This is a genomic window from Streptomyces sp. NPDC088197 (assembly GCF_044741185.1).
Classification (GTDB): Bacteria; Actinomycetota; Actinomycetes; order Streptomycetales; family Streptomycetaceae; genus Actinacidiphila.
Map to the genome: position 1 here is coordinate 1 of NZ_JBIUSD010000013.1, position 54,617 is coordinate 54,617.

Genomic DNA, 54,617 nt, shown 5'->3' on the forward strand with positions numbered 1-54,617 from the left:
CATATCTGGCGTTGACTTTTGGCACGCTGTTGAGTTCTCAAGGAACGGAAGCTTCCTTCAGACCGTTTCACCGGCCCTCCGGGCTTTCCCTTCGTGTTTCCAACCCTACCAGATCCGCTGGGCGTTTCCGGCCCCTGATTGGATCGGGGTTTGTTTCCCGCCTTTCGGCGTGTCCACTACGTTAGCCCATTTCCCGGGCGACTCATAATCGAGTCCATCGAATTGGATTTTGGCGCACCAAAATACAGCCCGATGATCGGGAAGACGTAGGTAGTGGGTGGCCGCCCAGTGCGGTAGGGGCTGATGTGAACCATCCCCACCGTTTTGGCGGCTTGGACTACGTTACGCACGAGCGGCGACCGAGTCAAGCTCGGCCGCCGCTCAAACGTAGATTTCCAGCCGTGTCAAGCGAGTTCGACCGCTCCGAGGTTCTTCTTGCCCCGGCGCAGCACCAGCCAACGCCCGTGGATCAGATCGGAGTCGGCGGGAACCGCGTCCTCGCTGGTCACCTTGGTGTTGTTGAGGTACGCGCCGCCCTCCTTGATGGTGCGGCGGGCGGCGGACTTGCTCGGGACCAGCTCGATCAGGGCCAACAGGTCGGCCACCGGGGCCAGTTCACTGACCTGCGCCTTCGGGAGTTCGCTGAGCGCGGCGGCCAGGGTGGCCTCGTCCAGGTCGGCGAGTTCGCCCTGGCCGAAAAGTGCCTTGGAAGCGGCGATCACGGCGGCGCACTGGTCGGCGCCGTGCACCAGCGTCGTCAGCTCCTCGGCGAGGGCGCGCTGGGCCGCGCGGGCCTGCGGGCGTTCCTCGGTCGAGCGCTCCAGCTCCTCGATCTCCGCCCGCGAGGCGAAGCTGAAGATGCGCAGGAAGGTGGCGATGTCACGGTCGTCGGCGTTCAGCCAGAACTGGTAGAAGGCGTACGGCGTGGTCATCTCCGCGTCGAGCCAGATGGCGCCGCCCTCGGTCTTGCCGAACTTGGTGCCGTCCGCCTTGGTGATCAGCGGGGTGGCCAGCGCGTGCACCGAGGCGCCCTCGACGCGGTGGATGAGGTCGATGCCCGCCGTGAGGTTGCCCCACTGGTCGCTGCCGCCGGTCTGGAGCGTGCAGCCGTACCGCCGGTACAGCTCCAGGAAGTCCATGCCCTGGAGGATCTGGTAGCTGAACTCCGTGTAGCTGATGCCCTGGTCGGAGTTGAGGCGGCGGGCCACGGCCTCCTTGCTGATCATCTTGTTCACCCGGAAGTGCTTGCCGATGTCGCGCAGGAACTCGATGGCCGACAGGCCCGACGTCCAGTCCAGGTTGTTCACCATGGTCGCGGCGTTGGGCCCCTCGAAGGAGAGGTAGGGCTCGATCTGGGCGCGTACCCGCTCGACCCACTCCGCGACGACCTCGGGCGCGTTCAGCGTGCGCTCGGCCGACGGCTTGGGGTCGCCGATCAGACCGGTGGCGCCGCCGACCAGTCCGAGCGGGCGGTGGCCGGCGAGCTGAAGGCGGCGGATGGTCAGGATCTGGACCAGGTTGCCGAGGTGCAGGCTGGGCGCGGTCGGGTCGAAGCCGCAATAGACCGTGACAGGGCCGTCCGCGAACGCCTTGCGCAGTGCGTCCTCGTCAGTGGAAACGGCGATCAGCCCTCGCCACCGCAGCTCGTCGACGATGTCCGTCACGGGTCTCGTGTCTCCCTCTTGTGGGTGCTGGGGGTCGGATACGGCTTCGCGTACCCGGTGCGTGAAGCGTGTCCGAGGGTACGCGGTTCCGGCCAGTCGTTTATCGACGCTTGCGCGGGGCGTGGGCGCGGTAGGGGCTGACGGTGGGGTCGCCGTCGATCCAGTAGCGCCAGGGGTGGTCGGCGCCCGCGCCGCCGACGCCGGTGCGCGGGCCGGTGCGGACCAGGGCGGGCGGGGGCGGGGTCCCGGTGAGGACGCGCAGCGGTCCGCCGGGGCCGCAGGCGTCGGCTCCGTTGAGCGAGCGGTCGACGGACAGTGCGGTGGCGAGCCGGGCGGGGCCCTGGGCGAGGTCGCTGTCCTTGCGGGAGGTGGGGCGGTGGGCGCGGGCGAGGTCGGCGCCGGTGGTGATCTCGCCGCCGCGCAGCAGGACTCCGCTGGGGGTGCCTTCGGGGCCGCAGACCAGGTTGAGGCAGAACCACATGCCGTAGGTGAAGTAGACGTAGGTGTGTCCGGGCGGGCCGAACATCACGGCGTTGCGGTCGGTGCGGCCCCGGTAGGCGTGGGAGCCGGGGTCGTTGGGGCCGTCGTACGCCTCGACCTCGGTGAGGCGCAGGGTGACCGGTCCTTGGTCGGTGGTGCGGACCAGGGTGCGGCCGAGCAGGTCGGGGGCGATGTCCAGGACCGGCCGGTCGAAGAACGCCCGGTCGAGCGGGACCTGTTCGGATGGCGTGATCACGGTTCAGGAGCGTAGTGGAACCGGACGGGGCGTCCCGGCGTTCGTAGAGTTCGCACAGCGTGAGCCAGTGGATGCGGTCAGGGAGAGTGCGTATGGGGTTCAGGAAGATGATGGCGAGTCTCGGGGCCGGCGGGGCGTCGGTGGAGACGGAGCTGCACCAGGCCGATGTGGTGCCCGGCGGGGTGGTCGAGGGTTCGGTGCGGGTGCAGGGCGGTTCGGTCGAGCAGCGGATACAGGGGCTGACGGTCGGGTTGCAGGCGCGCGTCGAGGTGGAGCGCAGGGACGCGCAGGGCAATGAGACGGAGTCCTTGCAGAACATCGAGTTCCATACGCAGCAGATCGCCGGCGAGTTCATGGTGCGGGCGGGGGCGGTGCACGATGTGCCGTTCTCGTTGGAGGTGCCATGGGAGACGCCGGTGACGATGTTCATGGGGCGGCAGCTCACGGGGATGAACGTGGGGGTGACGACGGAGTTGCAGATCGCCCGCGCGGTGGACAAGGGGGATCTGGACCCGGTGAACGTCCACCCGCTGCCCGCGCAGGAGGCGCTGCTCGACGCGTTCGGACGGCTGGGGTTCGCCTTCAAGAGTGCGGATCTGGAGAAGGGGACGATGCGGAACACCCGCCAGCGGCTGCCGTTCTACCAGGAGATCGAGTTCCGTACGCCGGAGCAGTACCGGGGGCTCAAGGAGGTGGAGCTGACGTTCGTCGCGGACGGCGAGGAGATGGATGTCGTCCTGGAGATGGACAAGAAGCCGGGGCTGTTCGGCGGCGGCAGTGACACGTACCGCTCCTTCACGATGAGCATGCACTCCTTCGAGGAGACGGACTGGGCGGCCTATCTGCACCAGTGGCTCGCCGAGGTGGGCGGCAAGCGGAACTGGTTCTGACCGGGGCCCTAGGGCGTGTCCGCAAGGTTTCGTCTGGCTGGCGGCGCCTGGCACGCACGCTCGCCGCGTTGTCGGGCTCATCCGAATAGGCCCACTATGAGGACGCCCCTCCGCCTTGCGATCGCACGCACCAGACACCGCCAGCCCCGCCCTCCGGGCGGACGACGCGACCTTGCGGACACGCCCTAGGCTCGGGGCGGAATCAATCGTGTGCGATCAGGAGGTGTCGAGGTGACCGAGCAAGCGCGACGGCCGCTCCCCCATGACTTCCACCCGCAGGTGCCGGAGTTCACCGTGGTGAGCGACGACGTGGTACCGGGCGGGGTACTCAAGGACGATCAGGTGTACGCGGCGGGCAATGTCTCGCCGCAGCTTCGGTGGGAGGGGTTCCCGGCCGGGACGAAGAGCTTCGCCGTCACGTGCTACGACCCGGACGCGCCGACCGGCAGCGGTTTCTGGCACTGGGTGCTGTTCGACATCCCCGCGTCGGTGACGGAGCTGCCGCGCGGTGCGGGTTCCAGTGCTTTCCCGGGGCTGCCCGCGGGCGCGACGCACGCGCGGAACGACTACGGGACGCGGGATTTCGGTGGCGCGGCGCCGCCGCCCGGTGACGGGTCGCACCGGTATGTGTTCACGGTCTACGCGGTGGACACCGAGAAGCTGGGCCCGGACGCGGACGCCTCGCCCGCGTTCGTCGGGTTCAATCTGCGCTTCCACACGCTGGGCAGGGCGCAGTTGATCGGTGAGTACGAGGTGCGGGCCGGAGGCTGAGCCCGCCGGTCTGTCGCGCTGAGCGCTCGGGATATTACGTTGCGCTCCGCCGTTCCCCGTCGCACAGTGGTGCGTGCCTGACGACGTGACCACCGTCCTCAGGCTGTCGGCACCGCGGTGGCGGGGGCGGCCGGGCGTCTGCGTCCGCCGTCTGCCGGAGTTCGGTCTGCGGGCCGGGCGTCCACGCCGACGGACGCGCTCCGGGTGCCTGTTCTACACGGGGGACGGCACCCGGAGCGCAGACCTTTCCCCGGGACGAGCCCCCGGCCGAGCCCGGAGGGACGCGGGGACGTGCCCCGGCGCGGAATCCGGGATGAACAGGACCTTTCCGCCTGCCGATCTTCCGGTTGCGGCCGTGAAATTGCGTTGTCGGCGGCCGTGTCCCGGGGTCACAGTGGATCCACTTCGCCATGGGGGCGGGGCAGGGCCCGGGAGGTGGGCGGGATGCGTGAGACGCTGGTGCTGAATGCGAGCTTCGAGCCGCTGTCGACGGTGTCGCTGCGGCGTGCTGTCGTGCTGGTGATGCAGGACAAGGCCGTCGTGGAGCAGGCGCATCCCGGGCTGCGCATCCGTGCCGCCGCGGTGGAGGTTCCGGTGCCGCAGGTGATCAGGCTCTGCCGGTACGTGCGGGTGCCGTTCCGACAACGGGCCCCGTGGTCGCGGCGCGGTGTGCTGGTACGTGACCGGCACCGGTGCGCGTACTGCGGGCGCAGGGCCACCACGGTCGACCACGTGCAGCCGAAGTCGCGCGGGGGCGGTGACACCTGGCTGAACACGGTGGCCGCGTGCGGCGAGGACAATCAGCGCAAGGCGGACCGTACTCCCGAGCAGGCGGGGATGCGGCTGCTGGTCCGGCCGTTCGAGCCGACGCCGGCGGACACGCTGCTGTTGGCGCTGGGGGTGCGGGACGGGTTCGGGCTGCCGGAGTGGCTGCCCGTTCCGGCGTCGGCCTGAGCGCCCCTTCGCGTGCGGGGAATCGAGGTCGTGGGGCCGTGAGGTCCCGACGGGGCGGGGCCCTTCCCTTCGGGGAGGGGCCCTATTTCAGCAGGAGTTGGACGATCGCGGCGGTGCCGACGACGACGATGAGTCCGCGCAGGGCGGCGGGCGGGAGGCGGCGGCCGACGCGGGCGCCGATCAGGCCGCCGATGACGGCGCCGCCCGCGATGAGGCCGACGGCGGTCCAGTTCATGTGGGCGACGATGATGAAGAACAGGGCCGCCACGCCGTTGACGACGGCGGCGAGGACGTTCTTCATGCCGTTGACGCGTTGCAGGGACTCGTTGAGCACCAGGCCCATCAGGGAGAGGTACAGCACGCCCTGGGCGGCGCCGAAGTAGCCGCCGTACATGCTGGCGAGCAGCATGCCGACGACGAGGGCGGTGCCGCCGTGGGCGGGGGCCTGGGTGCCGGTACGGTCGCGGCGGGCCTGGACGGCGCGGGCCAGGCGGGGTTGCAGCACGACCAGGACGAGCGCGATGGCGATGAGGACGGGGACGATCGCCTTGAACGCCGTGGACGGCAGGGTGACGAGCAGGACGGCGCCGATGAGTCCGCCGACGAGGGCGACGGCGCCGAGCCGCAGCAGGCGCGGTCGCTGGCCCTGGAGTTCACCGCGGTAGCCGATGGCGCCGGTGATCGAACCGGGCACCAGGCCCAGTGAGTTGGACACGTTGGCCGTGACGGGCGGCAGTCCGACGGCGAGCAGGACGGGGAAGGTGATCAGCGTCCCCGAGCCGACGATGGTGTTGATGGTGCCCGCGCCGATTCCGGCCGCGAACACGGCGAGGGCTTCCGGCAGAGTCATGCGTCGTCTCCATGATCTTCGCGCGTCCTCCCCGCCGTCGAGGTCGAGGGGTGCGCGGCGATCATGTCATAGGGGGCTGCGGCGGGCTTCCGGGCCGGGGCGGTCCTCGTCAGTGCTGGTCAGTGCTGGTCAGTGCTGGTCAGTGCTGGTCAGCGCTGGTCAGTCCTTGTCGAAGGGCGGGGACTCGCGACGGGGGGCGGGCGCGGTGGCGGGCTCGCGTGAGCCGTTGCCGGGAGCGCCGGGGGCGCCCGGGAGGTTGACGATGCCGCCGAGGCCCTTGAGCGCGTCGTTCAGTTCGCTGGGGATGATCCACAGCTTGTTGGCGTCGCCCTCGGCTATCTTCGGCAGCATCTGGAGGTACTGGTAGGCGAGGAGCTTCTGGTCGGGGTCGCCCGCGTGGATCGACTCGAAGACCGTGCGGATCGCCTGGGCCTCACCTTCGGCGCGCAGCGCGGCGGCCTTGGCGTCACCTTCCGCGCGCAGGATCGAGGACTGCTTCTCGCCCTCCGCGGTGAGGATCTGGGACTGCCGGATGCCCTCCGCGGTGAGGATCGCGGCGCGCTTGTCACGGTCGGCGCGCATCTGCTTCTCCATCGAGTCCTGGATGGAGGTGGGCGGTTCGATCGCCTTCAGCTCGACGCGGTTGACGCGGATGCCCCACTTGCCGGTGGCCTCGTCCAGGACGCCGCGCAGTGCCGCGTTGATCTCCTCGCGGGAGGTCAGGGTCCGCTCCAGGTCCATGCCGCCGATGATGTTGCGGAGCGTGGTGACGGTGAGCTGCTCGATGGCCTGGATGTAGCTGGCGACCTCGTACGTCGCGGCGCGGGCGTCGGTCACCTGGTAGTAGATGACGGTGTCGATGTTGACCACCAGGTTGTCCTGGGTGATCACCGGCTGCGGCGGGAACGGCACGACCTGCTCGCGCAGGTCGATGCGGTTGCGGATGGTGTCGATGAACGGCACCACGATGTTGAGGCCGGCGCTGAGGGTCCGGGTATAGCGGCCGAAGCGCTCGACGATGGCGGCGCTGGCCTGCGGAATCACCTGGACCGTCTTGATCAGCGCGATGAAGACGAGCACCACCAGGATGATCAGGACGATGATGATGGGCTGCATGTCCACTCCCCGCGCGGGTCGGCTGCGGGAGTACGACGTACTCCGGCATGATCAATTCTGGCAGAACAGCCGCTTGTCGCGGGCGGGTTCGGTGATTTCCCGGCCCTCGTCGGCGACGTTCGGATGTCGGGTGTTCGGATGTCGGGTGTTCAGGTGTCCGGAGGCCGGGTGTTCAGATGACGACGGCGGTCGCTCCGTCGATCTCCACCACGTCCACCTGCTGCCCCGGGTCGTAGACCCGGCCGTGCTCCAGGGCGCGGGCCGACCAGACCTCTCCGCCGAGTTTGATCCGTCCGTTGGCACCGCCGTCGACACGTTCCAGGACGACGGCCTGCTTGCCCTTGAGGGCGTCGACACCGCTGCGCTGTTCCGGGCGTTGCCGGTTGCGGTACGCGATGGGCCGTACGAAGACCAGCAGCGCGACCGAGACGACGACGAAGACGATCACCTGGGCGACGATCCCGCCGCCCATTGCGGCCGTGACCGACCCGGCCACCGCTCCGACGGCGAACATCCCGAATTCGGGCATCGCCGTGATCACCAGCGGTATCCCGAGACCCACTGCCGCTATCAGCCACCACACCCATGCGTCCACGTCGCCAATCGTAGGCGTGCGGAGGGCAGTTGCGGCAGTACGCAATGGAAACCCGGACGAAAACCCTTCAGGACAGCGGCAGTCCGGCGGCCGTCCAGCGGTCGCCGCGGCGCTCGACGACCAGCGGGAGGCCGAAGCAGCGGGACAGGTTGCGGGAGGTGAGTTCGAGGTCGATCGGTCCCGCGGCGACGACCTTGCCCTGCTGGATCATCAGGACGTGGGTGAAGCCGGGGGCGATCTCCTCGACGTGGTGGGTGACCATGATCATCGAGGGGGCGATGGGGTCGCGGGCCAGCCGGCCGAGGCGGCGGACCAGGTCCTCGCGTCCGCCGAGGTCGAGACCGGCGGCGGGCTCGTCGAGCAGCAGCAGTTCGGGGTCGGTCATCATCGCGCGGGCGATCAGGGTGCGCTTGCGCTCGCCCTCGGACAGGGTGCCGAACTTGCGGCCGAGGTACTCGCTCATCCCGAGCCGGTCGAGGAACGCGCGGGCGCGGTCCTCGTCGACCTGCTCGTACCCCTCGTTCCAGGTGGCGGTCATGCCGTACGCGGCGGTGAGGACGGTCTCCAGGACCGTCTGCCTGCGCGGCATCTTCTCGGCCATGGCGGCGCCCGCCATGCCGATCCGTGGCCGGAGTTCGAACACGTCCACGTTGCCGAGCTTGTCGCCGAGGATCTGGACGGTGCCGGTGGTGGGGAAGAGATAGCTGGACGCGACATTGAGCAGGGTGGTCTTGCCCGCCCCGTTGGGTCCGAGGATGACCCAGCGTTCCCCCTCGGCGACCGACCACGACACGTGGTCCACCAGAGCCCGTCCGTCGCGGACCACGGATACGTCCACCAGCTCCAGCACATCGCTCATGAGCGCGTTGTCTCCCATTGCAGTCTCGGCTGTCTGCCGTGTGCGCGGGTAGGCACCGGCAGAAGGATCCCCCGGGGAAAACTTACGCCACCGCGCGACGGGTCCGTTCCATAGGCTGGGGGCATGCTTGATGAACCTCGCTCAGGGCGGCTGACCGCGTGGGGAAATGCCCTGCTTGCCGGACTTGCCGCCCCCGATGACGTCGCACAGGAGATCACGGCGGACGACGCCGTGCACCGGATCTCGGGGCTGCCGGGTGAGCACGTCCCAGTGGGGCTGACGCTGGGGCTCGGCAGGCTGCGCGCGCTGGGCGTGACGGGGCTGCGGCTCGCGCTGCCGGTGGCCGGGCATCCGCTGGGGCTGAGCGGGCCGCCGGAGTTCAACGCGCGGGCGCTGGCCGCGGGCGAGGCGGTGGTCACCGTCGGCGGCGCGGCGCTCGGTCTGGTGCCCGAGGTCCGCGAGGCGGGCCCGGCCGGCGATGTGCACGTCGAGGTCGAGTGGCGGTGCCTGCCGGTACGGGACGCGCCGCCCGCCGACGTACCGTCGCTGAGCGAGGCCGAGCGGGAGCTGGCCGAGGCGCTGCGGGACGCCACGAACGCGCTGGCGCGGCTGGACGTGGCGGGCGCGGGTCCGTCCGCGCACGCGGCGCTCGAGGCGTACCGGGCGCGCGCCGAGCGCGGCGGCGAGGTGCTCGCGCCGGGGTATCCGCCGCGCGCGGTACGGGTGCTGGCGCTGGCGCAGCGGGTCGCGGCGCTGGTGGAGATCGCCTCCGACGGGCACGGCGCGGCGGTGAGCGCCTCGCAGATCGCGGCGCGGGCGGAGCTGCTGCGGCCGGTGGAGCGTACGGCGCGCAGGGCGCAGGTGGCGGCGTACAACGCGTATGTCGAGGAGGCGGAGCGGCGCAGGACCTGACATCCCACGCGGGGCGCGGCACGGGACCTGACGTCCCCGCGCGGGGCGCGGCACGGGACCTGACATCCCACGCGAGGCGCGGCACGGGACCTGACGTCCCCGCGCGGGGCGCGGCACGGGACCTGACATCCCACGGCGCGGCGGCGCGTGGGGAGGCCCCGCGTACGGGGAGGGATCCCGTGCCGCGGGGCCTTCGGCGAGGCGGGCCGGAAGTCCGCGTCGTCCGTGGTTACTTGTTGACGGCGACGTTGCCGAACGCCGGGTTCAGCAGGCCGATCACATTCACCGAGTTGCCGCTGAGGTTGACCGGGATGTGCACCGGAACCTGCACCAGGTTGCCGGAGCCCACGCCCGGGGACTTCACGGCGGTGCCGCACGCGTCGGCGCCGCTGGCGGCGGAGGCCACACCGGTACCGGCGACGGCCAGGCCGCCCGCCACGAGGGTGACGGTCGCGGCCTTCTTGAGGTTCATCACTTCGAACTTCCTCTTTGCTGGGGGCACCTCCCAGCCGTGGCCGGGGGTGCACCGCGGCAATCCGCCGCGGTACGCCCTGCAGAACGGGCCACCGTGGATCAGGTTGCGCCGTTCGGACGACATACACCCGACAGTATGAATCTCACTCCGCCGAACGGATGCCCGCACGGACAGGTGGACGGTGGCCCGTACGAGCACGTGGTGGTCGGCCCGCACGGACAGGTGGACACGGTGGCGCCGCAAGCGGTCCCGTCAGTTCCCCACGCCGTTGCGCACCGCCCACAGCGCGGCCTGGGTGCGGTCGGCGAGGTCGAGCTTCATGAGGATGTTGGAGACGTGGGTCTTGACCGTCTTCTCGGAGAGCACCAGCGCGCGGGCGATCTCCCGGTTCGAGCGGCCGTCGGCGATCAGGCCGAGGACTTCGCGCTCCCGCTCGGTCAGCGCGTTGCCCCGGCCCTGGCCGGTGCCGCCCTGCTCCTGGGAGAGCAGCGCGCCCGCGACCTCGGGCTGGAGCAGGACGTGCCCGGCGTGCACGGAGCGGATGGCGTCGGCGAGCGCGACCGGGTCCACGTCCTTGTAGACGTATCCGGCGGCGCCCGCCCGCAGCGCGGGCACGACGGTGCGCTGTTCGGTGAAGCTGGTCACGATCAGCACCCGTGCCGGGTTCTCGGCGTCGCGCAGCAGCCGCAGCGCCTCGATGCCGTCGACACCGGGCATCTTGACGTCCATGAGGATCACGTCGGGCCGCAGTTCCTGGGCGCGGGCCACGCCTTCCTCGCCGTCGCCCGCCTCGCCGACCACCTCGATGTCGCCCTGCACCTCGAGGAAGGTGCGCAGCCCCCTGCGGACGACCTGGTGGTCGTCGACCAGCAGCACGCGGATGGTGTTCTCAGCCACCGGGCACCTCCATCTCGATGACGGTGCCCTTGCCGGGCTCCGATTGCACGGTGAGCCGGCCGCCGACGCCGCCGGCCCGGTCCCGCATGGAGACCAGTCCGAGGTGCCGTCCGGCCCGGCGGACCGCGGTGGGGTCGAAGCCGCGGCCGTCGTCGCGGATCCGCAGCAGCGCGCCCTTTCCGTGGCCTTCCAGGATGACGTCCACGGCGTCGGCGTGCGCGTGCCGCAGGGCGTTGTGCATCGCTTCCTGGGCGACCCGCAGCAGCGCCTCCTCCTGCGCGGCGGGCAGCGCCCGCACCCGGACGGCGTGGAAGGTGACGTCGGCGGAGTGGACGCGGTCCAGGACGTCGGCCTGGGTGCGCAGGGTGGCGACGAGACCGTCCTCGTCCAGGGCGGCCGGGCGCAGTTCCACCACGACGGCGCGCAGTTCGTCGGCGGCCTCGGCGGCGAGCGCCGCGACCTGCTTCAGCTCGCCCTTGGCGCGCGCCGGGTCGCAGTCGACCAGCGCGGCGGCGGCCTGGGCGGTCAGCCGCAGCGAGAAGAGTTTCTGCGAGACGGCGTCGTGCAGTTCGTGCGCGATCCTGGCCCGCTCCCCCGCCAGCGTCAGCTCGCGGCTGCGCTCGTAGAGCCGGGCGTTGGTCAGGGCGATCGCGGCGTGGTCGGCGAGAATCCGCAGCAGGTCCTCGTCGTCCTCGGTGAAGCCGCAGGTGCCGTCGGCGCCGCGGGTCCCGCCGGGGCCGCACTTCTTGTTGGCGAGGAAGAGCGCGCCGAGGATCTCGTCGCCGTCGACCACCGGCATGCCGATGAAGTCGCGCATGTCGGGGTGGTGCTTGGGCCAGCCCTGGAAGTCCTCGAAGGTGCGGACGTCGGCGAGCCGCAGCGGGGTCGCCTCGTGCAGGATCGCGGCGAGGATGCCGTGCTGCCGGGGCAGCGGGCCGATGGCCTTCCACTCCTCGTCGCTGACGCCGTCGACCACGAACTGCGCGAAGCCGCCGTGGTCGTCGGGCACGCCCAGGGCCGCGTATTCGGCGTCGAGCAGCTCGCGGGCGGACGCGACGATCGTCTGGAGGACGTCGCGCACCTCCACCTGGCGGCTCATCGCCAGGACCGCGGCGCTGACCGCTTCGATTCCGCCTCGTGGCGGCCGGATGGGCATGTCTCCACCGTACCGGCGCCGGGTGACGGTCCGTATGCGCCGCCGGACCGACCGTCCTCGGTCGTGTGGCCTAGTTCCAAGTGACCGTGAGGCGTGCGGCGGCCGGCCGAGGCGTGTGCGGCCGGGGCGTTCCTACGGTGAGGGCACGAGGTGGTCCGGCGGACGGCCGGGCCCCGGTGCGGAGGGCTGGATCATGCCGGTAGCGATCATCACGGGAGCGTCGCGCGGACTGGGGCGGGCGCTGGCCGCCGAGCTGGCGGGGCGCGGCTGGGACCTCGTACTGGACGGGCGGAACGCGGACGCGCTGCGGTCGGCCGCGGCGGACCTGGAACGGTACGGCCCGGATCACGCCGGGGGCGCGGCGGTACGGCCACGGGTGCGGGCGGTGCCGGGCGACGTGACGGCGGCGGGGCACCGGGCGGAGCTGGTGGCGGCGGCGCGCGAGCTGGGCGGGGTGGATCTGCTGGTGAACAACGCGAGCGCACTGGGCGCTGAGCCGCTGGTGCCGCTGGCCGAGCTGCCGGTGGCGGGGCTGCGGGAGGCGCTGGAGACGAATGTGACGGCGCCGTTCGCGCTGGTGCGGGAGGCGCTGCCGCTGCTGCGGGCGGCGGGCGGCGCGGTGCTGAACGTCAGCTCGGACGCGGCGGTGGAGGCGTATCCGACCTGGGGCGGGTACGGGGCGAGCAAGGCGGCGCTCGACCATTTGTCGGCGGTGCTGGCCGAGGAGGAGCCGGGGCTGCGGGTGTGGTGGGTGGACCCGGGCGATCTGCGGACCGGGCTGTACGCGGCGGCCGTGCCCGACGACGCGGACTTCGCCGCCCGGCCGCTGCCGGAGTCGGTGGTCCCCGCCTTCCTGCGGCTGCTCGACGAGGCCGCGCCCAGCGGGCGCTACACCGCCCCGGTGCTGCTGGAGGCGCGATGAGTGCGGTACGGGAGGGCGCGCAGGCGGCGCGGCCCGCGAAGGACTCCGGGCGGGGGGCCGCGAAGGACCCCTATATAAAGAGGACAGGAGCGGGCAATAAGGACATCGGGCGGGGCAGGGGCCCGGCCGGGGCCCCGCGGGCCGGGCTGGCGGGGCTGCGCGTCCCGGACTCGCTGCTCGCGACGGCCCCGGCCGCCCGCCGGGACACGGTACGGCTGCTGGTCGGCGAGCAGCGCACCGGCGCGGTCACCCACCACGGCTTCCGCGACCTGCCGAAGCTGCTGCGGGCCGGTGACGTCCTGGTGGTGAACACCTCGCGGACGCTGCCCGCGGCTGTGGACGGGCGGCTCGACGGACAGCCGGTGGTGGTGCACTGGTCCACCCGCCGGGACGACGGCCGCTGGGTGGTGGAGGTCCGCGACCCGGACGGGCACGGCTCGACGGTCCGCAGGGCCGGCGGTCCCGCGGGCGCGGCGGTCGAGTTGCGCGCCGGGGCCCGGCTGGTGCTGGAGGAGCCGCTCGACCCGGCCGGGGACCGGCTGTGGGTGGCCGCGCCCTCGCTGCCGGACCCGGTCGCGTACATGCGGCGGTACGGGCGGCCGATCCGGTACGGCTACACCGACCGGGACCAGCCGCTGGCGGCGTACCAGACGGTGTTCTCCGCCCGGTCGACGGACAGCCTCGGCTCCGCGGAGATGCCGAGCGCCGGGCGGCCCTTCACCACGGCGCTGGTGACGGAGCTGGTCTGCCGGGGCGTGCAGGTCGCGCCGATCACGCTGCACACCGGGGTGGCGTCGGTCGAGGCGCACGAGCCGCCGTACGCCGAGCCGTACACCGTGTCGGCGGCGACGGCCTGGCAGGTGAACGCGGCGCGCGCGGCGGGCGGCCGGGTGGTGGCGGTGGGGACGACGGCGGTACGGGCGCTGGAGTCGGTGGCGGACGAGCGCGGTGTGGTGCGGCCGGGCGGCGGCTGGACGGAGCTGGTGGTCACCCCGGAGCGCGGGGTGCGCGCGGTGGACGGGCTGCTGACCGGACTGCACGAGCCGGAGGCCACGCACCTGTTGATGCTGCGGGCGCTGTCGGGCGACCGGCTGCTGGAGCGGGTCTACGCCGAGGCGCTGCGCGGCGGTTACCTCTGGCACGAATTCGGCGACGTCAATCTCCTGCTGCCATAAACGTCACATAAAGCACCCCCTCCGTCACCTTGGGCGACGGAGGGGGCGACGGCGTGTGAGGTGACCTATAGGACGTACGTCACATACTAAGTCGCCTAGTGGAAAGGGCGCCTCACGCCACTGTCCGGGGGAATGCCGATTCCGATTTGTCCCTCGACCGTCTACGAAAGGAGTTCGTAGGAAGGCTCGTTGACCTCCGTTTTCCGACCCTCTAAGAATTCTCGGGTCCGCAAACGGAAGAGGTTAATTCCTATGCAGCTCCCCACGATCCCGAAGATCGGCCGGCTTACCAAGACCCACAAGATCACGGCGGCCGGCGCCGTCGCCGCGACCGCTGTCGTCCTGGCCGTCACCGGTCTCCAGGGGACCGGCGGGACTGCCTCCGCCGCGGTCGGTGACCCCACCGGCTTCCAGGTCTCCACCGGCGACCAGGTCAAGAGCATCGAAGCGCAGGCCGGCATCGCCTCGGAGCGCGCGATCACCGAGGCCGCGGCGAAGAAGAAGGCCGCGGACGAGGCGGCCAAGAAGAAGGCGGCCGACGAGGCCGCCGCGAAGAAGAAGGCCGCGGCCGACGCCGCGGCGCGGAAGAAGGCGGCAGCGGACGCCGCCGCGGCGCGGAAGAAGGCGGCAGCGGACGCCGCCGCCAAGAAGGCCGCGGCCGACGCCGCCGCGCAGCGCGCCAAGGACACGGCCGCCGCGAACCGCTCCACGACGCGTACCGCCGTGCAGGCCGCCCCGCAGGCCAGCACCGCCGCCACGACCACGTACACCAACGACCTGGACGGCTGGATCAAGCAGTCGCTGGCGATCATGGCCCAGAAGGGCATCCCCGGCAGCTACGACGGCATCTACCGCAACATCATGCGCGAGTCGAGCGGCAACCCGCAGGCGATCAACCTGTACGACTCCAACGCCGCCGCCGGCATTCCGTCCAAGGGCCTGCTCCAGGTCATCGACCCGACCTTCCAGGCGTACCACGTCGACGGAACCTCGTGGGACATCTACGACCCGGTCGCGAACATCACCGCCGCCTGCAACTACGCCGCGGCGAACTACGGCTCCATGGACAACGTGAACTCCGCGTACTGATCCGCGCGTTCGGCTCCCACAGCCGCAGCGCGAAAGGGCGGCGGGACCTTTCGGTCCCGCCGCCCTTTCGGCGTATTCGGATTCGCTACTTCCGTTTCACTACTTCCGCATGACTTCCGGCTCGTGGCGGCGCAGCAGCCGCGAGACCACGATGCCGCACACGACGCCGAGCAGCACCAGGACGACCATGTCGATCGTCCACTGGCTCGCGGTGTGCTTCCACAGCGCGTCGGGGTTGCCCGGGTCCCACGGCATGATCACGTTGAGATTCGCCGTCGTGCCGAGCGCGGCCACCGCCCACCTGGCGGGCATCAGCCAGGCGAACTGCTCGATGCCGGGCGAGTCGTAGAGCTGGAAGAGCACGCCGGTGAACACCACCTGGACGATGGCGAACATGACCAGCAGCGGCATCGTCTTCTCCGCGGTCTTCACCAGCGAGGAGATGATCAGGCCGAACATCATCGAGGTGAAGCCGAGGCCGATGATGGCCAGGGTCATCTCGACCGCGGGCTGGCTCTTCATGATGACGCCCTCGGTGGGCATCGCGCGCGGCGCGAACCCGATGCCGCAGATGACGGCGCCCTGCACCGCGGTGATCAGGCCGAGCACGATGACCTTGGACATCAGATACGCCGAACGCGACAGGCCGGTGGCCCGTTCCCGTTCGTAGATGACCCGTTCCTTGATCAACTCGCGGACGGAGTTGGCGGCGCCGGAGAAGCAGGCGCCCACCGCGAGGATCAGCAGGATCGTGCCCGCGTCCTTGTTGACGCCGTGCGCCTTGACCGGTCCGGGGCCCAGGCCGCTGGCCGCCGGGATGACGATGCTGACCACACCGAGCACCGCGGGCAGGATGAACATCAGGGCGATGAAGCCGCGGTCGGAGGCGATCACCGACATGTAGCGGCGGATCAGGGTGACGAGCTGCGGCAGCCACGCCTGCGGCTTGGGCGGCCTGGCCACCTGGTGCGGGATGACCGGCGCCTGCTGCGGGGCCGCCTGGTCCAGGTCCGCGGCGTACATCTGGTAGTGCTGCGAGCCGTGCCAGCGGCCCGACCAGTCGTAGTCGCGGTAGTTCTCGAAGGCGGAGAAGACATCGGCCCAGGTTTCGTAGCCGAAGAAGTTCAGCGCCTCGTCCGGCGGGCCGAAGTAGGCGACCGAGCCGCCGGGGGCCATCACCAGCAGCTTGTCGCAGAGCGCCAGTTCGGCGACGGAGTGGGTGACGACCAGTACCGTACGGCCGTCGTCGGCCAGGCCGCGCAGCAGCTTCATGACGTCGCGGTCCATGCCCGGATCGAGGCCGGAGGTCGGCTCGTCCAGGAATATCAGCGAGGGTTTGGTGAGCAGTTCGAGGGCGACCGAGACGCGCTTGCGCTGGCCGCCGGAGAGCGAGGTGATGCGCTTGTCGGCGTGGATGTCGAGCTTCAGCTCGCGCAGTACCTCGTTGATCCGCGCCTCGCGCTCCGCGGACGCGGTGTCACCGGGGAAGCGGAGCTTGGCCGCGTACCGCAGTGCCGTCCTGACCTGGAGTTCCTTGTGCAGGATGTCGTCCTGCGGGACCAGGCCGATGCGCTGCCGCAGCTCGGCGAACTGCTTGTACAGATTGCGGTTGTCGTACAGCACCTCGCCCTGGTCGGCGGGGCGGTAGCCGGTGAGCGCGCGCAGCAGCGTGGACTTGCCGGAGCCGGACGGGCCGATCACGCCGATCAGCGACTTCTCCGGTACGCCGAAGGAGACGTCCTTGAGGATCTGCTTGGTCACCTTGCCGTGCGGCACGGTGACGGTCAGGCGGCGGGCGGAGAAGGAGACCTCGCCGGTGTCGACGAACTCCTCGAGGCGGTCGCCGACCAGCCGGAAGGTGGAGTGGCCGACGCCGACGATGTCGTTGGGGCCGAGCAGATGGCGCTGGATCGGCTGGCCGTTGACGTACGTGCCGTTGTGGCTGCCGAGGTCGACGATCTCGTAGCGGCCGTCGGGGTGCGCGCGGAACTCCGCGTGGTACCGGGAGACCTGGAGGTCGGAGACGACCAGTTCGTTCTCCAGCGCGCGGCCGATCTTCATGACCCGGCCGAGGGCGAGCTGGTGGAAGGTGGTGGGGCTGCGGACGCCCTGCGGGTGTCCGCCCGCGGGCTGCTGGGGCTGCGCGCGCGGGGCGGGCGGCTGCTGGACCGGCGGCTGACCCCAGCCGCCCTGGCCGCCCTGGCCCTGCTGGGGAGGCTGCGGCTGCCGCGCGTACTGCTGCGGCGGCACCTGCGCGGGCGGCTGTCCCCAACCGCCGGGCTGCTGCTGACGCGGCGGGGCGGCGGGCGCCTGCGCGTGCATCTGCGCCTGCGGCTGGGCCTGGGCGGGCGGCTGGACGTGCTGCGGGGCCGGGGCCTGCGGGGCCCCGGCCTGTCCGACGGGTGCCGCGGGGGCCGCGGCCCGCGCCTGCGGGTAGCGCTGCTGCGGCGTCGCGTGCGCGGTCTCCGCGCTGTACACATCGGCGCCGGCCTGCGCGCCCGCGGTGAAGTTCAGCCGGGGTCCGTCCGTGGCGTTGCCGAGGTGGACGGCCGAACCGGCCCCCACCTCGGTCTGCTGGACCCGCTGCCCCTGTACATAGGTGCCGTTGGTGCTGCCGAGGTCCTCGATCACCCAACCGCGTTCCGCACGGCGGATGGTGGCGTGCCGCCACGACACCCTGGCGTCGTCGAGTACCAGATCCCCCGACGGATCGCGCCCCAGGCTGTACGAGCGGGACGCGTCCAGCGTCCAGGTCCGTCCGTTCAATTCGAGTACGAGTTCAGGCACCCCAAGCCCCATGTGTTGTCCCCCGAGTAGTCCCCCATGGGGGGAGTCTAGAGATAGCGAAGTTCGGGAGGAACTATTGCAGGCTCCTGTCTCGTAACAGAAAACAAGCCCGATGTACGTGTTCCGCAACGGACGTTGACGCGGCACCCGTCCGCGCCCGAGAGTGGGGCGCATTGGGTGCATGGGGGGACGAACGGCCTCGGGGGTCGGGATGAGTGCACGGACCACGCCCTGGACGAGCGTCATGCTCGCCGCTGTGGCGTCGGTGAGTTGGGCGTTCCTGGCGATGGCGGGCACCGCCGCTCTCGCCTTACATCTATTGGGCGCGGACACCGCCGGATCACTGGGGCCGATGACGGCAGCCGTGGTCGCGATGGCGGTGGGCGGCAAGGTGCGGCCGGGCGGTGACGTCGGCGCGTTCGGACTGAGCGGATCGCAGACCCAGGGCGCGATCGGTATCGCGCCGCTGGGTGTGGCACTGGTCGGCGCGCTGCTGCTGTCGTGGGTGTTCCTGCGCTCGCTGCGCAGGGCCGGTCCGACGGTCGGTGTCGGCGAACTGGCGGCGCGGGTCGTGACGACCGCCGTGCTGTTCCTGGCGGTCCTCGGCGGTCTCGCCTGGGCGGGGCAGGACACGGTGGCCATCGACGGCGCCGCGCTCGGCCCGTCCAAGGGCACCACGGACGACCTGCTGAGCAAGCTGCCCGGCGTGGGCAAGATCAGCGGCGGCCTCACCGACGGGTTGCAGGGGCTGATCCAGACCAAGGCATCGATCACCTTCCAGGTCGCCACCGGGCGGACCCTGGCGGGCGGCCTGGTGTGGGTGCTCGGCGTGCTGCTGATCGCGCTGCTCGCCTCGCGCAGGACACCGCTGCCGGCCGGATGGGAGGGCGTGCACCGCGCGGTGCGGCCCGCCGTGTCCGCGCTGACCGTCGTCATGGTGGTCGCGGTGCTCGCGGGTGACGCGGCGGCCTGTTACGCGGCGCTGACCGGCGACGAGCCGGGCCGGATCATGGGCGCGGCGCTGCTCGGCGCGCCCAACGGCGTATGGCTCGCGGTACCGCTCGGCCTGTTCGTGCCGTGGAAGGGGCAGGCGTCGGGGCCGCTGACGTCGTTCCTGCCCGATCCCGTCGACAAGCTGCTGGCGGGCGGTTCCGGCAAGACGATCACACCGGGCGCGCTGGCCGAACTCGACGGCCGGGTCTGGCTGCTGCCGGTCGCCATCGCGGTGATGATGCTGCTCGCGGGCGCGCTCACCGCCACCCGCACTCCGCTCGACGGCGCCGCCAAGGGCGGTTTCGTCGGACGGTGCGCGGTGCGGCTCGGCCTGGTCACGGCCGTGGCGCTGCCGCTGCTGTCGCATCTGAGCAAGGTGAAGGTCAACGCGAATCTGTCGGTCTTCGGCTTCGACGCCGTCGGCGCCGGGGTCGACCTGCACGGCAGCCTCCCGCTGGGACTGCTGCTCGGCGCCGTCTGGGGCGCGGGCATGGGCGCGGTGGGCGCGCTGCTCGCGCTGGCCACCGGGGCGGCGGGACAGCAGGTCGCGGCGCTGGCCCGGCCGGGCGGGGGCGCGCTTCCCGATACGGGGGACGGCGCCTACGACAGCGGCGGTCCGGCGCCGGGCACCGAGGAGGGCGTGCACGTGTCCGGCTCCGCCGGGGGCGACGACGCGGGCCGTACATATCCGGAGCTGGCCTATCGGGCGGGACCGTATCTGCCGAGCCCGGTCTACCGTCCGGAGGACGGTGAGGAGCCCAACCCGTACGCCGGGGGCGGCGGCGAGCCCAATCCCTACGCGGGGGGCGGTGCCGAGCCCAATCCTTACGCCGGGGGCGGCGAGCCCAATCCTTACGCCGGGCCGCGGCCCGGTGACGAGCCGAATCCGTACAAGGCCCCGCAGGCTGGCGGGGTGGACGCCGCGCCGACCATCGCGGGGCCGCCGCCGCCCGGTTTCCGTCGGCCGCGAGGCGGCTCCGGCGGGGCCGGGGCTTCGGGTCGGCCGGAGGAGAAGTGGCCGGAGCCGCCGCCTCCCCCGCCGCCTGCCGCGCCGCGCGGGCCCCGCTGAGCCGGCGTCCGCCGGGGGTGCGGGGATCTGCGGGGCCCCGCACGCCTCGGGCTCACGGCCCGAACGCGAACATCGTCTGCCCCATGAGGGCGGTGTTCACAGCTCGCCACCGCGAGCGCTGGTCGCGCAGTTCCCCGCGCCCCTGAAAAGCCTGGTCCCGCGCAGCCGCACCGCGCCGCCCCCCCGCTCCTGAAGGCGAGCCTCGCGCCCCCCGGAAAACCTGGGCCTGCGCAGCGGCACCGCGCCGCCTGAAAAGCCTGGTCCCGCGCAGCCGCACCGCGCCGCACCCCTGCTCCTGAAGGCGAGGCCCGCGGTCTTAGGGCGGTCCGCCAACCGAGACGGCCGATCATCGGGCCGGGCGGGGCGGCTACGGTGGGAGCACCATGAACGACGTCTCGCAGACCGCGCCTGTCGCCGCCGTTCCGCCGGCGGACGCGCCCACCATTCTGGTCAAGATCTTCGGCAAGGACCGTCCCGGCATCACCGCGGGGCTCTTCGACACGCTCGCCGCCTTCCGGGTGGACGTGGTGGACATCGAGCAGGTCGTCACGCGGGGCCGGATAGTGCTGTGCGCCCTGGTGACGGCGCCCTCCCCCGGCCTCGAAGGCGAGCTGCGCTCCACCGTGCACAGTTGGGCCGAGTCCATCGGCATGGAGGCGGAGATCATCTCCGGCACCGGCGACAACAGGCCGCGCGGCGAGGGCCGTTCGCATGTCACCGTGCTCGGCCGCCCGCTGACCGCCGAGTCGACCGCGGCCACCGCCGCCCTGATCACCAACGCGGGCGGCAACATCGACCGCATCTTCCGGCTGGCCAAGTACCCGGTGACGGCGGTGGAGTTCGCCGTCTCCGGCGCCGAGCCCGGCGTGCTGCGCTCGGTGCTCTCGGTCGAGGCGGCGGCGCTCGGCATCGACGTGGCCGTGGTCCCCGCCGGTCTCCAGCGCAGGGCGCAGCGGCTGGTCGTGATGGACGTGGACTCCACCGTCATCCAGGACGAGGTGATCGAGCTCTTCGCCGCGCACGCGGGCTGCGAGGCCGAGGTCGCCGCGGTGACGGCCGCCGCGATGCGCGGCGAGCTGGACTTCGAACAGTCGCTGCACGCCCGGGTGGCGCTGCTGGCCGGTCTCGACGCGTCCGTGGTCGACAAGGTCCGCTCCGAGGTGCGGCTCACGCCCGGCGCGCGCACCCTGATCCGTACGCTCAAGCGGCTCGGCTACCAGGTCGGCGTGGTCTCCGGCGGCTTCACCCAGGTCACCGACGACCTGAAGGTGCGGCTCGGCCTGGACTTCGCGGCGGCCAACACCCTCGAAGTGGTGGACGGCCGCTTCACCGGCAAGGTCGTCGGCCCGATCGTGGACCGGGCGGGCAAGGCGCGCCTGCTGCGCAGCTTCGCCGAGCAGGCCGGGGTGCCGCTCAGCCAGACCGTCGCGATCGGCGACGGCGCGAACGACCTGGACATGCTGAACGCGGCCGGGCTCGGCGTCGCCTTCAACGCCAAGCCCGTCGTACGCCAGGCGGCCGACACCGCCGTGACCGTACCTTTCCTCGACACCGTGCTGTATCTGCTGGGCATCACCCGCGAGGAGATCGAGGCCGCCGACGCGCTGGACGGCGTACCGACGCTCTGACCGCGACAATTCCCGCGCCGGGCCGGGCGCCGATACGTATCCGTACGCACGCGCACCGGTTCGCGCCGTCTCGTAGCGGCTACGGCGCTCGTACCGGCCGCGCGGGCCTCGTACCGGTCAGTCGTGCGGCGCCCAGAAGGCGGTCAGGCGGCCGACGCCGTGTTCGACGGACTTCCAGGAGCCCGAGAAGGTGACGACGGCGAAGGCGGCGGTGGGGAAGCCGCGGGTCATCCGGGCCGCGGTGTCGCCTTCGGCGGTGCCCGCGAGCGCGTCGGCGAGGGCGTGCATGCCGGGGTTGTGGCCGATCAGCAGCAGCGAGCCGACCTCGTCCGAGGTCTCGGTGAGCAGCGCGAGCAGATCGCCGAGCGAGGCTTCGTAGAGCCGCTCCTCGTAGACGGTCTTGGGGCGGTGCGGCATTTCGTGGGCGGCGAGCTTCCAGGTCTCGCGGGTGCGGACCGAGGTGGAGCACAGCGCCACGTCGGGGGTGATGCCGTCGTCGGCGAAACGGAGGCCCGCCGCAGCGGCGTCCAGCCGGCCGCGGTCGGCCAGTGGCCGCTCGTGGTCGGCGACCGACGGCCAGTCGGCCTTGGCGTGGCGGAGAAGGACGATCGTGCGGGTCGAATCGACGGTCATGTCCTTCAGCTTTCCAGAAAACCCGCTGTCAGGCGCGGGATGGCGCATCTCCACCGCCGCGGGGGCCGCCGGGGGCGCAGGTCAGAGGCCGTACGGGGGGCGGCGGGGCGGGAACGGCGGAAGGTCAGGGGTGAGGCTCACAGCAAGCGCTGGACGAGGTCCGGCAGCGAGGAGGCGATGTGGCCGAGCAGGTCGCCGGAGGAGGCCGCGGTCGAGGCGTCCGCGGTGCCGCCGCTGAGGAGGGCGAGCAGCGCGGCGAAGGCGAGCGCGGGCAGGGCGACGGCCCACCACGGCAGGCTCGTCTGCACGTTCCCGGACGACGCGTTCCCGGACGACGCGTTCGCGGACGACGCGTTTCCGCGTCCGGGCTTCTCGGCCCCGGCGGACCCCGCGGCCGTGGCGGACTCGACGGTGGGCCGGGACTGCCGGGACTGCCGGGAGTAGAGGTGCGGGGACTGCGTGGTCACGGTGACCGCCTCCGTGGAAAACCGTCGAAGTGCCGTTGTCTGCTTGCACTTCGACGCTACGGGCGGGCGCCGTGCGGTCCCATCCGGCCGTCCACCCACTTGACCCTGACCCTGGCCCCCTAGGGAAGGTGGGGTTGTCCCCACCTTCGGACTCGGGGTCGTGGCCCGAACGGGCCGGTGGGCGGGGGCGGTCAGCCCATCCGGGCGGCGAAGGTGGCGACGATGGCGACCAGCGCGGGCACGCCGAGCATGAGGCCGAAGACGATCAGCAGGCGCCGCTGGCTCTGCGGGGGATTCGGTTCGAGTACGGGCATGCGTTCAGTCTCGCACCGGGCCGCCGTGCCGCCGCACCGGGGTCACAGTTCGTCCTCGATGTGTCGCCGCCGCCCCGCGAGCACCCCGCAGACGATCTGCGGCACCATCAGCGCGATCATGAAGGCGATCGGCAGCCCCCAGCCGCCGCTGGCCTGGTTGAGGGTGCCGACGAGGATCGGTCCGGGGATCGAGATCAGATAGCCGGTGCTCTGCGCGAAGGCGGACAGCCGGACGACTCCCGCGCCGGTCCGCGACCGCATCCCGATCATCGTCAGGGCCAGCGGGAAGGCGCAGTTGGCGATGCCGAGCAGCAGCGCCCACACCCACGGCGCGGCGGCCGGGGCGGCCCACAGGCCCGCGTAACCGACCAGTCCGAAGGCGCCGAGCAGGACGACCAGCGGGCCCTGCGCCCGCATCCGGGCGGCGAGCGGCGGCAGCACGAAGGACAGCGGCACGCCCATCACCATGGTGACCGCGAGCAGCAGCCCCGCCTTGCCCGCGGACAGTCCGGCGTCCCGGAAGATCTGCGGCATCCAGCCCATGGTGATGTACGCGGCGGTGGCCTGGAGTCCGAAGAAGCAGGCGAGCGCCCAGGCGGTACGGCTGCCGGTGATACGGCCGTGGCCGCCGTCCGCGGCGCGCGCCGCGTCACTCTTCCGGGCCGCGTCGGTGTTGACGGCCGCGGCGTCCTTCCGGGCGCCGGTGGCGGGCGGCGCACCCGTACGGTCGCGGACCAGCGCGAGCCAGGGCACCACGGCGACGGCGGCCAGCGCGGCCCACACGCCGAGGCCGAGCCGCCAGCCGTGGCCCATGGCGTGGGTCATGGGGACGGTGACGGCGGCGGCGAGGGCGGTGCCGAGGGAGAGGGCCATGGAGTACAGGCCGGTCATCGCGCCGACCCGGTCGGGGAAGTAGCGCTTGACGATCACCGGCATCAGCACGTTGGAGACGGCGATGCCGCCGAGGGCGAGGGCGCTGAGGGCCAGGAAGACCGCGGTGTTCCCGGCCAGCGGGCGCAGCGCGAGCCCGGCGGTGATGGCGGCCATGCCGACGCAGATCACGGCGCCGGGGCCGTGGCGGCGGGCCAGTCTCGGCGCGGCGAAGCCGAAGAGCGCGAAGCACGCGGAGGGCACGGAGGTGAGCAGGCCCGCCATGGTGCCGCTCATGCCGAGGCCGTCGCGGACCTCCTTGAGCAGGGCGCCGAGGCTGGTGATGCCGGGGCGGAGGTTGAGCGCGGCCAGGACGAGACCGGCGACGACGAGGCGGCGCAGCCAGGGGTTCCCGGCGAGACCGGCGGCGGGTGCGAGCGCGGGTGCGGTGCCGGTACGGTCCCGGGCCGGGGCGGCGGTCGGGCCGGTGGCCGGGACCAGGCCGGAGCCCGTGTCCGGTACGGGTTCCGCGGCCGTCACGGGGGCCGTCGTTCGTGCCGTCGGCGGGGCCGTCTGCGGCGTCCGGGCGGGGTCGAGGGCGAGGGATTCGTCGTCACGCATTTCCCCATCATAGAATGATGGGATGAATCTCGGTCCAGTGCCCAGGCACACCACGCTCGCCGACCGTACGATCGGCAGCCTCCGCGCCCAGATCACCTCGGGCGCCTGGCCCGTCGGCTCCCGTATCCCCACCGAACCGGAGCTGGTGGAGCAACTGGGGGTGGCGCGCAACACCGTCCGCGAGGCGGTGCGGGCGCTCGCCCACAACGGTCTGCTCGACATCCGGCAGGGCTCCGGCACCTATGTGGTGGCCACCAGCGAACTGGCCGGGGTGATGCGGGCGCGCTTCGCCGACTCCGACCCCCTGCACGTGGCCGAGCTGCGCGGCTCGCTGGAGGGGACGGCCGCGGGTCTGGCGGCGCAGCGCCGTACCGACGCCGACCTGGCGCAGCTCGACGCGGCGCTCGACCGGCGCGAACGGGCCTGGGAGTCGGGCGACGCGGAGTCCTTCGTCGAGGCCGACGCGACCATGCACCTGGCGGTGGTGGCCGCCTCGCACAATGACGTGCTCACCGCGCTCTACGCCGACCTCGGCGAGGTGCTGCGGGACTTCCTGCGGGCCGACGTCGGCACCGACCTGCGGCCCGAGGACCATCTCGACCACGCGCGGCTGGTCGACGCGATCCGCGCGGCCGACCCGGAGCGCGCCGCGGCCGAGGCCCGTGACCACGCCTTCCACTGCCGCTTCGGCACGACGCTGGCCTGACCCGCCTGGCCTTCGTGAGCTGCCTGACCTGGCGGGGCCGTACACGGCGGAGCCCCCGCACCGGTCGGTACGGGGGCCCTGCCACAGTCCTCGGGGTGGTCAGCCGCCGACGGCGTGCAGGCCGCCGTCCACGTGGATGATCTCGCCGGTCGTCTTCGGGAACCAGTCGGAGAGCAGCGCCACGACACCGCGCCCGGCGGGCTCGGGGTCGGCGGTGTTCCACTCCAGCGGGGAGAGGTGGTTCCAGGTGTCCGACAGCTCGCCGAAGCTCGGGATGGACTTGGCGGCCATCGAGCCGATCGGCCCGGCCGAGACCAGATTGCAGCGCACATTGCGCGGGCCGAGGTCACGGGCGAGGTAGCGGGAGGTGGCCTCGAGTGCCGCCTTGGCCGGGCCCATCCAGTCGTAACCGGTCCAGGTGTACTGCGCGTCGAAGGTGAGGCCGACGACCGAGCCGCCGCCCGCGCCGGTGGCGCTGTCGTACGCGGGCATGAGCGGCATGCACGCCATGGTGAGCGACTTCAGCGAGAACGCGGAGACGTGCATGGCCGTCGCGACGGACTCGAACGACGTGTTGAGGAAGTTGCCGCCCATGGCGTCCTGGGGGGCGAACCCGATGGAGTGCACGACACCGTCGAGGCCGCCCAGCTCCTCGCGGACCACCTTCTCAAGACGCTCCAGGTGCTCGGTGTTGGTCACGTCCAGCTCGATGACCTTGACCGGCTTGGGCAGCTTCTTGGCGACGCGCTCGGTGAGGGTGGGCCGGGGGAAGGCGGTCAGGATGATCTCGGCACCCTGCTCCTGGGCCAGCTTGGCGGCGTGGAAGGCGATGGAGGACTCCATCAGCACACCCGTGATGAGGATGCGCTTACCGTCGAGGATTCCGCTCATGTTCTCAGTGACCCATGCCCAATCCGCCGTCAACGGGGATGACGGCTCCAGTGATGTACGAGGCGTCGTCCGAGGTGAGGAACCGCACCGTCGCGGCGATCTCCTCGGGCTTCGCGTAGCGGCCGAGGGGCACCTGCGCCACGATGCCCTCGCGCTGCTCGTCGGTGAGCGCCTGGGTCATGTCGGTGTCGACGAAACCGGGCGCCACGACGTTGAAGGTGATGTTGCGCGAGCCCAGTTCACGGGCGAGCGAGCGGGCGAATCCGACCAGCCCCGCCTTGGAGGCCGCGTAGTTGGCCTGTCCCGCGGAGCCCAGCAGCCCGACCACGGAGGAGATCAGGACGACGCGGCCCTTCTTGGCCCGCAGCATGCCGCGGTTCGCGCGCTTCACGACCCGGAAGGTTCCGGTGAGGTTGGTGTCGAGGACGGACGTGAAGTCCTCCTCCGACATCCGCATGAGGAGCTGGTCCTTGGTGATGCCGGCGTTGGCGACCAGCACCTCCACGTTCCCGTGCTTCTCCTCGATCTCCTTGTAAGCCTGTTCCACCTGCTCGGGGTCGGTGATGTCGCAGCGGACGGCCAGGCAGCCGAGCGCCACCAGTTCGGCGGGCGGCTCACCCGAGCGGTAGGTGATGGCGACCTTGTCGCCCGCGTCGGCGAAGGCACGCGCGATGGCGAGGCCGATGCCCCGGTTGCCTCCGGTGACGAGAACCGAGCGGCTCAACGGATCACTCCCTCAGTCGTGAGTTTCTCCGTGAAAAGCTATCGGTCCTCGCACCGATCCGGGGAATCGGCCCCGACAGGCTGCTCCCGTGGTCCCTGTGGGTTTCCTACAGAACCATGGGTCAGCCGTTCGCGCGGGCGGCGGCCCTGCGGCGGCTCCAGAGCAGCAGTCCCACGGCGCCCGACGCCAGAACGGCGCTGCCGGACAGGGCGGTCTCCAGGGTGCCGGTGGCCGCGCGGTTGTCGGTCACGTCGCTGGTCGCGAGCTTCGCCGTGGTGGATGTCACGGCGACGTCGCCGCCGTGACCGTGGTGGCTGACGGTGGACTTGGACGCGCCGGCCGCGATCTGCCGGTCGGTCGGCGCCTGGGGCGCGGCGACCGCCGCCGCTTGTACCCCCTGGCCGAAGACGACATCGGAGCAGCCGTAGAAGGCCTCGGGGCTGTCACTGCGCTGCCACACCTGGTAGATGAGCTGCCTGCCGGTGCGGCTGGGCAGGGTGGCGTTGAAGGTGTAGTAGCCGTTCGTCGCGGAGGCGACGGTGTTGTAGACGGCGATCGGGGTGGCGTCCAGGTCGGACCACTTGAGCGGCTTGGTCGGGTCGTATCCGGCCTTGGTGATGTAGAGCGTCATCGTGCCCTTGTGCGGCGCGGTGACACGGAAGTTGACGGTGGTGGTGCCCGCCGAGACCGCGGTGGCGGGCCAGTCGGTGCGGGCCCAGTCCAGCGCCCGGTACTTGTCGCGGTTGGCCGAGCAGAGGTGGCCGTCGGGGATGATCGTGCGGCTCTGGCCGTTGGCGTTGGCGATGTTCACCTCGTTCCAGTCGTACAGCGGCTGGGTGCCGCTGTCGGCGACCAGGTCCTTGCAGACCTGCGACTGGGGGTGTTCGGGGCCTTCGGCGAAGCAGCCGGAGATCCGGCTGACCGGTGCGCTGAGCGCGCCGTGGGCGCTGGCGGTCACCGGCGTGAGCGCGGCGATCGTCAAGGCGGCGGCGCCGACCGCGCCGACCGCGGCGGCATTACGGCGTACTGACATGTGGGGGGCTCCTCGTCGTGCGGAGTGTGGTGCAGCGGACAGGAGTGAGGGCGGCGTCATGAGCATAGAGATTGGTCTGGACCAACCTCAAGGTCTCGGCACGGATTGGCATCTGACGATTCGCCGGCCGCCCGCCCCGGCACACGCCGCGTCCTGCGGAAAAGCACGCGCTGGCGGTCGGCGGGACATGATTCACTGCGGATACCTGTCGAACGGTCGAAGGGGAAGTTCGTCGTGCCTCATGAGGTCGATCAGTCATTCCTGGCGCTGCCCCTGCGGGCACTCGCCGACGCCGCACTGGCCCGCGCCCGCGCGCTGGGCGCGGACCACGCCGATTTCCGGCTGGAGCGGGTGCGCGGCGCGACCTGGCGGCTGCGCGACGCGCGCCCGTCGGGCACCTCCGACACCACCGATCTGGGGTACGCGGTACGGGTGGTGCACGGCGGCGCCTGGGGCTTCGCCTCCGGGGTCGACCTGACGATGGACGCGGCGGCCAAGGTCGCCTCGCAGGCGGTCGCGATGGCCAAGCTGTCCGCGAAGGTGATCGCCGCGGCGGGGTCGCGGGAGCGGGTGGAGCTGGCCGACGAGCCGGTGCACGCGGACCGGGTGTGGGTGTCGGCGTACGACATCAACCCGTTCGACGTGCCGGACGCGGAGAAGACGGCGCTGCTCGCGGAGTGGAGCGCCCGGCTGCTGGCGGCCGACGGGGTCGACCACGCGGACGCCTCGCTGATGACCGTGCAGGAGAACAAGTTCTACGCGGACACCGCGGGCACCACGACCACGCAGCAGCGCGTCCGCCTCCATTCGCAGCTCACCGCTGTCGCCGTCGACGGCGACAGCGGCGACTTCGACTCGATGCGCACGCTCGCGCCGCCGGTCGGCCGCGGCTGGGAGTATCTGACCGGCGCGGACCACGGCTGGGACTGGGACGCGGAGCTGGCCCGTATCCCGGAGCTGCTGGCCGAGAAGATGCGCGCGCCCTCGGTCGAGGCGGGCGCGTACGACCTGGTGGTCGACCCGTCCAACCTGTGGCTGACGATCCACGAATCGATCGGCCACGCCACGGAGTTGGACCGCGCGCTGGGGTACGAGGCGGCGTACGCGGGCACCTCCTTCGCCACCTTCGACCAGCTCGGCACGCTCAAGTACGGCTCGCCGCTGATGAATGTGACCGGTGACCGTACGGCGGAGCACGGCCTGGCCACCGTCGGCTTCGACGACGAGGGCGTGGCGGGACAGTCCTGGGACCTGATCAAGGACGGCACGCTCGTCGGCTACCAGCTCGACCGGCGGATCGCGAAGCTCACCGGCTTCGAGCGGTCCAACGGCTGCGCGTACGCCGACTCCCCCGGCCATGTCCCGGTGCAGCGGATGGCGAACGTCTCGCTGCGGCCCGCGCCCGACGGTCCTTCGACCGAGGAGCTGATCGGCGGCGTCGAACGCGGCATCTACGTGGTCGGCGACCGCTCGTGGTCCATCGACATGCAGCGCTACAACTTCCAGTTCACCGGGCAGCGGTTCTTCCGGATCGAGAACGGGCGGCTCGCGGGCCAGCTCAAGGACGTCGCCTACCAGGCCACCACCACCGACTTCTGGGGCTCGATGGACGCCGTCGGCGGCCCGCAGACGTATGTGCTCGGCGGTGCCTTCAACTGCGGCAAGGCCCAGCCGGGCCAGGTCGCGGCCGTCAGCCACGGCTGCCCGGCCGCCCTCTTCCGGGGCGTCAGCATTCTCAACACCACCCAGGAGGCCGGACGATGAGCAGCGTGACGACCAAGCCGCACGAGATCGTCGAACGGGCGCTTGAGCTGTCGAACGCGGACGGCTGCGTGGTGATCGCCCAGGAGGAGTCCAGCGCGAATCTGCGCTGGGCGGCCAACTCCCTGACCACCAACGGCGTCACGCGCGGCCGTACCCTCACCGTGATCGCCACCGTGGACGGCGCCGAGGGCACCGCGTCCGGTGTGGTGTCCCGCTCGGCCGTGACCGCCGACGAGCTGGAGCCGCTGGTACGGGCGGCCGAGGCGGCGGCCCGCGAGGCCGGTCCCGCCGAGGACGCGCAGCCGCTGGTGACGGGTGTGCCGCACTCGGCGGCCTTCACCGACGGGCCCGCCGAGACCAACTCCGACGTCTTCGCGTCCTTCGCGCCCGCGCTCGGCGAGGCGTTCGCGACGGCGCGGGCGGGCGGCCGTGAACTGTACGGCTTCGCCTTCCACTCGGTGACGTCGACGTATCTGGGCACCTCGGCCGGGCTGCGGCTGCGGCACGACCAGCCGACCGGCACCCTTGAGGTGAACGCGAAGTCCCCCGACCGCAGGCGCTCGGCGTGGGCGGGCGCGGCCACCCGCGACTTCACCGACGTGGACCCGCTGGCGATGGACGCCGACCTGGCCCGCCGGCTGGTCTGGGCCGAGCGCCGGATCGACCTGCCCGCGGGCCGGTACGAGACGCTGCTGCCGCCGTCGGCCGTCGCGGACCTGATGATCTACCAGTTCTGGTCGGCCGCGGCCCGGGACGCCGCCGAGGGCCGTACGGTCTTCAGCAAGCCCGGCGGCGGGACCCGGGTCGGCGAGAAGCTGTCGCCGCTGCCGCTGACCCTGCGCAGCGACCCGGCGGAACCCGGCCTGGAGGCGGCGCCGTTCGTGATCGCGCACTCCTCGGGCGACGACACCTCGGTGTTCGACAACGGGCTGCCGGTGGAGCCGGTGAACTGGATCCACGAGGGCTCGCTCGCCCGGCTCACCACCACCCGGCACAGCGCCGGGCTGACCGGCCTGCCGGTCGCGCCCGCCGCCGACAACCTGGTGCTGGACGGCGGCGGCGAGCGGTCGCTGGACGAGATGGTCGCGGCCACCGAGCGCGGCCTGCTGCTGACCTGCCTGTGGTACATCCGCGAGGTCGACCCGGCCACGCTGCTGCTGACCGGCCTCACCCGCGACGGCGTCTACCTGGTGGAGAACGGCGAGGTGACCGGCGAGGTGAACAACTTCCGTTTCAACGAGTCCCCGGTGGACCTGCTCGGCCGCGCCGCCGAGGCGGGCCGCACCGAGCGGACGCTGCCGCGCGAGTGGAGCGACTACTTCACCAGGGCCGCCGCCCCGGCCCTGCGGATTCCGGACTTCAACATGAGTTCGGTCAGCCAGGGGGTCTGACGCCCGTGCCCGACGAGAAGAAGACGGTCAGGATCTCCAGGTTCCTGTCGATGGTGCTGCGGCACCGGCCCGACAGCGTCGGCCTCACTCTCGACGAGGCCGGATGGGTGGACGGGACGTGGAGACGGCCGTGCGCGTGGGATCACGGCACGGCCGTCCTGTGGTGCTCGCGCTGGACGCCAGGGGGCTGGCCGCCGAGGGCCATGTCTTCCGGATCAGCGCCAACGGCGTGTGGCTGACCGACCGGGTGCCGCCGCGGTGGCTGCGGCGGCACCCCACGGGCTGAGCGTCACCGCGGTGCGGGCGTCACCGCGGTGCGGCGGTCTTGCGCGTGCCCTTGAACATCGACCACAGGGCGTCGCCGATCGCCACGACGACGACGGCGCCGATGAGTTGCAGCACGTGCCGGGTCCAGTCGATGCCCTTGGTGTCGTTGACGCCGATCCAGGTCGACACGGCGTTGCCGAGAATGCTGCCGCCCATACCGCAGATCACGGTGAGCCACAGCGGCAGGGACTGCTTGCCGGGGAGGATCGCTTTGGCGATCAGACCCAGCACCAGACCGACGATGATCGCCCACAACCAACCCATGTCACTCGCCTCCTCGCGTCCGGACGGCGTACGCCCGGAACTCGTCCGGCCAGTCTGTGCCCGCTCCGGCTACGCCGCATGTCGAGTGGGCCGTCCGCCGTACGGCCCGACAGCGGCGCCGCACGGATGGTGCCCCCGCTATCGAAGGCGGGCGGTACGCGGCGTACCGTGGTGAGGCCGGGCCGGGCGCCGACCCGTGCTCAGGAGAGTCCGGCGGAGCGAGCGGGTGGTGGAGCGCGATGCGGAAGCAGGGCGGGCCTGAGGTCTTCCAGATCACGGGAGCGCGTACCGGTCTGACCGAGGACGTGGCCGGACGGCAGCGCAGGTACATCATCTCGATGTCGATCCGTACTCTCTCGGTGATCCTCACCGTCGTGCTCTGGGACGTGGAGCGGGTACTGGCCTGGGGGATGCTCGTGGTCGGGCTGCTGCTGCCGTACGTGGCGGTGGTGTTCGCGAACGCGGGCCGGGAGAACGTGCCCTCGCTGCCGTCGTCGTTCGTCCTTCCGCAGGCCAGGCCGATGCTCGAAATGGGCGATCCGTCCGATCCTGAGGGCTACGGCGAGCCGGTGCCGGTACCCGTGCCGCCGAACCTCAAGAAAAGCTCAGATCAATCGTGAAGTTCCACTCCACGGACGGTTGAGCGCGTGACATACTTCGTACGCGCTCCGCATCCCCCGTCGGAGCGACGGACCGACGCCGGGCGGCTCCCCCCGTGGCTGCCCGGCGTCGCCATGTCCAGCGGCGGTTCTGTTTACTGGGCGTCGTGAGCGATGCCGGGAACACTGTGAACGAGAACGAGAAGCCGATCTGCTCGGCCAAGGACTGCCGTACCCCCGCCGTGTGGGTGCTGGCCTGGAACAACCCCAAGATCCACACGCCGGAGCGGCGCAAGACGTGGCTGGCGTGCGACGAGCACCGCGAGCACCTGTCGCAGTTCCTGGGGATGCGCGGGTTCCTGAAGGACGTCGTGCCGCTGGCGGAGTGGGAGCGGGGAGAGCGGGAGCGGTAGCGGCGCGACGGGGCTCCGGGGGCGGCGGTTCTCCGAGGAGCCTCAGCGTGCGGCTGCGGCGGTTCTCCGAGCGGCCTCAGGGTGCGGCGGTTCAGCCGCCGATGGCCGACATGGGGCGGTCGGGCTGGAGGAAGGCCGGGTCGTCGAGGCCCGAGCCGGCCTTCTTGCCCCACATCGCCGCCCGCCACAGCTCCGCCATCCGCTCGTCGTCGGCGCCGGAGCGCAGCGGGCCGCGCAGGTCGGACTCCTCGCGGGCGAACAGGCAGTTGCGGACCTGGCCGTCGGCGGTGAGCCGGGTGCGGTCGCAGGCGCGGCAGAACGGCCGGGTGACCGAGCCGATGACGCCGACCGTGGCCGGGCCGCCGTCGACCAGCCAGCGCTCGGCGGGCGCGGAGCCGCGGACCGTCTCGCCCTCGGGGGTCAGGGTGAAGCGGGTCCGCAGGCGGTCGAGTATCTCGTCGGCGGTGACCATGTCGGTGCGCTGCCAGCCGTGCTGCGCGTCCAGCGGCATCTGCTCGATGAACCGCAGCTCGTATCCCCGCTCGACGGCCCAGGCCAGCAGGTCGGGCGCCTCGTCGTCGTTGACACCGCGCATCAGCACCGTGTTGATCTTCACCGGGGTCAGGCCCGCGTCGGCCGCCGCCGCCATGCCCGCGACGACGTCGTGGTGCCGGTCGCGGCGGGTGAGGGTGTGGAAGACCTCGGGGCGCAGGGTGTCGAGGGAGACATTGACCCGGTCGAGACCCGCGGCGCGCAGCGCGTCGGCGGTGCGGCGCAGGCCGATGCCGTTGGTGGTCAGCGACAGCCGGGGGCGCGGCTCCAGGGCGGCGCAGCGCTCGACGATGCCGACCAGGCCGGGCCGCAGCAGCGGCTCGCCGCCGGTGAAGCGGACGTCGGTGACGCCCAGCTCGTGGACCGCGATCCCGACCATCCGGACGATCTCGTCGTCCGTGAGCAGGTCGGGCTTGGCCAGCCACTGGAGGCCCTCTTCCGGCATGCAGTAGGTGCAGCGCAGATTGCAGCGGTCGGTGAGGGAGACGCGCAGGTCGGTCGCCACTCGGCCGTAGGTGTCGATCAGCACGGGCTCCGCCTCCCTCCTGGACGCTCGCGCGCCGTCGCTCCTGCGGCGGGCGCTCGGCGCGCCGCCGTTCCTCCACCCTATGACGTCGCACGGACAACCCGGCGGGGCCGCCGGGCGGGTGGGGGCCTGTCGGTGCAGCGTACGCGACGGGCGCCAAATTACAACAGTTTGTTGAAACGGCTGCTCGGCGTCCCGTCCCGTTGGCTCGGCGTCCGGTCCCGTCGGCTCGCCGCCCGGCCCGGCGTCCGCCCGCCCGGCCGGGCCGCCCGCGTCCTGCGACCAGGTCACCGGGCGCCGGACACCGACACCGCGGCGCGGCCGGTTCGTTGGACAGCCCGGCGGCGCCCACCACGCCGTCACCGTCCCCCGCCGCTCCGCGGGCCGGGGACCGCCGCCCAGGACCGCCGAGGACTCGCCGCGATGACCCCACCTCCGCCCCCGCCCCCTCCTCCCCCGTCGCACCGGCCGCAGCTCCCGGCCCGCAGGCCGTACGGGAGCGTACGGCTGCCCGCCGACCTGCCCGCCGACCTGTTCACGGGACCTTCCGCCGCCCGGCCGGGAACCGGCGCCGCCGCGCCCACCGGCTGGTACGCGCGGCGGGTCCGGCTGCCGCCGCTGAGCATCGCCGCGCTGCGATCCGGCCGCCGGTATGGCTGAACCGCCGTCGGCCACGGGGAAATTCCGACCGATCCATGCAATTGCGCTTCTTTGACCGGCCGTTGGGCACTAGTTTCCTTCGTCATGCACACGTCGGACGGCAGACCCTGCCGTCCCACGGCTGATGGACGATTGGAGATCCCATGGTTCCGCTTCCCGGCCTCCCCCGGCGCCGCCGCGCGCTCGCGGCCGGTCTCGGTCTGGTGACGGCAGCCGCCCTCGCCGTACTCCCCGGAGCCGCCCCGGCCTCCGCTTCCTCCGCCTCCGGCGCCTCCTCCGCCGCGCACGGCTCTCAACCGCCGCGCACGGACGGCCCGTTGCTGTCGTACGTCGTCAACATCGACGGCGGGCGCGGCACGCAGCGGTCGGTGGAGCGCGCGATAGAGCGGGCGGGCGGCCAGGTGGTGATCGCGTACGACCGGATAGGCGTCATCGTCGTGCACTCGGCCAACCCGGACTTCGGCGCGACGCTGCGGCGCGTCCACGGCGTACGGAGCGCGGGCGCGACCAGGACCGCCGCCATCGAGCCGTCCGCGACGACGCAGGCGGGCGGGGTACGGACGCTGACCGCGGCCGAGGTGGCCGCCGCCTCGGCGCACCAGGCGCCCGGCCAGGAGCCGCTTGAGGCGGACCAGTGGGACCTGCGGGCGATCCGGGCCGACAAGGCGGCCGGGGTCAATCCGGGCAGTTCCAAGGTGACCGTCGGCATCATCGACACCGGCGTGGACGACACCCACCCCGACCTGGCGGCGAACTTCTCCGCCAAGCAGTCCGCGAGCTGTGTGGGCGGCGTCGCCGACACCTCACCGGGCGCCTGGCACCCCTGGGACCCGGCGGCCGACTACCACGGCACCCACGTGGCCGGTGAGATCGCCGCCGCGCGCAACGGGATCGGCGTGGCCGGGGTCGCGCCCGGCGTGAAGATCGCGGCGATCAAGGTCAGCGAGCCGGGCTCCGCGCTGTTCTACCCGGAGAGCGTGGTCTGCGCCTTCGTCTTCGCCGCCGACCACGGCATCGCGGTCACCAACAACAGCTATTACATCGACCCGTGGCTCTACAACTGCCCGAGCGACCCCGACCAGCGGGCCATCGTGGACGCCGTGCGACGCGCCGCCGCGTACTCCGAGCGCGAGGGCGTACTGAACGTCGCCGCCGCGGGCAACAGCGACGACGACCTCAACTCCCACGCCCTGACCGACACATCGAGCCCGGACGACTCCACCGCGGTCACCCGCACCGTCGACCCGCACGTGTGCCTCGACCTCCCGACCCAACTGCCCGGCGTCGTGACGGTCTCCGCGACCGGCGCCCAGAACCTCAAGTCGTACTACTCCAGTTACGGCCTGACCGTGATCGACGTGGCCGCGCCCGGCGGCGACAGCAGGCAGATCCCCGACACCCCGTCCGGCAACGGCCGCATCCTGTCGACGCTGCCCGGCGGCACGTACGGCTACCTCCAGGGCACTTCGATGGCCAGCCCGCACGTGGCGGCGGTCGCGGCGCTGATCAAGAGCCGTCACCCGCACGCCTCGCCCGCGCAGCTCCAGGCGCTGCTCAAGATCGAGGCGAACAACCCCGGCTGCCCGACCGGACCCGCGCAGGACGCCACCTGCACCGGGCCGAAGGCGTACAACAGCTTCTACGGTCACGGCATCGTGGACGCGCTGAACGCCGTCACCAGGTAACGCCCGCCAAGACGGCCCGCACGCACGGCCGTTACCGGCCGCGTACCGCCCTCAGGGCTTCACCAGCACCTTGAGGGCGGTGCGCTCGTCCATCGCGCGGTAGCCCTTCGGCACGTCCTCGAGACCGACCGTCAGGTCGAAGACCGGGGACGGGTCGACGGTGCCGTCCAGCACGTCGGGGAGCAGTTCCGGGATGTACGTGCGGACGGGGGCGACGCCGCCGCGCAGGGTGATGTTGCGGTCGAACATCTCGCCGAGGTCGAGACCGGTGCCGCTGCCGTGCGGGACGCCGACGTAGCCGATCGCGCCGCCGTCGCGGGTGATGCCGACGGCGGTGCGCATCGACTGCTCGGTGCCGACCGCCTCGATCACCGCGTGCGCGCCCTGGCCGCCGGTCAGTTGACGTACCGCCGCCACGGCCTCGTCGCCGCGCTCGGCGACCACGTCGGTGGCGCCGAAGTCCCGCGCGATGTCGGTGCGCGACGTGTGCCGTCCGAGCGCGATGATCCGCTCGGCGCCCAGCCGCTTCGCGGCCAGGACCCCGCACAGGCCGACCGCGCCGTCCCCGACCACCGCCACCGTCGCGCCGGGCCGCACGCCCGCGCCGACCGCCGCGTGGTGGCCGGTGCCCAGCACGTCGGACAGCGACAGCAGGGCGGTCAGCAGCCGCTCGTCGCTGAGCGCCGCCGCGGGCAGCTTCACCAGCGTGGCGTCGGCGTACGGCACCCGGACGGCCTCGCCCTGGCCGCCGTCGGACTGCCCCTCCTCGCCGATCGAGCCCCAGAAGCCGCCGTGCGCGCACGACGTGGTCAGGCCCTCGACGCAGTACGCGCACACGCCGTCCGACCACACGAAGGGCGCCACCACCAGGTCGCCGGGGCGCAGCCCCGCCACCTCGGCGCCGGTCTCCTCGACCACCCCGAGGAATTCGTGGCCGATCCGCTGGCCGGGCTTGCGCGCCGACTCGCCGCGGTACGCCCACAGGTCGCTTCCGCAGATGCAGGCGCGCACCACGCGGACCACCGCGTCGCCGGGCCGCCGGATCCTCGCGTCCGGCACCTCCTCCACCCTGAGGTCGTGGGGTGCCTGGATCACGGTGGCGCGCATGGCGGTGTCCTCGCTGGTCAGCTCGTTGTCGGTGGGGCGTCTCCACGGTACGCCAGGGGCCCGCGGTCCTCACATCCCGGACGGGCTGGACGCGAGGTCGGGCGCGGCGGGCGTCAGGGCCGGCCCGGCCGCGTCCGCGGGGCGCCAGCCGGGGCCGCGGAAGAGGTAGCCGGCGCGGGCGCGCCAGGTGGGGGCGGCGCGGAGGTCGCGGGCGAGGGCGGCGTACTCGTGGGTGGCGACCCGCAGCGGGTTGTAGGTGGCGATGTTCTTGGTGAGGCCGTAGACGGGGGCGTCGGTCTCGGGGGTGAAGGAGCGGAAGAGGCGGTCCCAGACGATGAGGATGCCGCCGAAGTTGCGGTCGAGGTAGCCGCCCTGCGAGGCGTGGTGGACGCGGTGGTGCGAGGGGGTGTTGAGGGTGAACTCCAGCGGGGCGGGCAGCTTGCCGACGCGTTCGGTGTGGATCCAGAACTGGTAGACGAGACTGACGGCGGTGCAGAACGCGAGGGCGGCCGGGTGCACGCCGAGGGCGATCAGCGGGAGGTAGAACGGCCAGGAGGTGAGGCTGGTCCAGGGCTGCCGCAGCGCCGTGGAGAGGTTGAACTTCCGGCTGGAGTGGTGCACGACGTGGCAGGCCCACAGGACGCGGATCATGTGGTGGCCGCGGTGCGACCAGTAGTAGAAGAAGTCCTGCGCGAGCAGTATCAGCGGCAGCGTCCACCACTCGACGGGCACCCGCAGCGGGGTCACCGCGTAGAGCCCGGAGTAGACCGCCACGATCGGGATCTTCCACAGCGCGTCGGTGACCAGACTGCCGAGACCCATCGACAGGCTCGCGGCGGTGTCCTTGGTGCCGTATCCGGCGGAGTCCTCGTCGGGGTGAAAGCGGTAGCTCACCATCTCGACGACGGTGAGCAGTACGAAGGCGGGTATCGACCACAGCACGACATCGGGGAGTTGGGGCATGAGCGCACCATAAAGGCGCGTACAGGGCACCCGCCAGACCTTGTTACCGACAAGTAAGGAAAGCGGGTGGCGGTAGCTGTCAGTGGCGAGCCGTATTCTCTGTGACCATGCTCGACAACCTGGCCGCCCAGACACCGCCGCCGTCCCCGTGGCCTCCCGCCTATCCGGACGGTTACGCCGTGGTCGACGTCGAGACCACGGGGCTCGGCCGGGACGACCGGATAGTGTCCGCGGCGGTGTACCGGCTGGACGCCCGCGGCGAGGTGCAGGACCACTGGTATTCGCCCGTCAACCCGCTGCGCGACCCCGGCCCGGTGTGGATCCACGGACTCACCAGCGCGATGCTCGCCGACGCCCCGCTCTTCCCCGAGATCGCCGACCAGCTCGCCGAACGCCTCGCGGGGCGCGTCCTGGTGGCGCACAACGCGGTCTTCGACTGGTCGATGCTCGCCCGCGAGTACGCGCGCGCCCGGTCCGTCGCACCCGTCGAGCAGCGGCTGTGCACCATCGTCCTGGCCAAGGAGCTGCGGCTGCCCCTGGCCAACCACAAGCTGGAGTCGCTGGCCGCGCACTACGGGGTCGAGCAGCGGCGCGCCCACCACGCCCTCGACGACGCGCGCGTCCTGGCCGAGGCGTTCCGCCCGAGCCTGCACCTGGCCGCAGCGGCCGGTCTCCCCCTGCCGCTGCACACCTGCCGCCCGCTGACCGAGTGGGTCGACGGCTCCGACACGGTCCCCTCGCCGCGCCCCGGCGCCTCCTACGGGCCCGGCTCGTACCGCGCCACCGGCTGGCGCCCGGCCCGCAAACGGCCCGCGTGCCCGTATCCCAACCCCGGCCGCCTCGCTCCCGACGGGCCCCTGGTCCAGGGGATGCGGGTCGCCTTCTCCGGTGACACCGGCATCGACCGTGAGCTGCTGGAGGACCGCGCCACCGACGCCGGGCTCCACGTCGCCTCCAGCGTCAGCCGCCTCACCAGCCTGCTGGTCACGAACGACCCGGACTCCCCCACCTCGAAGGCCGTCAAGGCCCGGCAGTTCGCCACCCCGGTCATCGACGAGGCCCGCTTCACCGAACTCCTGAAGGCCGTCACCCCCGCGGCGGGCGTGCACGGCTAGGGGGCCGGGCGGGCACGGTTAGCGGGCCGGGCGGGCCGTGCGGGCACGGTTAGCGCGTCGGGCGGGCCGGGCGGGGCTCCATCCAGGTGACTCTCGCGCGACGCGGGGCCTCCCGCGTTGCCCCGGCGCGCTCACGGCAGCAGCCTGGGCACATGGCCCGATGCGAGGTTTGCGGAAACGACTACGTCATGAGCTTCGAGGTGCACGCCCAAGGCGCGGTGCACGTCTTCGACAGCTTCGAGTGCGCCATCCACCGTATGGCGCCGATCTGCGAGCACTGCCGGGTGCGGATCGTCGGCCACGGCGTGGAGGTGGACGGCCACTGGTACTGCGGCGGCCACTGCGCGAAGGCGGAGGGCGCGGCCGGGATCGTGGACAAGGTCGGCTCGATCGCCTGAGCCCGGCCGGCCGCCCCGCACCCCGTCCGACCACGGCCGCCCCCGCCTGAGGCCCCCCTCCGGAAGCCCCGCCCCGACCGAGTTGTACCGTCGTGGGGTGTACCGCTTCCTCTGGTCCCGCCAATGGGTGATCCTCACCCTCCTCGGTCTGGTCATGATGCCCACCATGGTCAGACTGGGCTTCTGGCAGCTCCATCGGCACGAGCACCGGGTGGCGAACAACAAGATCATCGCGGCGAGCCTGAAGGCCGCCCCGGTCGAGGTCGAGTCGGTGACACATCCGGGTGCCGTGCTGCCGAAGACCGATCTGTACAAGTCGGTGACGGCGACCGGGCACTTCGACACGGCGCACGAGGTGGTGGCCCGGCACCGGACGGCGGGCAACGACGGCTCGGACGACACGTCGGGCGGCGGCCAGGAGGTCGGCTACCACGTGATCACCCCGCTGGTGCTGGCCGACGGCCGCGCGGTGCTGGTGAACCGGGGCTGGATCTCGCCGGGCAACGACCCGACCGCGTTCCCGAAGATCACGCCGCCGCCGTCCGGCGAAGTGACGGTCACCGGGCGGCTGCGCCCCGACGAGACGACGTCGTCGACGGGCATCCGCAACCGCTCGGGCCTGCCGGACCGGCAGATCATGCTGATCAGCAGCACCGTGGACGCGAAGTACATGCCGCAGACGCTGCTTTCGGGCTACATGGAGCTGGTGTCCATCACGCCGAAGCCCGGTCCGCACCAGCCCGCGCTCATCCCCGAGCCCGACCACAGCAGCATCGGCCCGCACATGGCGTACGCGATCCAGTGGTGGCTGTTCACGGGCATGGTGCCGGTCGGCTGGGTGGTGCTGCTGCGCCGCGAGCGCGCCGAACGGCTCGCGGCCCGCGAGAAGCAGGACAATCCGGAGAGCCCGCAGGAACCCGAGGGCAGCGTTCCGGTAGCGGTCTGACGCTCCGCCCCCGCACGCTACGGAGACGAGGGCCCGGCGCACACCGTGTCCGGGCGAGGCGAGGACCACCGGAAGGCGGCGAGGCGGCACCGTGCCAGGACGTATCGAGGATTACGCGCTCATCGGCGATCTCCAGACCGCCGCGCTGGTGGGCAGGGACGGTTCCATCGACTGGCTGTGCCTGCCCCGCTTCGACTCGGCCGCCTGCTTCGCCGCGCTGCTCGGCGACGAGGGCAACGGCCGCTGGCTGCTGGCGCCGACGGGCGCGCGGACGTGTTCGCACCGCTCGTACCGGGGCGACACGCTGGTGCTCGACACCTTCTGGGAGACCCCGACCGGGACCGTCAAGGTCACCGACTTCATGCCGCAGCGCGACCGGGCGCCCGATGTGATCAGGATCGTCGAGGGCGTGTCGGGCCAGGTCGACATGCGGGCCGAGCTGACGCTGCGGTTCGACTACGGCGCGGTCGTGCCGTGGATGCGGCGCGCCGACGGGCACCGGGTGGCCGTCGCGGGCCCCGACTCGGTCTGGCTGCGCAGCGACCCGCCGGTCCGGGCGTACGGCAAGGACATGCGCACGTACTCCGACTTCACCGTCGCCGAGGGCGACCGGGTCGCGTTCATACTGACCTGGCACCCCTCGCACGAGAAGCGCCCGCGCCGGTTCGACCCGTACGAGGCGCTGGACCACAGCCTGGCCGACTGGGACGAGTGGTCGGCCCGCTGCCGTTACCAGGGGCCGTGGCGGTCGGCCGTGGTGCGGTCGCTGATCACGCTCAAGGCCCTGACGTACGCGCCCACCGGTGGCATCGCCGCCGCCGCGACCACGTCGCTGCCCGAGGAGATCGGCGGGGTCCGCAACTGGGACTACCGCTACTGCTGGCTGCGTGACGCGGCGCTGACCCTCAACGCCCTGGTGGAGGGCGGCTATCTCCAGGAGGCGGGCGCCTGGCGCGACTGGCTGCTGCGCGCGGTGGCGGGCAACCCGGCCGACCTCCAGATCATGTACGGCATCGGCGGCGAGCGGCGGCTGACGGAGTACGAGGTGCCGTGGCTGCGCGGCTACGAGGGCTCGGCGCCGGTCCGGATCGGCAACGCCGCCGCGGGACAGCTCCAACTCGACGTGTACGGCGAGGTGTTGGACTCGCTGTTCCTGGCACGGGCGGCCGGGATGCGCGACGAGCCGCACGCCTGGAATCTGCAACGCGCCCTGATGGACTTCCTGGAGTCCGCGTGGCACCAGCCGGACGAGGGCATCTGGGAAGTCCGCGGCCCGCGCCGCCACTTCGTGCACTCCAAGGTGATGGCCTGGGTCGCCGCCGACCGCGCGGTGCGGACCGTGGAGGCGCTGCCGCGGCTCAAGGGCGATGTGGGGCTGTGGCGTTCGATGCGCGCCCAGGTGCACGCGGAGGTCTGCGAGAAGGGCTACGACGCGCGGCGCAACACCTTCACGCAGTCCTACGGCTCCGAGGAGCTGGACGCGGCGACGCTGCTCATCCCGCAGGTGGGATTCCTGCCGCCCACCGACCGCCGCGTGATCGGCACGGTGGAGGCGGTCCGCCGCGAACTGGACCTCGGCGGCTTCGTCCGCCGCTACACCCCGGACGCGGTCGGCGTGGACGGGCTGCCCGGCTCCGAAGGGGCCTTCCTGGCCTGCTCGTTCTGGCTCGCGGACGCGCTGTACGCGATCGGCCGCCAGGACGAGGCGACCGAACTGTTCGAGCGGCTGCTGACGTTGCGCAACGACGTCGGGCTGCTCGCCGAGGAGTGGGACCCGGTCGCCGGGCGGCTGCTGGGCAACTTCCCGCAGGCGTTCAGCCACGTCGGACTCGTCAACACCGCGCTCGCCCTGTCGGGCGTGCCTGCCATAAGGGACTGCTGACCATGGATCTCGGACTCGACGGACGGGTGTACGTCCTCACCGGCGCCAGCCGCGGCCTGGGCTTCGCCACGGCCCGCGAACTGGTCGCCGACGGCGCGAAGGTGGTGGTCTCCGGGCGCACGGCGGAGGCGGTGGCCGCCGCGGCCGGGCAACTGGGCGGCCAGGACACGGCGTTGGGCGTCGCCGCAGACAACTCCGCCCCGGACACGGCGCAGCGGCTGCTGACGGCGGCCCGCGAGCGCTTCGGCCGGGTCGACGGGGTGCTGATCAGCGTCGGCGGACCGCCGGCCGGCGCCGCCGCCGACAGCACCGACGAGCAGTGGCTGCGGTCCTTCGAGACGGTGTTCCTGGGCGCGGTGCGGCTGGCCCGCGCCGCCGCGGCCGAGCTGTCGGACGGCGGTGTCATCGGCTTCGTGCTCTCCGGCTCGGTCCGCGAGCCGATCCCCGGCCTCGCCATGTCGAACGGTCTGCGGCCCGGCCTCGCGGGCTTCGCCAAGACCCTCGCCGCCGAGCTGGGGCCGCGCGGCATCCGGGTGGTCGGCCTGCTGCCGTCGCGGATCGACACCGACCGGGTACGGGAGCTGGACGCGCTCGGCGGCGACGAGGCGGCGGCCAGGGCCAGGGCGAGCGCGACGATCCCGCTGCGGCGCTACGGCACGCCCGAGGAGTTCGGCCGGGCCGCGGCCTTCCTGCTCTCGCCCGCCGCGTCGTATCTGACCGGTGTGCTGCTGCCGGTGGACGGCGGCGCCCAGCGCGCCCTGTGACGGGACGCGAAGAGCCCCCACCGACGGCCCGGTGGGGGCTCCGCGAGAGCGGGGCGGGCGGCCGGGTCAGCTGACCCGCGCCGCGCGGTGCCTGACCGCGCGCAGCCGCGCCTCGGCGGGCAGCTTGTCCAGACCGGCCGACGTACGGGCGCGGTGGAGCACCGCGCTGTCGAGACCGGCGACGACCTCGTCCGGGGTGGCGTCGGCCGCCAGGCCCAGCACTATCCGGGCGACCGGTGCGCCGCGCTTGCCGCGCAGCGCCGCTCTGGCCCACTCCACGCCGTCGTACGCCTCGGTCTCCGAGGTCAGCACGTTCTCCACCGCCCGGCCGCGCAGCAGCGCGCCCTGTCCGTCGCCGCTGTCGACCCGGAGCTGGCGCAGCCGCCGGGTGCGGGCCTGGGCGAGCAGCCACCACAGGGCGGCGAGCACGAGCACGCCGAGCACGGCGATGACCACCGGCCACCACCAGCCGTCGGAGCGGTAGCGGGTCCTGTCGTGCGCGGTGAGCAGCACGTCCTTGGGGCCGGTGAAGGGCCACCAGTGCGGCATCGTGAAATTCCACCGGCGTTGCAGGTCGAGCCCGCCGAGCAGCACGGACAGGCCCACGACCAGCAGGACGAGTCCGGTCAGCGCGAGCAGGACCCGGTTCAGTACGGTACGCATCCGCCCGGTCACCCTTTCTTCTCTGCGCGCTGGACATGGACGTGGAGCTGCGGCGGTTTGGCGAGGCCGAGCTGGCGTACGGCGTTGCCCAGCGCGTTCGTCAGGTCCGTGCGCACCGCGTCGAGTTCGCGGAAGTGCGAGGAGCCGTGCGCCGTGATCCGGCGGCGGCCGACCTTGACCCGTACCCAGCGGATGCCCGGTACCTCCATCGCCCGGTCGCGCAGCACCAGTTCGGCCGCGTGCCGGTCGAGTCCGGCGCGGACGCCGTTCTCGCCGCGCCGGGTCATCGGCAGCAGTCCGCGCTCGCCCGGCGTGAGGGCCAGCAGGATCAGCCAGAGGCCGAGCACGGCGGCCACGGCGGCGCCGACGATCACCCAGACGTTGTCCAGGTGGCGGGTGGCCAGCTCGTCGGCGAGCCGGGTCCGCCAGGCCATCGCGCGCCGGTCGGCGCGGACGGCGGCGATGTCGTACAGGAAGAGACCGGCGATCCCGAGGAGCACCGCGGCGGTGATCGCCGCGGGCACCCGGCGTCCGGCCCAGAACCGGCGCGCCTTGACCGGGGTCTGATCCGCGGTCAGGGCGTACGGCTCAAGGGTGCGGGTGGCGGGGTCCGTGAGCGTGTCGCCTCCGGCGAGGACGCCGGGGGTACCACCCGCGGAGGACGATCCCGGACCGGACGCCGGGCCGTACCCCGCGCCCGGGCCCTGCTCGGCCGCCGCGTATCCGGACTCCGAGCCGTATTCGGCGCCGCCGTCGTCCCCTTCGGAAGCCTGCCCGGAAGCCTGCCCGTAAGCCTGCCCGGAGCCGTACTCGGAGGCCCCGTATTCCTGGTCCTGAGCGTATTCCGAGCCGTGCTCGGGAGTCCGCCGGGAGCGGTCGTCGTCGGGACCCTGCTCGGGGCCCCGCCGCTCCCCCTGCCCCGGCTCAGCGCCGTCGTTCGGCTTCTTCCAGGGACTCTCGCTGTCGCTCACTGGACCCTTCCCTCGTCCTTGCGGCGGTCGGCGGCCGAGTGCAACCGCTCCACCTCGACCGCGACCTCGGGAACCGACATGCCGGTCAACGCCTCGACGCGGGAGGTGACATGGCTGCGCACCGAGCCGCACACCGAGCCGATGTCGGTGGGGTAGCCCAGTTCAAGGGTGAGCCGCAGCCGCGCGCTGTCCTTGCGGACCGAGACCGAGGCGTGCGGGGAGTGGTCCTTCGGCACCAGTGCGGCGCCCGGCGCGTCCGTCAGGACCTCGCCGGCCGCCTGGGCGGCGATCTTCGCGACCACCCGGTCCGCGATCCGCAGTGCCCCGCGGTCGGCCGCGGGCAGCGGTGCGGGGACGGCTGTCCCCATCAGCGCCGCCGGTCGCGGTCGCGGCCACGGTCACGCGAGCGGAAGAACTCCCCAGGTTCCAGATCGCCGTCGAGGAATTTGCCCGCCACGAAACCGACCGCGCCGAGCGCCGCCACCAGCAGAAAAGCACCGAACCCGCCGAAATACCCGGCGAATCCGAGCGCCATTCCGACGGCCAGGCCGATCACCGCCATGCTCATCGTCCGCACTCCGTCCCATTGGTCGTGTTGACCATCTCCGTCTGCACTGGCTTGGACCCTTATTGGACCCGTTGCTCACGCTCGTCGTCGTCATCTTCGTCGGGAAGTTTCACGTCGCCCACGGCGACGTTGACCTCGACGACCTCGAGACCGGTCATCCGCTCCACGGCGTTGACCACGTTCTCCCGTACGGCGCGGGCCACTTCGACGATCGACACGCCGTATTCGACGACGATGTCCAGGTCGAGCGCGGTCTGCACCTCACCGACCTCGGCCTTCACGCCGCGCGACACCGACTTGGTGCCGCCGGGCACGCGGTCGCGGACCGCGCCGAAGGTGCGCGACAGGCCGGTGCCCATCGCGTGCACGCCGACCACGTCACGGGCGGCGAGTCCGGCGATCTTCTCCACCACGCCGTCGGCGATCGTCGTGCGGCCGCGCGTGGCCGGGTCGCCGAGCGCTTTGCGCCCGCCCGCGCTGCCCTTGTCCAGGGTCCTGCCCTCGGCCGCTGACGAGCCCTCGGGCTCCGGCCGGTCGTACTGTGCGGTGTCCGTCATCGCGAGTCGTCCCTTCGTATGGGCTGCTCCGTGCCCCACACTATGTGCGCATGCCCCCGCGCGCTGCGGGGAACCGGCGAGAGGGCTGTTCCGACCCCCCAAGAGAGTGGTCGGCCTGCGGAAGGCGATATCTGGTGACCATGGACCGACTGGCCCGGACCGTACGGGAGCAGGTCGCGCTGGGCCGCCTGCTCCCGCTCGGCACCCCCGACGACAACGCCTGGATGACCGAGCGCGCGGCCGTACGCGCGCTGCGGTGGACGACCGCGGGGCTGTCCGGGGTACGGCTGGGCGGGGTGTCCCTGGCGCTGGCGGAAAGCGGGGGCGAAGCGCCGGAGTCCGGTCCGGTGGGCGCGCTGCCGCACCTGCCGGTACGGATCGAGGCGTCGTTCGAGGCGACCGCCGACGAGCCGCTGCCGCAGGCCGCCGACCGGCTGCGCGACGTGCTGTGGACGACCGCGCGCGACGGGCTCGGCATCGCCGTGACGGAGGTGGACCTCCAGGTCACCGGGTTGCTGGACGGTGACGACGCGCCCGTGAGCGAGCTGGCGGGCGCCGAGGACGCGGAGCCGGACGGCGACGAGGCTCCCGTACCGCTCGACCCCAGTGGCCTCGCGGAAGCCGTGGCAACCGCGGCGCTGACCGTGCCCGGTGTCGTACGGCTGAGCAGGCGGCCGGTCGGCCTCGGCTCCGGTGTGCGGATCCAGGACACGGCGGCGGATTCGGCCGGGGATTCGGCGGGCTCCGACGAGGCGCCGGGCCGTCGCGTCCAGGTGCAGATCGCGGTGTCGCCGGGCCACCGGCCGCTGGAGGTGGCCCGGTCGGTGGCCGCCGCCGTCGCGGTCGCGGCGGCCGAGGGCGCGCCCGGTCCGGTGCGTACCGCCATCGTGGTGACGGACGCGGGCTGATCCCTCCCGCGCCCCGTGAGACGTCCGGCGCGGACGGGCGGCTACTCGCCCACGCCCGCCAGGTCGCGCAGGCGGCGGCCCTGGGCGGCGCGTTCGGCCGCGTACTGCTCCTTCTCGGTGTGGGCGGCGGCGCCGCGCAGCAGGCCCTTGGTCTCGACGACCGCGTCGCGCGGCGGCGCGAGCAGGGCGCCGACCAGGTCGGTGACGGCGGCGTCGAGTTCCGCGGCGGGCACGACGAGGTTGGCCAGGCCGGTGCGCTCGGCCTCGTCGGCGTGCACGAAGCGGCCGGTGGCGCAGATCTCCAGGGCGCGGCCGTATCCGACCAGTTCGACCAGCGGCTTGGTGCCGGTGAGGTCGGGGACCAGGCCCAGACCGGTCTCGCGCATGGCGAACTGCGCGTCGTCCGCGCAGACGCGCAGATCGCAGGCGAGGGCGAGCTGGAAGCCCGCGCCGATGGCGTGGCCCTGGACCGCGGCGACCGTGATCACGTCGGTCCGCCGCCACCAGGTGAAGGCGTCCTGGTACGTGGCGATGGCAGCGTCGAGTCCGGCCTCCGAGCCACGCGCGAGGTCGAGGAACGACGGCTCACCGTCGAAGCCCTCGGGCGTGAACGCCTGGCGGTCGAGGCCGGCGGAGAAGGACACGCCCTCACCGCGCAGCACGACGACGCGTACCTGTCCCGGCAGCAACTGGCCCGCCTCGGTCAGGGCACGCCACAGGGCGGGCGACTGAGCGTTGCGCTTGGCCGGATTGCACAGGGTGATGTGCGCGACGGAGTCGTCGACGGCTAGCCGGACTCCGTCACGTTCGAGCAGGATCTTGGCGTCGGGCACTGGGCACCTCCGAGCGGACCGGACTGGATTACCGAAGAGTAACCAACCGGACCCGCCGGACCGCCCCCGGCCCTTGATACTCGCGGAGCCCTCAGGCCGTGGCGGCCTTCTTGCCCCGTGTGGCACCGCCGCGACCGCGCAGGGTCACGCCGGACTCGCTGAGCATCCGGTGCACGAATCCATAGGAGCGGCCGGTCTCTTCGGCCAGCGCCCGGATGCTCGCACCGGAGTCGTACTTCTTCTTCAGGTCTGCCGCGAGCTTCTCGCGCGCGGCGCCGGTCACCCGGCTGCCCTTCTTCAGAGTCTCGGCCACCCGTGCCTCCTCCAGGGAAGTGCGCTATGGACTCTCATGATCACCCCTAAGGGCGTTCCTGGCCACCCATTCGACAAGGTCCATCACGGGACATTCACCGGAGGAATGCCTGGATACGCCGGTGCGAAGGGGCCGGGAGCGGCTTTTCCGGGGCGGCAATTCCGTACGGAGAAGGGTGTGCGGGCAATAGCGGCAGGTCAGCCGTGGTCGGTAAGGAGTTCTCCGACGTCACACCACTGATCACGGCGGCGGTCGCCCGTAGCGCGCCCCGTGGGCGCGCGGTACGAGCCGGACTCACGCAGATGAAGGATGATCAGTGGGCCGAATGATCGAATCGACATGATCACTTCGTGCGGGTGCGGGCCTCTGAGCCGCCCCGCGCCCCGCGCGGGGCGGCGCCCGGCCGGGCGCCGCCGGGGCTCAGGCCAGCGAGACCAGGTCCTTGTAGTCCTGGCCCCACAGGTCCTCCACGCCGTCCGGCAGCAGGATGATCCGCTCCGGCTGGAGCGCGTCCACGGCGCCCTCGTCGTGGGTGACCAGGACGACCGCGCCGGTGAAGGTGTGCAGCGCGCCCAGGATCTCCTCGCGGCTGGCGGGGTCGAGGTTGTTGGTGGGCTCGTCGAGCAGCAGCACATTGGCGCTGGAGACGACGAGCGAGGCGAGCGCGAGCCGGGTCTTCTCGCCGCCGGAGAGCACCCCGGCGGGCTTGTCGACGTCGTCGCCGGAGAAGAGGAACGAGCCGAGGATCTTGCGGATCTCCACCAGATCGGTGTCGGGCGCGGCCGACCGCATGTTCTCCAGCACGGTGCGGTCCGGGTCGAGCGTCTCGTGCTCCTGCGCGTAGTAGCCGAGCTTGAGGCCGTGTCCGGGCGTCACCTGGCCGGTGTCGGCCTGCTCGACACCGGCCAGCAGGCGCAGCAGCGTGGTCTTGCCCGCGCCGTTCAGACCGAGGATGACGACCCGCGAGCCGCGGTCGATCGCGAGGTCGACGTCGGTGAAGATCTCCAGCGACCCGTACGACTTGGACAGGCCCTCGGCCATCAGCGGGGTCTTGCCGCACGGGGCGGGGTCGGGGAAGCGCAGCTTGGCGACCTTGTCGGAGGCGCGTACCGCCTCCAGGCCGGACAGCAGCTTCTCCGCGCGGCGCGCCATGTTCTGCGCGGCGACCGTCTTGGTGGCCTTGGCACGCATCTTGTCGGCCTGTGAATTCAGGGCGGCGGCTTTCTTCTCCGCGTTGGCCCGCTCGCGCTTACGGCGCTTCTCGTCGGCCTCGCGCTGTTGCTGGTAGAGCTTCCAGCCCATGTTGTACACATCGATTTGCGACCGGTTGGCGTCCAGGTAGAAGACCTTGTTCACCACGGTCTCGATGAGGGTGGCATCGTGCGAGATCACGATGAATCCACCGCGGTACGTCTTCAGGTAGTCGCGCAGCCAGGCGATGGAGTCGGCGTCGAGGTGGTTGGTGGGCTCGTCCAGGAGCAGGGTGTCGGCGTCGGAGAAGAGGATCCTGGCCAGTTCGACGCGGCGGCGCTGGCCGCCGGAGAGGGTGTGGAGCTGCTGCCCGAGGATGCGGTCGGGCAGTCCGAGCGCGGCGGCGATGGTGGCGGCCTCGGCCTCGGCGGCGTATCCGCCCTTGGTGAGGAATTCCGTCTCCAGACGCGAGTACTTCTTCATCGCGTTCTCGCGGGTGGCGCCCTTTCCGTTGGCCATCCGCTCCTCGTTCTCCCGCATCTTGCGCAGGACGGTGTCGAGGTCGCGGGCGGACAGGATGCGGTCGCTGGCGAGGGTGTCGAGGTCCCCGGTGCGCGGGTCCTGCGGGAGATAGCCGACCTCGCCGCTGCGGGTGACGGTGCCTGCGGCGGGCTGGCCCTCCCCCGCGAGCACCTTGGTCAGGGTGGTCTTGCCCGCTCCGTTGCGGCCGACCAGGCCGATGCGGTCGCCCTTGGCGACGCGGAAGGAGGCGGACTCGATGAGGATGCGAGCGCCGGCGCGCAGCTCAAGGCCGGTGGCAGTGATCACGGGAAAAGCTCCAGGACAGGACGGACGACGGAAACGGGCGCGAGGTCGTACGCCGTGGCTAATCGAGGAATAGAACTGCCATGGGGCTCAGTCTACCGGCGGCCGGCAAACGGTTTACCGCGCCGGGGGGCGCGGGCATTGCGGGGCCGACTGCCCCCGCCCCCGGTCAGGGGCGCGCCGGTACCCGGCCACCGGTGCGCCGAAGTGGGGCACATCACACATAATCGGCACATGCGGTTCGACGACGACACTCCGCTCGACACCTCGCAGGTCCAGGACCGGCGGGGCGGTTCGGGCGGCGGCCCCGGCGGGAAGCTGGTGGGCGGCGGAATCGCCGGGCTGCTCGCGGTCGTGATCGGCCTGGTGCTGGGCATCAGCCCCGACCAACTCGGCCTCAGCGGCGGCTCCGACACCGTCTCGGACACGCGCGCGGCCGGCGCCGGTCTGGCGCGGAGCTGTTCGACCGGGCGGGACGCCAACGCGCAGGAGCAGTGCCGGATCGTGGCCGTGGTCAACAGCGTGCAGGCGTACTGGACCGCCGAGTTCAGCCGCCGCGGCGCCGCGTACCGGCCCGCGCCGACGGTGTTCTTCGACGCTCCGGTGAGCACCGGCTGCGGTCCGGCCGACCCGCGGACCGGGCCGTTCTACTGCCCCGCGGACCGCAAGGTCTATATCGACTTGAATTTCTTCCAGACGTTGCAGACCCAATTCGGCGCCAAAGGCGGGCCGTTCGCCGAAAGCTATGTCGTCGCGCACGAATACGGCCACCATGTGCAGAATCTGACGGGTGTTCTGAGCGCGGCCCAGGACGGCCGCAGCGGGGCCGACAGCGCGTCCGTACGCGTGGAGTTGCAGGCCGACTGCTATGCCGGGCTGTGGGCGAAGAACGCCACCAGGACCCTCAATCCGGCCACCGGCACCTCGTTGATCACGGCGGTGACGCCCGACGACATCGCGCGCGGTCTCGACGCGGCGGCGGCCGTCGGCGACGACACGATCCAGTCGCGGGCGCAGGGGCGAGTGACGCCGGACGCCTGGACGCACGGGTCCGCGGCGCAGCGTCAGCAGTGGTTCACCACCGGGCTGAGGACCGGGGACCTGGCGGCCTGCGACACCTTCGGCTGAGGACCGGCGGGCGGTACGGGTCCCCGCGCGCCGTACGGCGCGGGGGTCGCGTACCGCTCGCGGCGGCTCAGGTCTCGCCGGTGTGGACCTGGAAGGCGGCCCTGCGCATCGCCTTGGCCAGGGCGGGGTCCGGGTGCGCGGCGGCGAGCGCCACGAGCACCTGGACGGTCCGGGGGTGGCCGACGTTGCGGACCTCTTCGAGCAGCCCGGGCACCGAGCCCTGGACGGCGGTCTCCAGGTGGCTGACGAGCAGGTGGTCCTCGCCGTGGTCGGCGACGGCCGCGGCCGTGTCGATCCACAGCCAGGTGGCCTCCTCGCGGGTCAGCAGGCCGGTCGCGGTGTCCGGGTCGCCGCCGTCCAACTCCGCCAGCCACAGCACCGCGTAGGGGCGCAGCGTCGGCTCCTCGACCACGCCGCGGACGGCCGGCTCTGCGGGGTCGCCGACCACGCGCAGCGCCTCGAAGGCGAGGCCGCGCAGCAGGGCGTCGTCGCCGCGCGCGGTGTCCAGCAACTCGCCGACGGCCAGCGCGACCGGGCGGGCGGCCAGCCAGGCGCGGTACTCGGCGCGGGCCGGCCCCGGCGAGAGGCGGGCGCTGGCCCGCAGCATGGTCTCGGCGGACTGCTCCATGTGTCCCGCGGGGCCCTGCGCGGCCACGCAGATCTGCTCCAGCTTGACCCACACCGCCCAGGAACCGATCGCGGTGAGCGTGACCTCGTCGGGACGCTTGGGGTCGCGGGGGCGCAGCGCGCCGACCCGGGCGACGGCGTCCAGCGTCCAGTCGAGCAGCGCGGGCAGCGGATCGGGGGCGTCGCCCGCGCCGTCGGCGGGCGGTTCGTGCCGCTCGGCGCGCAGTTCCGCGACGCGCTGCCGCAGCAGGTCGAGCAGGGTGTCGATCGGCACCGGCTCGTTGGACAGGTGCAGGAAGGACAGCAACTGCGGTGCGGCCTCGATGACTTCGGCGACCAGCGCCGGGTCGGGACCGGCCTGCGGGCCCGGCAGGAAGGGGTGGGCCAGCGACCAGGCGTCGAAGAGCGCGACCCAGCCGCGCAGCACGGCGGTGTCGTCGGTGTCCCAGGCCCGCAGCCGCCAGCCGGGCCGTGCGGTGCCGCCGTGCAGTTCGATCAGCCCCGACAGCCGCGCCCGGTCCCATGCGGTACGGATCTGGGGCCGGGTCAGGTCGAGCGCCGCTGCGGCCTGCGCGGCGGCGTCGTCGGGCAGTATGCCGGTCGGTCCCGCGGTGCCGGGGCCGGTGCCGGCCCAGCGCGCGAGCCGTGCGGCGTCGGCCAGTTCGGCGCGGGCCAGCCGGGCGAGCTGCGGCAGCGGCGGCGTGCCCTCGGGCGGCCGCGGGGGTCTGGACCGGCGCGTCGTTGCGGTCCGGCGGGCGGCGGTGAGCGGCCGTCGGGGGACAAGGCGGAGCGGAGTGTCTCGCGGGCTACGGGACGTCACTGGAGAAGTCTCTCCGGTGAGCGCCCATAATCCCAAACGGAACCCGGCCCGATGATCTACAAGGGTGCCCCGGGGGCGCTCTTCCGGGCCCCTTCGGGCGCGCGTTATCGCAGCTCAGCGGGGGTTTCCGGGGCGGCTCTCACCCCGATGGGGCGGTCTTGACACCGGTCACATCAGTGGTGTGAGGAATCGCCGCAACGTCTCCTCGTAGTCCGCCGGGTTGACGTTCCACATCGCCGCGTGCGGCGCGTCGGGCACGGTGTGGAGGGTCACCAAGTCGGCTCGGAGGGCCGCGAGTTCGCGGGAGGCGGCCCACGGGGCGAGGGTGTCGCCCGGTCCGTGCACGAGCAGGGTGGGGACGGTCAGCCGCGCCGGGTCCGCCGCGGCGGCGACCGGCTCGGGGAGCAGGCCGGTACGGCCCTCGGCGGCGCGGACGGCGAGCGGCATCAGCGCGTCGGGGACGCCGTTGGACTCGGCGGCGGCGCGGACGGTGGCCTCCCAGTCGAGGACCGGGGAGTCCAGCACCAGGCCGCTGACCCGGTCGCGTACCGGGGACCCGGCCAGCGCGTGCAGGGCCATCGTGGCGCCGGTGGACCAGCCGAAGAGCACCAGCCGCTGGGCGCCGTACTCGACCGCGTACCGCATCGCCGTGTCGAGGTCGCGCCATTCGGTGGCGCCGAGGTGGCCGATGCCGTCGGGGGACGCGGGGGCGCCGGGGTCGTTGCGGTAGGCGAGCAGGAGCTGCGGGAGGCCGTGGGCGTGCAGGGCGGTCGCCACGTTCAGCGGGTGCTCGCGGGTGGCGCCGAGGCCGTGCACCGCGATCACCCAGGTGTCGCGGGCGCCGGGCACGAACCAGGCGGGCAGCGGGCCGAGTTCGCCGCGCAGCAGGACCTCGGTGTGGTCCAGGCCGAGGGCGCTGCCGGGGTCGCCCGCGCACGCCTGCGGGGTCAGCCGGACCCGGGCGCCGGGGGTGAGGGCGCCGCGCTGGACGCTCAGCAGCCGCCGGGTCGCCGAGTACGGGGTCAGGTCGAGCACGTCGCCGACGGCGGCGTGCAGATCGTCGCCGGTCAGGCCCCAGACGCCGGGGCGGGCCGAGGACAGGGTGCGGGTGAGCACCACCTGGTCCGCGGTCACGCTGTGCAGCGTCACGTCGCCCTCGGGCACCGGGCCTCTCAGCGACGGCCTCAGGGCGAAGCGGGATCCGTACCGGCCGGCCGCCAGCGCGGCCGTTCCGGCACCCAGCACGGTGGTGGCTGCCATGGCCACCGCGGTTCGGGTACGCATCTCTTCCAGTGTGAGCGCGTCGGCCGAAAGCGGCCAGGCGACGGCGGCGGCCGGGTGACGTACGGGGGCCGGGTGGCGTACGGGGGCGGACGGCGTGTGCGGGGCGGCCGGGCGCGGCGGGCGCGGCGGGCGCGTGGAGAGGCGTGTGTGGAGACGGTGGAGAAGCGGCGGCCCGAGTCGTCTAGTCGGCGGGCTCCGGCGCGCCCTGCCCGTAGCCGCGCAGCTTTTCCGCGACTTTGGCCAGCTCGCGGCCGGGGAGCGTACGGGGCTCGTGGCCGTTGGCCGATCCGGCCAGCAGCCAGACGCGGCACATCCACTCCAGCTGGGCGGTGTTGTCGTACGCCTTGTCGAGGGTGTCGGCGTACACGAGGGTGCCGTGGTTGCGCATCAGGCAGCCGGTGCGGTCGCGGAGCGCCTTGAGGACGGCGGCGGCCAGCCTCTCACTGCCGTAGGTGGCGTAGTCCGCGACCCTGACCTGGCCGCCGAGGGCCGCCGCCATGTAGTGGATGACGGGCAGCTTGTCGACGAGGGTGGAGACGGCGGTGGCGTGCGCGGCGTGGGTGTGCACGATCGCGCGGGCGTCGGTGGCGCGGTAGACGGCCAGGTGCATGGGCAGTTCGCTGGTCGGCCGCAGCTCCCCCATGAGGCGGCGGCCCGTGAGATCCACCACTACGGCGTCCGCCGGGCCGAGCCGGTCGTAGGGGACGCCGGTCGGGGTGACCAGCACGAGATCGCCGACGCGGGCCGAGACATTGCCCGAGGTGCCGACCACCAGC

Annotated in this window: 54 protein-coding genes and 2 pseudogenes (1 of these 56 running past the window's edge); 24 read left to right on the plus strand and 32 right to left on the minus strand. The window is 72.3% G+C overall.

Annotation, left to right across the window (positions count from 1 at the left end; translation table 11 throughout):
• Positions 1-404: 404 nt before the first annotated feature.
• Both tyrS and ACIOC1_RS26550 read right to left on the minus strand, forming a co-directional pair.
• Positions 405-1,664, minus strand: coding sequence for a tyrosine--tRNA ligase (tyrS, locus tag ACIOC1_RS26545; protein WP_355333623.1), 1,260 nt, complete (start codon positions 1,662-1,664; stop codon positions 405-407).
• 100 nt (positions 1,665-1,764) lie between these two features.
• On the minus strand, positions 1,765-2,400 hold the full coding sequence (locus ACIOC1_RS26550) for a DNA-3-methyladenine glycosylase (protein WP_401856575.1): 636 nt from the start codon (positions 2,398-2,400) through the stop codon (positions 1,765-1,767).
• 92 nt (positions 2,401-2,492) lie between these two features.
• Here ACIOC1_RS26550 and ACIOC1_RS26555 point away from each other — a divergent pair, with 92 nt between their 5' ends.
• The 3 genes from ACIOC1_RS26555 (at position 2,493) to ACIOC1_RS26565 (ending at position 5,015) form a co-directional block, all read left to right on the plus strand.
• Positions 2,493-3,290 carry a sporulation protein gene (locus tag ACIOC1_RS26555; RefSeq protein WP_401313153.1) on the plus strand — a complete coding sequence of 266 codons (798 nt, stop codon included), beginning with the start codon at positions 2,493-2,495 and terminating at the stop codon, positions 3,288-3,290.
• A 231-nt stretch (positions 3,291-3,521) separates the two neighbouring features.
• Positions 3,522-4,061 (plus strand): YbhB/YbcL family Raf kinase inhibitor-like protein, encoded by a 540-nt coding sequence (locus tag ACIOC1_RS26560; RefSeq protein ID WP_391044239.1) that lies wholly within the window; start codon positions 3,522-3,524, stop codon positions 4,059-4,061.
• A 444-nt stretch (positions 4,062-4,505) separates the two neighbouring features.
• On the plus strand, positions 4,506-5,015 hold the full coding sequence (locus tag ACIOC1_RS26565; protein ID WP_188279862.1) for an HNH endonuclease: 510 nt from the start codon (positions 4,506-4,508) through the stop codon (positions 5,013-5,015).
• 82 nt (positions 5,016-5,097) lie between these two features.
• Here the strand turns inward: ACIOC1_RS26565 and ACIOC1_RS26570 are convergent, their stop codons facing one another.
• The 4 genes from ACIOC1_RS26570 to ACIOC1_RS26585 all read right to left on the minus strand — a co-directional run bounded on the left by ACIOC1_RS26570 (position 5,098) and on the right by ACIOC1_RS26585 (position 8,435).
• Positions 5,098-5,865: a sulfite exporter TauE/SafE family protein gene (locus ACIOC1_RS26570; RefSeq protein WP_355333633.1), complete on the minus strand. Its 768-nt coding sequence runs from the start codon at positions 5,863-5,865 to the stop codon at positions 5,098-5,100.
• A gap of 159 nt (positions 5,866-6,024) precedes the next feature.
• Entirely contained in the window at positions 6,025-6,981 is a 957-nt protein-coding gene (locus ACIOC1_RS26575; RefSeq protein WP_355333636.1) for an SPFH domain-containing protein, read from the minus strand.
• A gap of 172 nt (positions 6,982-7,153) precedes the next feature.
• Entirely contained in the window at positions 7,154-7,585 is a 432-nt protein-coding gene (locus ACIOC1_RS26580; RefSeq protein ID WP_401856637.1) for an NfeD family protein, read from the minus strand.
• A 58-nt stretch (positions 7,586-7,643) separates the two neighbouring features.
• A complete protein-coding gene (locus ACIOC1_RS26585) occupies positions 7,644-8,435 on the minus strand; it encodes an ABC transporter ATP-binding protein (RefSeq protein WP_355333638.1) in 792 nt (263 codons plus the stop codon).
• A 123-nt stretch (positions 8,436-8,558) separates the two neighbouring features.
• Between ACIOC1_RS26585 and ACIOC1_RS26590 the strand changes: the two genes are divergently transcribed.
• Positions 8,559-9,347, plus strand: coding sequence for a hypothetical protein (locus ACIOC1_RS26590; RefSeq protein WP_391044235.1), 789 nt, complete (start codon positions 8,559-8,561; stop codon positions 9,345-9,347).
• A 229-nt stretch (positions 9,348-9,576) separates the two neighbouring features.
• Here the strand turns inward: ACIOC1_RS26590 and ACIOC1_RS26595 are convergent, their stop codons facing one another.
• From ACIOC1_RS26595 to ACIOC1_RS26605, 3 genes are all read right to left on the minus strand, one after another.
• Positions 9,577-9,822: a chaplin gene (locus tag ACIOC1_RS26595; RefSeq protein ID WP_188279867.1), complete on the minus strand. Its 246-nt coding sequence runs from the start codon at positions 9,820-9,822 to the stop codon at positions 9,577-9,579.
• Between the two features lie 252 nt (positions 9,823-10,074).
• Positions 10,075-10,719: a response regulator transcription factor gene (locus ACIOC1_RS26600; RefSeq protein ID WP_093714340.1), complete on the minus strand. Its 645-nt coding sequence runs from the start codon at positions 10,717-10,719 to the stop codon at positions 10,075-10,077.
• The gene (locus ACIOC1_RS26605; protein ID WP_355333645.1) at positions 10,712-11,875 is read right to left on the minus strand and encodes a GAF domain-containing sensor histidine kinase; all 1,164 of its coding nucleotides are present in this window, start codon (positions 11,873-11,875) and stop codon (positions 10,712-10,714) included. Before ACIOC1_RS26605 ends, ACIOC1_RS26600 begins: the two co-directional genes overlap by 8 nt.
• Before the next feature lie 193 nt (positions 11,876-12,068).
• On the opposite strand from ACIOC1_RS26605, the gene ACIOC1_RS26610 reads away from it, so the two are divergent.
• The 3 genes from ACIOC1_RS26610 to ACIOC1_RS26620 all read left to right on the plus strand — a co-directional run bounded on the left by ACIOC1_RS26610 (position 12,069) and on the right by ACIOC1_RS26620 (position 15,061).
• Positions 12,069-12,797, plus strand: coding sequence for an SDR family NAD(P)-dependent oxidoreductase (locus ACIOC1_RS26610; RefSeq protein ID WP_391124676.1), 729 nt, complete (start codon positions 12,069-12,071; stop codon positions 12,795-12,797).
• Positions 12,794-13,972 (plus strand): S-adenosylmethionine:tRNA ribosyltransferase-isomerase, encoded by a 1,179-nt coding sequence (locus tag ACIOC1_RS26615; RefSeq protein ID WP_401856576.1) that lies wholly within the window; start codon positions 12,794-12,796, stop codon positions 13,970-13,972. The genes ACIOC1_RS26610 and ACIOC1_RS26615 overlap by 4 nt, the downstream gene beginning before the upstream one ends.
• Before the next feature lie 252 nt (positions 13,973-14,224).
• Positions 14,225-15,061, plus strand: coding sequence for a lytic transglycosylase (locus ACIOC1_RS26620; protein ID WP_401856577.1), 837 nt, complete (start codon positions 14,225-14,227; stop codon positions 15,059-15,061).
• Between the two features lie 99 nt (positions 15,062-15,160).
• On the opposite strand, the gene ACIOC1_RS26625 is transcribed toward ACIOC1_RS26620, so the two are convergent.
• Positions 15,161-17,860, minus strand: coding sequence for an FHA domain-containing protein (locus tag ACIOC1_RS26625; protein WP_401856578.1), 2,700 nt, complete (start codon positions 17,858-17,860; stop codon positions 15,161-15,163).
• Positions 17,861-18,059: 199 nt separating this feature from the next.
• Here ACIOC1_RS26625 and ACIOC1_RS26630 point away from each other — a divergent pair, with 199 nt between their 5' ends.
• A complete protein-coding gene (locus tag ACIOC1_RS26630; protein ID WP_401856579.1) occupies positions 18,060-19,910 on the plus strand; it encodes a streptophobe family protein in 1,851 nt (616 codons plus the stop codon).
• A 383-nt stretch (positions 19,911-20,293) separates the two neighbouring features.
• Positions 20,294-21,538 carry a phosphoserine phosphatase SerB gene (gene serB, locus ACIOC1_RS26635; RefSeq protein ID WP_355333662.1) on the plus strand — a complete coding sequence of 415 codons (1,245 nt, stop codon included), beginning with the start codon at positions 20,294-20,296 and terminating at the stop codon, positions 21,536-21,538.
• 117 nt (positions 21,539-21,655) lie between these two features.
• On the opposite strand, the gene ACIOC1_RS26640 is transcribed toward serB, so the two are convergent.
• The 4 genes from ACIOC1_RS26640 to ACIOC1_RS26655 form a co-directional block, all read right to left on the minus strand.
• Complete coding sequence (locus tag ACIOC1_RS26640) at positions 21,656-22,171, minus strand: histidine phosphatase family protein (protein ID WP_355333665.1); 516 nt, start codon at positions 22,169-22,171, stop codon at positions 21,656-21,658.
• Positions 22,172-22,308: 137 nt separating this feature from the next.
• Entirely contained in the window at positions 22,309-22,638 is a 330-nt protein-coding gene (locus tag ACIOC1_RS26645; RefSeq protein ID WP_401856580.1) for a hypothetical protein, read from the minus strand.
• A 191-nt stretch (positions 22,639-22,829) separates the two neighbouring features.
• The gene (locus ACIOC1_RS26650) at positions 22,830-22,952 is read right to left on the minus strand and encodes an SGM_5486 family transporter-associated protein (RefSeq protein WP_262928365.1); all 123 of its coding nucleotides are present in this window, start codon (positions 22,950-22,952) and stop codon (positions 22,830-22,832) included.
• Between the two features lie 42 nt (positions 22,953-22,994).
• Positions 22,995-24,443, minus strand: coding sequence for a CynX/NimT family MFS transporter (locus ACIOC1_RS26655; protein ID WP_401856581.1), 1,449 nt, complete (start codon positions 24,441-24,443; stop codon positions 22,995-22,997).
• 22 nt (positions 24,444-24,465) lie between these two features.
• Between ACIOC1_RS26655 and ACIOC1_RS26660 the strand changes: the two genes are divergently transcribed.
• Complete coding sequence (locus ACIOC1_RS26660; RefSeq protein ID WP_391044216.1) at positions 24,466-25,149, plus strand: FCD domain-containing protein; 684 nt, start codon at positions 24,466-24,468, stop codon at positions 25,147-25,149.
• 99 nt (positions 25,150-25,248) lie between these two features.
• Here ACIOC1_RS26660 and fabI read toward each other — a convergent pair whose 3' ends face one another.
• From fabI to ACIOC1_RS26675, 3 genes are all read right to left on the minus strand, one after another.
• Positions 25,249-26,040 carry an enoyl-ACP reductase FabI gene (gene fabI, locus ACIOC1_RS26665; RefSeq protein ID WP_355333673.1) on the minus strand — a complete coding sequence of 264 codons (792 nt, stop codon included), beginning with the start codon at positions 26,038-26,040 and terminating at the stop codon, positions 25,249-25,251.
• Between the two features lie 4 nt (positions 26,041-26,044).
• Positions 26,045-26,764 (minus strand): 3-oxoacyl-[acyl-carrier-protein] reductase, encoded by a 720-nt coding sequence (fabG, locus tag ACIOC1_RS26670; RefSeq protein ID WP_188281889.1) that lies wholly within the window; start codon positions 26,762-26,764, stop codon positions 26,045-26,047.
• A 121-nt stretch (positions 26,765-26,885) separates the two neighbouring features.
• Entirely contained in the window at positions 26,886-27,797 is a 912-nt protein-coding gene (locus ACIOC1_RS26675) for a lytic polysaccharide monooxygenase (protein ID WP_355333676.1), read from the minus strand.
• A gap of 234 nt (positions 27,798-28,031) precedes the next feature.
• On the opposite strand from ACIOC1_RS26675, the gene ACIOC1_RS26680 reads away from it, so the two are divergent.
• From ACIOC1_RS26680 to ACIOC1_RS26690, 3 genes and pseudogenes are all read left to right on the plus strand, one after another.
• Positions 28,032-29,561 (plus strand): TldD/PmbA family protein, encoded by a 1,530-nt coding sequence (locus ACIOC1_RS26680; RefSeq protein ID WP_355333678.1) that lies wholly within the window; start codon positions 28,032-28,034, stop codon positions 29,559-29,561.
• Positions 29,558-30,952 carry a metallopeptidase TldD-related protein gene (locus tag ACIOC1_RS26685; RefSeq protein WP_355333681.1) on the plus strand — a complete coding sequence of 465 codons (1,395 nt, stop codon included), beginning with the start codon at positions 29,558-29,560 and terminating at the stop codon, positions 30,950-30,952. The genes ACIOC1_RS26680 and ACIOC1_RS26685 overlap by 4 nt, the downstream gene beginning before the upstream one ends.
• A 50-nt stretch (positions 30,953-31,002) precedes the next feature.
• A pseudogene (locus tag ACIOC1_RS26690) lies at positions 31,003-31,238 on the plus strand (RNA 2'-phosphotransferase).
• A 20-nt stretch (positions 31,239-31,258) separates the two neighbouring features.
• Here ACIOC1_RS26690 and ACIOC1_RS26695 read toward each other — a convergent pair.
• Positions 31,259-31,543, minus strand: coding sequence for a GlsB/YeaQ/YmgE family stress response membrane protein (locus tag ACIOC1_RS26695; protein WP_355333683.1), 285 nt, complete (start codon positions 31,541-31,543; stop codon positions 31,259-31,261).
• A 239-nt stretch (positions 31,544-31,782) separates the two neighbouring features.
• On the opposite strand from ACIOC1_RS26695, the gene ACIOC1_RS26700 reads away from it, so the two are divergent.
• Positions 31,783-32,163: a DUF3099 domain-containing protein gene (locus tag ACIOC1_RS26700; protein WP_355333686.1), complete on the plus strand. Its 381-nt coding sequence runs from the start codon at positions 31,783-31,785 to the stop codon at positions 32,161-32,163.
• Between the two features lie 146 nt (positions 32,164-32,309).
• The gene (locus tag ACIOC1_RS26705; RefSeq protein WP_391044209.1) at positions 32,310-32,555 is read left to right on the plus strand and encodes a hypothetical protein; all 246 of its coding nucleotides are present in this window, start codon (positions 32,310-32,312) and stop codon (positions 32,553-32,555) included.
• Between the two features lie 91 nt (positions 32,556-32,646).
• Here the strand turns inward: ACIOC1_RS26705 and moaA are convergent, their stop codons facing one another.
• Positions 32,647-33,636: a GTP 3',8-cyclase MoaA gene (gene moaA, locus ACIOC1_RS26710; RefSeq protein ID WP_355333688.1), complete on the minus strand. Its 990-nt coding sequence runs from the start codon at positions 33,634-33,636 to the stop codon at positions 32,647-32,649.
• A 420-nt stretch (positions 33,637-34,056) separates the two neighbouring features.
• Between moaA and ACIOC1_RS26715 the strand changes: the two genes are divergently transcribed.
• Together ACIOC1_RS26715 and ACIOC1_RS26720 are read left to right on the plus strand one after the other, a co-directional pair.
• Positions 34,057-34,293 carry a hypothetical protein gene (locus ACIOC1_RS26715; protein WP_401856582.1) on the plus strand — a complete coding sequence of 79 codons (237 nt, stop codon included), beginning with the start codon at positions 34,057-34,059 and terminating at the stop codon, positions 34,291-34,293.
• Between the two features lie 143 nt (positions 34,294-34,436).
• Positions 34,437-35,978 carry a S8 family peptidase gene (locus ACIOC1_RS26720; RefSeq protein WP_401856583.1) on the plus strand — a complete coding sequence of 514 codons (1,542 nt, stop codon included), beginning with the start codon at positions 34,437-34,439 and terminating at the stop codon, positions 35,976-35,978.
• Positions 35,979-36,029: 51 nt separating this feature from the next.
• On the opposite strand, the gene ACIOC1_RS26725 is transcribed toward ACIOC1_RS26720, so the two are convergent.
• Both ACIOC1_RS26725 and ACIOC1_RS26730 read right to left on the minus strand, forming a co-directional pair.
• Positions 36,030-37,085, minus strand: a complete 1,056-nt coding sequence (locus ACIOC1_RS26725) for a zinc-dependent alcohol dehydrogenase family protein (RefSeq protein WP_355333695.1) — start codon at positions 37,083-37,085, stop codon at positions 36,030-36,032.
• A 69-nt stretch (positions 37,086-37,154) separates the two neighbouring features.
• A complete protein-coding gene (locus ACIOC1_RS26730; RefSeq protein ID WP_391044203.1) occupies positions 37,155-38,048 on the minus strand; it encodes a sterol desaturase family protein in 894 nt (297 codons plus the stop codon).
• A gap of 107 nt (positions 38,049-38,155) precedes the next feature.
• Between ACIOC1_RS26730 and ACIOC1_RS26735 the strand changes: the two genes are divergently transcribed.
• The 5 genes from ACIOC1_RS26735 to ACIOC1_RS26755 all read left to right on the plus strand — a co-directional run bounded on the left by ACIOC1_RS26735 (position 38,156) and on the right by ACIOC1_RS26755 (position 43,153).
• A complete protein-coding gene (locus ACIOC1_RS26735) occupies positions 38,156-39,163 on the plus strand; it encodes a DEDDh family exonuclease (protein WP_391044202.1) in 1,008 nt (335 codons plus the stop codon).
• Between the two features lie 152 nt (positions 39,164-39,315).
• Positions 39,316-39,561, plus strand: a complete 246-nt coding sequence (locus ACIOC1_RS26740) for a hypothetical protein (protein ID WP_188281880.1) — start codon at positions 39,316-39,318, stop codon at positions 39,559-39,561.
• Between the two features lie 97 nt (positions 39,562-39,658).
• Entirely contained in the window at positions 39,659-40,507 is an 849-nt protein-coding gene (locus ACIOC1_RS26745) for an SURF1 family protein (protein ID WP_355333702.1), read from the plus strand.
• A 91-nt stretch (positions 40,508-40,598) separates the two neighbouring features.
• The gene (locus ACIOC1_RS26750) at positions 40,599-42,389 is read left to right on the plus strand and encodes a glycoside hydrolase family 15 protein (RefSeq protein WP_401714560.1); all 1,791 of its coding nucleotides are present in this window, start codon (positions 40,599-40,601) and stop codon (positions 42,387-42,389) included.
• A 2-nt stretch (positions 42,390-42,391) separates the two neighbouring features.
• Positions 42,392-43,153, plus strand: coding sequence for an SDR family oxidoreductase (locus tag ACIOC1_RS26755; protein WP_391044197.1), 762 nt, complete (start codon positions 42,392-42,394; stop codon positions 43,151-43,153).
• 66 nt (positions 43,154-43,219) lie between these two features.
• Here ACIOC1_RS26755 and amaP read toward each other — a convergent pair whose 3' ends face one another.
• The 5 genes and pseudogenes from amaP to ACIOC1_RS26780 all read right to left on the minus strand — a co-directional run bounded on the left by amaP (position 43,220) and on the right by ACIOC1_RS26780 (position 45,912).
• Positions 43,220-43,816, minus strand: a complete 597-nt coding sequence (gene amaP, locus ACIOC1_RS26760) for an alkaline shock response membrane anchor protein AmaP (protein WP_391159633.1) — start codon at positions 43,814-43,816, stop codon at positions 43,220-43,222.
• 8 nt (positions 43,817-43,824) lie between these two features.
• A pseudogene (locus ACIOC1_RS26765) lies at positions 43,825-44,367 on the minus strand (DUF6286 domain-containing protein); the annotation flags it as partial.
• Positions 44,368-44,783: 416 nt separating this feature from the next.
• On the minus strand, positions 44,784-45,155 hold the full coding sequence (locus ACIOC1_RS26770) for an Asp23/Gls24 family envelope stress response protein (RefSeq protein ID WP_355333713.1): 372 nt from the start codon (positions 45,153-45,155) through the stop codon (positions 44,784-44,786).
• Positions 45,155-45,355 (minus strand): hypothetical protein, encoded by a 201-nt coding sequence (locus tag ACIOC1_RS26775; protein WP_188281874.1) that lies wholly within the window; start codon positions 45,353-45,355, stop codon positions 45,155-45,157. Before ACIOC1_RS26775 ends, ACIOC1_RS26770 begins: the two co-directional genes overlap by 1 nt.
• 59 nt (positions 45,356-45,414) lie before the next feature.
• On the minus strand, positions 45,415-45,912 hold the full coding sequence (locus tag ACIOC1_RS26780; RefSeq protein ID WP_355333717.1) for an Asp23/Gls24 family envelope stress response protein: 498 nt from the start codon (positions 45,910-45,912) through the stop codon (positions 45,415-45,417).
• Between the two features lie 140 nt (positions 45,913-46,052).
• Between ACIOC1_RS26780 and ACIOC1_RS26785 the strand changes: the two genes are divergently transcribed.
• Positions 46,053-46,820 carry a nucleopolyhedrovirus P10 family protein gene (locus tag ACIOC1_RS26785; protein ID WP_391044292.1) on the plus strand — a complete coding sequence of 256 codons (768 nt, stop codon included), beginning with the start codon at positions 46,053-46,055 and terminating at the stop codon, positions 46,818-46,820.
• Between the two features lie 41 nt (positions 46,821-46,861).
• Here the strand turns inward: ACIOC1_RS26785 and ACIOC1_RS26790 are convergent, their stop codons facing one another.
• The 3 genes from ACIOC1_RS26790 to ACIOC1_RS26800 all read right to left on the minus strand — a co-directional run bounded on the left by ACIOC1_RS26790 (position 46,862) and on the right by ACIOC1_RS26800 (position 49,985).
• The gene (locus ACIOC1_RS26790) at positions 46,862-47,653 is read right to left on the minus strand and encodes an enoyl-CoA hydratase/isomerase family protein (RefSeq protein ID WP_355333722.1); all 792 of its coding nucleotides are present in this window, start codon (positions 47,651-47,653) and stop codon (positions 46,862-46,864) included.
• A 91-nt stretch (positions 47,654-47,744) separates the two neighbouring features.
• The gene (locus ACIOC1_RS26795) at positions 47,745-47,966 is read right to left on the minus strand and encodes a helix-turn-helix domain-containing protein (RefSeq protein ID WP_188281871.1); all 222 of its coding nucleotides are present in this window, start codon (positions 47,964-47,966) and stop codon (positions 47,745-47,747) included.
• Between the two features lie 420 nt (positions 47,967-48,386).
• Positions 48,387-49,985 (minus strand): ABC-F family ATP-binding cassette domain-containing protein, encoded by a 1,599-nt coding sequence (locus ACIOC1_RS26800; protein WP_355333726.1) that lies wholly within the window; start codon positions 49,983-49,985, stop codon positions 48,387-48,389.
• Between the two features lie 231 nt (positions 49,986-50,216).
• Between ACIOC1_RS26800 and ACIOC1_RS26805 the strand changes: the two genes are divergently transcribed.
• On the plus strand, positions 50,217-51,110 hold the full coding sequence (locus ACIOC1_RS26805; RefSeq protein WP_401856584.1) for a neutral zinc metallopeptidase: 894 nt from the start codon (positions 50,217-50,219) through the stop codon (positions 51,108-51,110).
• Positions 51,111-51,177: 67 nt separating this feature from the next.
• On the opposite strand, the gene ACIOC1_RS26810 is transcribed toward ACIOC1_RS26805, so the two are convergent.
• The 3 genes from ACIOC1_RS26810 to ACIOC1_RS26820 form a co-directional block, all read right to left on the minus strand.
• On the minus strand, positions 51,178-52,557 hold the full coding sequence (locus tag ACIOC1_RS26810; RefSeq protein WP_391044183.1) for a hypothetical protein: 1,380 nt from the start codon (positions 52,555-52,557) through the stop codon (positions 51,178-51,180).
• A 168-nt stretch (positions 52,558-52,725) separates the two neighbouring features.
• Entirely contained in the window at positions 52,726-53,841 is a 1,116-nt protein-coding gene (locus ACIOC1_RS26815; protein WP_401856585.1) for an alpha/beta hydrolase, read from the minus strand.
• A gap of 181 nt (positions 53,842-54,022) precedes the next feature.
• Positions 54,023-54,617, minus strand: partial view of a class II aldolase/adducin family protein gene (locus tag ACIOC1_RS26820; RefSeq protein ID WP_401313225.1) — the 3' portion only. Its footprint extends 68 nt past the window's final position; only the last 595 of its 663 coding nucleotides appear in the window; its start codon lies beyond the right edge, outside the window; its stop codon occupies positions 54,023-54,025.

What these genes read in the sequence shown, in the direction of transcription:
- ACIOC1_RS26785 (WP_391044292.1), top strand. Translation starts at nt 46,053, where the DNA reads ATGGACCGACTGGCCCGGACCGTACGGGAGCAGGTCGCGCTGGGCCGC.
- ACIOC1_RS26625 (WP_401856578.1), bottom strand. Translation starts at nt 17,860, where the DNA reads ATGGGGCTTGGGGTGCCTGAACTCGTACTCGAATTGAACGGACGGACC.
- ACIOC1_RS26575 (WP_355333636.1), bottom strand. Translation starts at nt 6,981, where the DNA reads ATGCAGCCCATCATCATCGTCCTGATCATCCTGGTGGTGCTCGTCTTC.
- ACIOC1_RS26610 (WP_391124676.1), top strand. Translation starts at nt 12,069, where the DNA reads ATGCCGGTAGCGATCATCACGGGAGCGTCGCGCGGACTGGGGCGGGCG.
- ACIOC1_RS26695 (WP_355333683.1), bottom strand. Translation starts at nt 31,543, where the DNA reads ATGGGTTGGTTGTGGGCGATCATCGTCGGTCTGGTGCTGGGTCTGATC.
- ACIOC1_RS26740 (WP_188281880.1), top strand. Translation starts at nt 39,316, where the DNA reads ATGGCCCGATGCGAGGTTTGCGGAAACGACTACGTCATGAGCTTCGAG.
- ACIOC1_RS26770 (WP_355333713.1), bottom strand. Translation starts at nt 45,155, where the DNA reads ATGGGGACAGCCGTCCCCGCACCGCTGCCCGCGGCCGACCGCGGGGCA.
- ACIOC1_RS26555 (WP_401313153.1), top strand. Translation starts at nt 2,493, where the DNA reads ATGGGGTTCAGGAAGATGATGGCGAGTCTCGGGGCCGGCGGGGCGTCG.
- ACIOC1_RS26650 (WP_262928365.1), bottom strand. Translation starts at nt 22,952, where the DNA reads ATGCCCGTACTCGAACCGAATCCCCCGCAGAGCCAGCGGCGCCTGCTG.
- ACIOC1_RS26660 (WP_391044216.1), top strand. Translation starts at nt 24,466, where the DNA reads ATGAATCTCGGTCCAGTGCCCAGGCACACCACGCTCGCCGACCGTACG.
- ACIOC1_RS26620 (WP_401856577.1), top strand. Translation starts at nt 14,225, where the DNA reads ATGCAGCTCCCCACGATCCCGAAGATCGGCCGGCTTACCAAGACCCAC.
- ACIOC1_RS26715 (WP_401856582.1), top strand. Translation starts at nt 34,057, where the DNA reads ATGACCCCACCTCCGCCCCCGCCCCCTCCTCCCCCGTCGCACCGGCCG.
- ACIOC1_RS26720 (WP_401856583.1), top strand. Translation starts at nt 34,437, where the DNA reads ATGGTTCCGCTTCCCGGCCTCCCCCGGCGCCGCCGCGCGCTCGCGGCC.
- ACIOC1_RS26630 (WP_401856579.1), top strand. Translation starts at nt 18,060, where the DNA reads ATGAGTGCACGGACCACGCCCTGGACGAGCGTCATGCTCGCCGCTGTG.
- ACIOC1_RS26700 (WP_355333686.1), top strand. Translation starts at nt 31,783, where the DNA reads ATGCGGAAGCAGGGCGGGCCTGAGGTCTTCCAGATCACGGGAGCGCGT.
- ACIOC1_RS26815 (WP_401856585.1), bottom strand. Translation starts at nt 53,841, where the DNA reads ATGCGTACCCGAACCGCGGTGGCCATGGCAGCCACCACCGTGCTGGGT.
- ACIOC1_RS26640 (WP_355333665.1), bottom strand. Translation starts at nt 22,171, where the DNA reads ATGACCGTCGATTCGACCCGCACGATCGTCCTTCTCCGCCACGCCAAG.
- ACIOC1_RS26565 (WP_188279862.1), top strand. Translation starts at nt 4,506, where the DNA reads ATGCGTGAGACGCTGGTGCTGAATGCGAGCTTCGAGCCGCTGTCGACG.
- ACIOC1_RS26755 (WP_391044197.1), top strand. Translation starts at nt 42,392, where the DNA reads ATGGATCTCGGACTCGACGGACGGGTGTACGTCCTCACCGGCGCCAGC.
- ACIOC1_RS26780 (WP_355333717.1), bottom strand. Translation starts at nt 45,912, where the DNA reads ATGACGGACACCGCACAGTACGACCGGCCGGAGCCCGAGGGCTCGTCA.
- ACIOC1_RS26735 (WP_391044202.1), top strand. Translation starts at nt 38,156, where the DNA reads ATGCTCGACAACCTGGCCGCCCAGACACCGCCGCCGTCCCCGTGGCCT.
- ACIOC1_RS26585 (WP_355333638.1), bottom strand. Translation starts at nt 8,435, where the DNA reads ATGAGCGATGTGCTGGAGCTGGTGGACGTATCCGTGGTCCGCGACGGA.
- ACIOC1_RS26685 (WP_355333681.1), top strand. Translation starts at nt 29,558, where the DNA reads ATGAGCAGCGTGACGACCAAGCCGCACGAGATCGTCGAACGGGCGCTT.
- ACIOC1_RS26730 (WP_391044203.1), bottom strand. Translation starts at nt 38,048, where the DNA reads ATGCCCCAACTCCCCGATGTCGTGCTGTGGTCGATACCCGCCTTCGTA.
- ACIOC1_RS26775 (WP_188281874.1), bottom strand. Translation starts at nt 45,355, where the DNA reads ATGAGCATGGCGGTGATCGGCCTGGCCGTCGGAATGGCGCTCGGATTC.
- ACIOC1_RS26805 (WP_401856584.1), top strand. Translation starts at nt 50,217, where the DNA reads ATGCGGTTCGACGACGACACTCCGCTCGACACCTCGCAGGTCCAGGAC.
- ACIOC1_RS26725 (WP_355333695.1), bottom strand. Translation starts at nt 37,085, where the DNA reads ATGCGCGCCACCGTGATCCAGGCACCCCACGACCTCAGGGTGGAGGAG.
- ACIOC1_RS26605 (WP_355333645.1), bottom strand. Translation starts at nt 11,875, where the DNA reads ATGCCCATCCGGCCGCCACGAGGCGGAATCGAAGCGGTCAGCGCCGCG.
- ACIOC1_RS26615 (WP_401856576.1), top strand. Translation starts at nt 12,794, where the DNA reads ATGAGTGCGGTACGGGAGGGCGCGCAGGCGGCGCGGCCCGCGAAGGAC.
- serB (WP_355333662.1), top strand. Translation starts at nt 20,294, where the DNA reads ATGAACGACGTCTCGCAGACCGCGCCTGTCGCCGCCGTTCCGCCGGCG.
- ACIOC1_RS26570 (WP_355333633.1), bottom strand. Translation starts at nt 5,865, where the DNA reads ATGACTCTGCCGGAAGCCCTCGCCGTGTTCGCGGCCGGAATCGGCGCG.
- ACIOC1_RS26655 (WP_401856581.1), bottom strand. Translation starts at nt 24,443, where the DNA reads ATGCGTGACGACGAATCCCTCGCCCTCGACCCCGCCCGGACGCCGCAG.
- ACIOC1_RS26675 (WP_355333676.1), bottom strand. Translation starts at nt 27,797, where the DNA reads ATGTCAGTACGCCGTAATGCCGCCGCGGTCGGCGCGGTCGGCGCCGCC.
- ACIOC1_RS26590 (WP_391044235.1), top strand. Translation starts at nt 8,559, where the DNA reads ATGCTTGATGAACCTCGCTCAGGGCGGCTGACCGCGTGGGGAAATGCC.
- fabI (WP_355333673.1), bottom strand. Translation starts at nt 26,040, where the DNA reads ATGAGCGGAATCCTCGACGGTAAGCGCATCCTCATCACGGGTGTGCTG.
- amaP (WP_391159633.1), bottom strand. Translation starts at nt 43,816, where the DNA reads ATGCGTACCGTACTGAACCGGGTCCTGCTCGCGCTGACCGGACTCGTC.